General features: G+C 57.7%; 48 protein-coding genes and 1 tRNA gene (2 of these 49 running past the window's edge). 26 read left to right on the top strand and 23 right to left on the bottom strand.

Features of this window, described 5'->3' with window-relative positions:
* Positions 1-1,882, bottom strand: the 5' portion of a protein-coding gene (gltB, locus tag AC0TOF_RS08065; RefSeq protein WP_473767823.1) for a glutamate synthase large subunit. It extends 2,870 nt beyond the left edge of the window; 1,882 of the gene's 4,752 nt are visible here — the first part of the coding sequence; it begins with the start codon at positions 1,880-1,882; its stop codon lies off the left edge, out of view.
* A gap of 649 nt (positions 1,883-2,531) precedes the next feature.
* Between gltB and AC0TOF_RS08070 the strand changes: the two genes are divergently transcribed.
* Positions 2,532-3,581 carry a threonine aldolase family protein gene (locus tag AC0TOF_RS08070; RefSeq protein ID WP_473767824.1) on the top strand — a complete coding sequence of 350 codons (1,050 nt, stop codon included), beginning with the start codon at positions 2,532-2,534 and terminating at the stop codon, positions 3,579-3,581.
* 72 nt (positions 3,582-3,653) lie between these two features.
* Here the strand turns inward: AC0TOF_RS08070 and AC0TOF_RS08075 are convergent, their stop codons facing one another.
* Positions 3,654-4,124: an Hsp20 family protein gene (locus tag AC0TOF_RS08075; protein WP_473767825.1), complete on the bottom strand. Its 471-nt coding sequence runs from the start codon at positions 4,122-4,124 to the stop codon at positions 3,654-3,656.
* A 375-nt stretch (positions 4,125-4,499) separates the two neighbouring features.
* On the opposite strand from AC0TOF_RS08075, the gene AC0TOF_RS08080 reads away from it, so the two are divergent.
* Together AC0TOF_RS08080 and AC0TOF_RS08085 are read left to right on the top strand one after the other, a co-directional pair.
* Entirely contained in the window at positions 4,500-4,898 is a 399-nt protein-coding gene (locus AC0TOF_RS08080) for an antifreeze protein (protein WP_473767826.1), read from the top strand.
* 160 nt (positions 4,899-5,058) lie between these two features.
* Positions 5,059-6,051 (top strand): alpha/beta fold hydrolase, encoded by a 993-nt coding sequence (locus AC0TOF_RS08085; protein ID WP_473767827.1) that lies wholly within the window; start codon positions 5,059-5,061, stop codon positions 6,049-6,051.
* Here AC0TOF_RS08085 and hisN read toward each other — a convergent pair whose 3' ends face one another.
* On the bottom strand, positions 6,052-6,828 hold the full coding sequence (gene hisN / locus AC0TOF_RS08090) for a histidinol-phosphatase (RefSeq protein ID WP_473767828.1): 777 nt from the start codon (positions 6,826-6,828) through the stop codon (positions 6,052-6,054).
* Between the two features lie 254 nt (positions 6,829-7,082).
* Complete coding sequence (locus AC0TOF_RS08095) at positions 7,083-7,973, bottom strand: N-formylglutamate amidohydrolase (RefSeq protein WP_473767829.1); 891 nt, start codon at positions 7,971-7,973, stop codon at positions 7,083-7,085.
* A gap of 307 nt (positions 7,974-8,280) precedes the next feature.
* Here AC0TOF_RS08095 and cpdR point away from each other — a divergent pair, with 307 nt between their 5' ends.
* The 3 genes from cpdR (at position 8,281) to AC0TOF_RS08110 (ending at position 12,622) form a co-directional block, all read left to right on the top strand.
* Positions 8,281-8,643 carry a cell cycle two-component system response regulator CpdR gene (cpdR, locus tag AC0TOF_RS08100; RefSeq protein ID WP_002966536.1) on the top strand — a complete coding sequence of 121 codons (363 nt, stop codon included), beginning with the start codon at positions 8,281-8,283 and terminating at the stop codon, positions 8,641-8,643.
* A 112-nt stretch (positions 8,644-8,755) separates the two neighbouring features.
* Positions 8,756-8,830, top strand: a tRNA-Val gene (locus tag AC0TOF_RS08105).
* A 567-nt stretch (positions 8,831-9,397) separates the two neighbouring features.
* Positions 9,398-12,622, top strand: coding sequence for an autotransporter family protein (locus tag AC0TOF_RS08110; RefSeq protein WP_473767830.1), 3,225 nt, complete (start codon positions 9,398-9,400; stop codon positions 12,620-12,622).
* A 1,003-nt stretch (positions 12,623-13,625) separates the two neighbouring features.
* Here the strand turns inward: AC0TOF_RS08110 and AC0TOF_RS08115 are convergent.
* From AC0TOF_RS08115 to AC0TOF_RS08130, 4 genes are all read right to left on the bottom strand, one after another.
* Positions 13,626-14,945 carry an alpha/beta fold hydrolase gene (locus AC0TOF_RS08115; protein ID WP_473767831.1) on the bottom strand — a complete coding sequence of 440 codons (1,320 nt, stop codon included), beginning with the start codon at positions 14,943-14,945 and terminating at the stop codon, positions 13,626-13,628.
* 287 nt (positions 14,946-15,232) lie between these two features.
* Positions 15,233-16,804 (bottom strand): EAL domain-containing protein, encoded by a 1,572-nt coding sequence (locus tag AC0TOF_RS08120; RefSeq protein WP_473767832.1) that lies wholly within the window; start codon positions 16,802-16,804, stop codon positions 15,233-15,235.
* Positions 16,805-17,306: 502 nt separating this feature from the next.
* A complete protein-coding gene (gndA, locus tag AC0TOF_RS08125) occupies positions 17,307-18,719 on the bottom strand; it encodes an NADP-dependent phosphogluconate dehydrogenase (protein ID WP_122000937.1) in 1,413 nt (470 codons plus the stop codon).
* 261 nt (positions 18,720-18,980) lie between these two features.
* Positions 18,981-19,523, bottom strand: coding sequence for an MOSC domain-containing protein (locus tag AC0TOF_RS08130; protein ID WP_473767833.1), 543 nt, complete (start codon positions 19,521-19,523; stop codon positions 18,981-18,983).
* Positions 19,524-19,622: 99 nt separating this feature from the next.
* Between AC0TOF_RS08130 and AC0TOF_RS08135 the strand changes: the two genes are divergently transcribed.
* On the top strand, positions 19,623-20,672 hold the full coding sequence (locus tag AC0TOF_RS08135) for a Gfo/Idh/MocA family protein (RefSeq protein ID WP_473767834.1): 1,050 nt from the start codon (positions 19,623-19,625) through the stop codon (positions 20,670-20,672).
* Positions 20,673-20,743: 71 nt separating this feature from the next.
* Here AC0TOF_RS08135 and AC0TOF_RS08140 read toward each other — a convergent pair whose 3' ends face one another.
* From AC0TOF_RS08140 to AC0TOF_RS08150, 3 genes are all read right to left on the bottom strand, one after another.
* The gene (locus tag AC0TOF_RS08140; RefSeq protein ID WP_473767835.1) at positions 20,744-21,880 is read right to left on the bottom strand and encodes a Gfo/Idh/MocA family protein; all 1,137 of its coding nucleotides are present in this window, start codon (positions 21,878-21,880) and stop codon (positions 20,744-20,746) included.
* 116 nt (positions 21,881-21,996) lie between these two features.
* Complete coding sequence (locus tag AC0TOF_RS08145) at positions 21,997-23,331, bottom strand: O-antigen ligase family protein (RefSeq protein WP_473767836.1); 1,335 nt, start codon at positions 23,329-23,331, stop codon at positions 21,997-21,999.
* Positions 23,300-24,292 (bottom strand): glycosyltransferase family 2 protein, encoded by a 993-nt coding sequence (locus AC0TOF_RS08150; protein WP_122000941.1) that lies wholly within the window; start codon positions 24,290-24,292, stop codon positions 23,300-23,302. The genes AC0TOF_RS08145 and AC0TOF_RS08150 overlap by 32 nt, the downstream gene beginning before the upstream one ends.
* A gap of 137 nt (positions 24,293-24,429) precedes the next feature.
* Here AC0TOF_RS08150 and AC0TOF_RS08155 point away from each other — a divergent pair, with 137 nt between their 5' ends.
* From AC0TOF_RS08155 to AC0TOF_RS08165, 3 genes are read left to right on the top strand one after another with little or no spacing between them, the layout of a single operon-like run.
* Entirely contained in the window at positions 24,430-25,632 is a 1,203-nt protein-coding gene (locus AC0TOF_RS08155; protein WP_473767837.1) for a glycosyltransferase family 4 protein, read from the top strand.
* Positions 25,629-26,387, top strand: coding sequence for a WecB/TagA/CpsF family glycosyltransferase (locus tag AC0TOF_RS08160; protein WP_473767838.1), 759 nt, complete (start codon positions 25,629-25,631; stop codon positions 26,385-26,387). The genes AC0TOF_RS08155 and AC0TOF_RS08160 overlap by 4 nt, the downstream gene beginning before the upstream one ends.
* Positions 26,384-27,247 (top strand): DUF6492 family protein, encoded by an 864-nt coding sequence (locus tag AC0TOF_RS08165; RefSeq protein ID WP_473767839.1) that lies wholly within the window; start codon positions 26,384-26,386, stop codon positions 27,245-27,247. The genes AC0TOF_RS08160 and AC0TOF_RS08165 overlap by 4 nt, the downstream gene beginning before the upstream one ends.
* Positions 27,248-27,250: 3 nt before the next feature.
* Here the strand turns inward: AC0TOF_RS08165 and AC0TOF_RS08170 are convergent, their stop codons facing one another.
* Positions 27,251-28,516 (bottom strand): lipopolysaccharide biosynthesis protein, encoded by a 1,266-nt coding sequence (locus AC0TOF_RS08170; protein ID WP_473767840.1) that lies wholly within the window; start codon positions 28,514-28,516, stop codon positions 27,251-27,253.
* A 327-nt stretch (positions 28,517-28,843) separates the two neighbouring features.
* Here AC0TOF_RS08170 and AC0TOF_RS08175 point away from each other — a divergent pair, with 327 nt between their 5' ends.
* Complete coding sequence (locus AC0TOF_RS08175) at positions 28,844-30,622, top strand: GumC family protein (RefSeq protein ID WP_473767841.1); 1,779 nt, start codon at positions 28,844-28,846, stop codon at positions 30,620-30,622.
* Between the two features lies 1 nt (position 30,623).
* On the opposite strand, the gene AC0TOF_RS08180 is transcribed toward AC0TOF_RS08175, so the two are convergent.
* Positions 30,624-31,226: a GNAT family N-acetyltransferase gene (locus AC0TOF_RS08180; protein ID WP_473767842.1), complete on the bottom strand. Its 603-nt coding sequence runs from the start codon at positions 31,224-31,226 to the stop codon at positions 30,624-30,626.
* A 95-nt stretch (positions 31,227-31,321) separates the two neighbouring features.
* Entirely contained in the window at positions 31,322-32,455 is a 1,134-nt protein-coding gene (gene odc2, locus AC0TOF_RS08185) for an ornithine/lysine decarboxylase (RefSeq protein ID WP_122000948.1), read from the bottom strand.
* A 581-nt stretch (positions 32,456-33,036) separates the two neighbouring features.
* Here odc2 and AC0TOF_RS08190 point away from each other — a divergent pair.
* From AC0TOF_RS08190 to AC0TOF_RS08205, 4 genes are all read left to right on the top strand, one after another.
* Positions 33,037-34,224 carry an amidase gene (locus AC0TOF_RS08190; protein WP_473767843.1) on the top strand — a complete coding sequence of 396 codons (1,188 nt, stop codon included), beginning with the start codon at positions 33,037-33,039 and terminating at the stop codon, positions 34,222-34,224.
* 3 nt (positions 34,225-34,227) lie between these two features.
* A complete protein-coding gene (locus tag AC0TOF_RS08195; protein WP_473767844.1) occupies positions 34,228-35,121 on the top strand; it encodes a LysR family transcriptional regulator in 894 nt (297 codons plus the stop codon).
* Positions 35,122-35,188: 67 nt separating this feature from the next.
* The gene (locus AC0TOF_RS08200) at positions 35,189-35,881 is read left to right on the top strand and encodes a DUF1007 family protein (protein ID WP_473767845.1); all 693 of its coding nucleotides are present in this window, start codon (positions 35,189-35,191) and stop codon (positions 35,879-35,881) included.
* Positions 35,881-36,978, top strand: coding sequence for a nickel/cobalt transporter (locus AC0TOF_RS08205; protein ID WP_473767846.1), 1,098 nt, complete (start codon positions 35,881-35,883; stop codon positions 36,976-36,978). Before AC0TOF_RS08200 ends, AC0TOF_RS08205 begins: the two co-directional genes overlap by 1 nt.
* Here AC0TOF_RS08205 and AC0TOF_RS08210 read toward each other — a convergent pair.
* The 6 genes from AC0TOF_RS08210 to trhO form a co-directional block, all read right to left on the bottom strand.
* On the bottom strand, positions 36,975-37,184 hold the full coding sequence (locus tag AC0TOF_RS08210; RefSeq protein ID WP_122000953.1) for a hypothetical protein: 210 nt from the start codon (positions 37,182-37,184) through the stop codon (positions 36,975-36,977). The genes AC0TOF_RS08205 and AC0TOF_RS08210 overlap by 4 nt on opposite strands.
* Positions 37,171-37,848 (bottom strand): GNAT family N-acetyltransferase, encoded by a 678-nt coding sequence (locus tag AC0TOF_RS08215; RefSeq protein ID WP_473767847.1) that lies wholly within the window; start codon positions 37,846-37,848, stop codon positions 37,171-37,173. Before AC0TOF_RS08215 ends, AC0TOF_RS08210 begins: the two co-directional genes overlap by 14 nt.
* Positions 37,849-37,918: 70 nt before the next feature.
* Positions 37,919-38,998: a molybdenum ABC transporter ATP-binding protein gene (gene modC, locus AC0TOF_RS08220; protein WP_473767848.1), complete on the bottom strand. Its 1,080-nt coding sequence runs from the start codon at positions 38,996-38,998 to the stop codon at positions 37,919-37,921.
* The gene (gene modB / locus AC0TOF_RS08225; protein ID WP_473767849.1) at positions 38,995-39,678 is read right to left on the bottom strand and encodes a molybdate ABC transporter permease subunit; all 684 of its coding nucleotides are present in this window, start codon (positions 39,676-39,678) and stop codon (positions 38,995-38,997) included. Before modB ends, modC begins: the two co-directional genes overlap by 4 nt.
* Positions 39,679-40,434, bottom strand: coding sequence for a molybdate ABC transporter substrate-binding protein (gene modA, locus AC0TOF_RS08230; protein ID WP_473767850.1), 756 nt, complete (start codon positions 40,432-40,434; stop codon positions 39,679-39,681). It abuts the gene before it with no gap.
* 420 nt (positions 40,435-40,854) lie between these two features.
* Positions 40,855-41,772 carry an oxygen-dependent tRNA uridine(34) hydroxylase TrhO gene (trhO, locus tag AC0TOF_RS08235; protein WP_473767851.1) on the bottom strand — a complete coding sequence of 306 codons (918 nt, stop codon included), beginning with the start codon at positions 41,770-41,772 and terminating at the stop codon, positions 40,855-40,857.
* A gap of 130 nt (positions 41,773-41,902) precedes the next feature.
* On the opposite strand from trhO, the gene AC0TOF_RS08240 reads away from it, so the two are divergent.
* Both AC0TOF_RS08240 and AC0TOF_RS08245 read left to right on the top strand, forming a co-directional pair.
* On the top strand, positions 41,903-42,514 hold the full coding sequence (locus AC0TOF_RS08240) for an N-acetylmuramidase family protein (RefSeq protein ID WP_473767852.1): 612 nt from the start codon (positions 41,903-41,905) through the stop codon (positions 42,512-42,514).
* Between the two features lie 155 nt (positions 42,515-42,669).
* Positions 42,670-43,308 carry a 2-dehydro-3-deoxy-phosphogluconate aldolase gene (locus AC0TOF_RS08245; protein WP_473767853.1) on the top strand — a complete coding sequence of 213 codons (639 nt, stop codon included), beginning with the start codon at positions 42,670-42,672 and terminating at the stop codon, positions 43,306-43,308.
* Between the two features lie 71 nt (positions 43,309-43,379).
* Here AC0TOF_RS08245 and AC0TOF_RS08250 read toward each other — a convergent pair whose 3' ends face one another.
* Both AC0TOF_RS08250 and AC0TOF_RS08255 read right to left on the bottom strand, forming a co-directional pair.
* Positions 43,380-45,332: a peptidoglycan L,D-endopeptidase MepK gene (locus AC0TOF_RS08250; RefSeq protein WP_473767854.1), complete on the bottom strand. Its 1,953-nt coding sequence runs from the start codon at positions 45,330-45,332 to the stop codon at positions 43,380-43,382.
* A 311-nt stretch (positions 45,333-45,643) separates the two neighbouring features.
* On the bottom strand, positions 45,644-47,158 hold the full coding sequence (locus AC0TOF_RS08255) for a sigma-54-dependent transcriptional regulator (RefSeq protein ID WP_473767855.1): 1,515 nt from the start codon (positions 47,156-47,158) through the stop codon (positions 45,644-45,646).
* A 410-nt stretch (positions 47,159-47,568) separates the two neighbouring features.
* Here AC0TOF_RS08255 and AC0TOF_RS08260 point away from each other — a divergent pair, with 410 nt between their 5' ends.
* The 9 genes from AC0TOF_RS08260 (at position 47,569) to AC0TOF_RS08300 (ending at position 56,653) form a co-directional block, all read left to right on the top strand.
* Positions 47,569-49,428, top strand: a complete 1,860-nt coding sequence (locus tag AC0TOF_RS08260) for a M3 family oligoendopeptidase (RefSeq protein WP_473767856.1) — start codon at positions 47,569-47,571, stop codon at positions 49,426-49,428.
* A gap of 8 nt (positions 49,429-49,436) precedes the next feature.
* Positions 49,437-50,600, top strand: a complete 1,164-nt coding sequence (locus tag AC0TOF_RS08265) for an aminodeoxychorismate synthase component I (RefSeq protein ID WP_473767857.1) — start codon at positions 49,437-49,439, stop codon at positions 50,598-50,600.
* Positions 50,540-51,235 (top strand): aminotransferase class IV family protein, encoded by a 696-nt coding sequence (locus AC0TOF_RS08270; protein WP_473767858.1) that lies wholly within the window; start codon positions 50,540-50,542, stop codon positions 51,233-51,235. The genes AC0TOF_RS08265 and AC0TOF_RS08270 overlap by 61 nt, the downstream gene beginning before the upstream one ends.
* Before the next feature lie 143 nt (positions 51,236-51,378).
* Positions 51,379-52,824 carry a homospermidine synthase gene (locus AC0TOF_RS08275; protein WP_122000964.1) on the top strand — a complete coding sequence of 482 codons (1,446 nt, stop codon included), beginning with the start codon at positions 51,379-51,381 and terminating at the stop codon, positions 52,822-52,824.
* Positions 52,825-52,865: 41 nt separating this feature from the next.
* Positions 52,866-53,198 (top strand): hypothetical protein, encoded by a 333-nt coding sequence (locus AC0TOF_RS08280; protein ID WP_473767859.1) that lies wholly within the window; start codon positions 52,866-52,868, stop codon positions 53,196-53,198.
* Positions 53,199-53,455: 257 nt separating this feature from the next.
* Positions 53,456-53,836 carry an outer membrane lipoprotein Omp10 gene (gene omp10, locus AC0TOF_RS08285; RefSeq protein ID WP_122001007.1) on the top strand — a complete coding sequence of 127 codons (381 nt, stop codon included), beginning with the start codon at positions 53,456-53,458 and terminating at the stop codon, positions 53,834-53,836.
* 138 nt (positions 53,837-53,974) lie between these two features.
* A complete protein-coding gene (gene hemH, locus AC0TOF_RS08290; RefSeq protein WP_473767860.1) occupies positions 53,975-55,027 on the top strand; it encodes a ferrochelatase in 1,053 nt (350 codons plus the stop codon).
* Between the two features lie 105 nt (positions 55,028-55,132).
* On the top strand, positions 55,133-56,122 hold the full coding sequence (locus AC0TOF_RS08295) for an SPFH domain-containing protein (RefSeq protein ID WP_473767861.1): 990 nt from the start codon (positions 55,133-55,135) through the stop codon (positions 56,120-56,122).
* Between the two features lie 69 nt (positions 56,123-56,191).
* Positions 56,192-56,653, top strand: coding sequence for an NfeD family protein (locus AC0TOF_RS08300; RefSeq protein ID WP_473767862.1), 462 nt, complete (start codon positions 56,192-56,194; stop codon positions 56,651-56,653).
* A 35-nt stretch (positions 56,654-56,688) separates the two neighbouring features.
* Here the strand turns inward: AC0TOF_RS08300 and AC0TOF_RS08305 are convergent, their stop codons facing one another.
* Positions 56,689-57,671: the 3' portion of a helix-turn-helix domain-containing protein gene (locus AC0TOF_RS08305; protein ID WP_473767863.1), read on the bottom strand. Its footprint extends 55 nt past the window's final position; the window shows 983 of its 1,038 coding nt (coding positions 56-1,038); the start codon falls outside the window, past its right edge; its stop codon occupies positions 56,689-56,691.

Here is a 57,671-nt window from a genome sequence, read left to right on the forward strand (position 1 = left end):
CGAAGCGGTCTTCGGTGTGGCCGATGGAGCGAATTTTTTCCAGATCGCCATTGGTCAGGATCGGCTGGCGCACTTCCAGACGCTTGCGGCGCGACGTGCCGACAAGGTCAAAGATGTTCGGGCGCGGGCCGATGAAGGAGACAAGGCTCATCACCAGTTCTTCGCGGATCGGATCGATCGGCGGGTTCGTCACCTGCGCGAAATTCTGCTTGAAATAGGTGAACAGCAGCTTCGACTTGTCGGACATGGCCGAAATTGGCGTATCCGTACCCATCGAGCCGATGGCTTCCTGACCGGTGGTGGCCATGGGAGCCATCAGGATCCGGGTGTCTTCCTGCGTGTAGCCAAAGGCCTGCTGGCGGTCGAGCAGGCTCACATCCTTGCGCAGCGCCCGTGGTTCGACCGGGTTGAGGTCTTCCAGTATGAGCTGCGTGTTGGCCAGCCACTGCTTGTAAGGGTGCTTCTGCGCGATCTGCGACTTGATTTCCTCATCCGAGACGATGCGGCCTTCTTCCATATCGATAAGCAGCATGCGGCCCGGCTGAAGACGCCACTTCTTGACGACCTTCTTTTCATCGACCGGCAGGACGCCCGCTTCGGACGCCAGAATGACGAAATCGTCGTCGGTCACGATATAGCGTGCAGGACGCAGGCCATTGCGGTCGAGCGTCGCGCCAATCTGGCGGCCATCGGTGAAGGCCACCGCGGCAGGGCCGTCCCATGGCTCCATCAGGGCTGCGTGATATTCGTAAAACGCCTTGCGCTCATCCGACATCAGCTTGTTGCCCGACCATGCTTCCGGGATCAGCATCATCATGGCATGGGCAAGGCTGTAGCCGCCCTGATGCAGGAATTCGAGCGCATTGTCGAAACAGGCCGTGTCCGACTGGCCCTCATAGGAAATCGGCCACAGCTTGGAAATGTCGTTGCCGAACAGTTCCGAATCCACCGAAGCCTGACGAGCTGCCATCCAGTTGACGTTACCGCGCAGCGTGTTGATCTCGCCATTATGGGCAACCATGCGGTATGGATGCGCCAGACGCCAGGACGGAAAAGTGTTGGTGGAAAAGCGCTGGTGCACCAGTGCCACCGCGCTTTCAAAACGCGGGTCTTTCAGGTCCTGATAATAGGCACCGACCTGATAGGCGAGGAACATGCCCTTATAGACGACCGTGCGCGCCGACATGGACACGACATAGAAGCCCTTATCGTCGCCGTCATTTTCCTGATAGATGCGGTTGGAAATGACCTTGCGCAGCACGAACAGGCGGCGCTCGAAATCGTCGTCCGTCTCCAGCATCGGGTTGCGGCCGATGAAGACCTGAACGTGAAACGGCTCGGTCGCGGCAATATCTGGAGCCTTCGACAGCGATGAATTGTCGACCGGCACCTCGCGCAAGCCGATGAAGGTCTGGCCTTCGGCGGCGATGACTTCCTTGACGATTTCTTCAATATGAGCGCGCAGCTGCGCATCACGCGGCATGAACAGATAGCCGACGCCATAATAGCCTGGCTGCGGCAGGTCGATGCCCTGGCGCGCCATTTCCTCGCGGAAGAAGCGGTCTGGTATCTGCACAAGAATGCCAGCGCCGTCGCCCATCAGCGGATCGGCGCCGACAGCGCCGCGATGGGTCAGGTTTTCCAGCATCTTGAGGCCGTTTTCCACGACCTGATGTGACTTCTTGCCCTTCATATGCGCAATAAAGCCAACGCCGCACGCATCATGCTCATTGCGCGGATCGTAAAGGCCTTGTGCTGGCGGCACGCCCGCTGCCTTGGTTTTTCGCGTCGTTCGGATGGATGCGGTCGTCGCAGCTTTGACCGTTCCGTTCTGACCGTTGTGAGAAACCACATTCGATACAGATGGCGTCAAATGCGTCATCGTCATTCCCTCCGTTTGGCCCTCATCATGAGGCGCGCGATCAGTATATACCGAGATGGTGTGACAACCATCCCGCCGTTGCTTTGCGTATAAAGGAAGCCTTATCGACAAGGCGTTGGACGAGGTTCCGGGCGAGCGGCAAAGCCGGTGCGAGGAACGATGTTTGGCGCCTTATTCTCATCAGGCTTGGACAGACGACACCCAGCCCGCCAGAAAACGGCGCACTCGAATTCCTCCTGTCGCGGTCGGGGCGCCTGCTACCGCCAGGCGATGTGCCTGCCGGTTCCGGCGCCTCTTTCTGAAACTTTTCGGAGAGCGTTGCATCGCTTCCGTTCGCATCAGCTTTTAATTGGACAGCATTGCTGTCCTAATTACGTATGACAGAATTCAAATTGCCTCACAAGATGGAAACGCAATTTTTCTCGGCAACTTCCGTAATAAAATATCAAAACTCGTTATTGTGCTGGATTTTAATTGCGTTTAGCGGCCATTGCGTCAGTTTGGCGCGCTTGTGTTTGTTCCTTGATTGCCTAAAAAATAGGCAGGTTGGCGACATTTTTCGCGGGAGCCGGGCCTTAACCGCTTCTGTCAGACAGGTTATAGAAACATCCACCGTGCGACAGGCCATTCAACCCATCTGGAGGAACACGTGCATTTTGCGTCAGACAATTGGGCAGGTGCCCACCCGAAAATCGCCGAGAGCCTTTCGTTGCATGCCGCGGGTTTTGCGGCAGCTTATGGCGCAAGTGAAATCGACAAACGCGTGGAACAGCGGTTCAACGAATTGTTCGAGCGTGAAGTGGCCGTCTTCTTTGTCGGCACCGGCACGGCGGCCAATTCGCTGGCGCTCGCCAGCGTCAACCGTCCGGGCGGTGTTTCGCTGGTGCACCGTGAGGCGCATGTGATCGAGGATGAATGCGGCGCGCCGGAATATTTCACCGGCGGCGCGCGGTTGCATCCGATAGATGGCGCGCATGGCCGCATCGATCCCGAGCTTCTGAAACGCGAGTTGAAGCGCTTCAACCCGGCCTTCGTTCATGCCGGACAGCCCATGGCTGTCAGCATCACGCAGGCGACTGAAGTCGGCACCCTCTACCAGCCGGAACATATCGCCGCCATCTCGCAAATCTGCCGCGATGCCGGGCTGCCCCTGCACATGGACGGCGCACGTTTCGCCAATGCGCTCGTTTCTCTGGACATGACGCCGGCTGAAATGACCTGGAAGCAGGGCGTGGATATCGTTTCTTTCGGCGGGACGAAAAATGGCTGCTGGTGTGCCGAGGCGCTGGTCTTCATGGACCCCGCCCGCGCCAAAGACCTTCCATTCATCCGCAAGCGCGCGGCACAGCTCTTTTCAAAGACGCGCTTTGTGGCGGCACAGTTTGACGCCTACCTTCAGGATAATCTCTGGCTGGAACTGGCCCGTCATTCAAATGCGCTCGCGACGCGCCTTGCCGGGCATATCAATGCTTCGAGCCAGATGCGCCTTGCCTGGAAGCCGGAAGCCAATGAGGTCTTCGCCATCATGAAACAGTCGGTCTATGATCGTTTGCGCAATGCCGGAGCGATCTTCTACGACTGGAACCCGCCGCATTCGGAAGTGAACCGCATCAGCGACGGCGAAATTTTCGCCCGTTTCGTGACGAGCTTCGCCAATACGGAAGAAGACGTGGACCGTTTCGCCGAATTGATTGCCTGACGCTTTAACACGAATAACGACGAAAAAAGGCGGCGCTCGGAGCGCCGCCTTTTCATTCACGATCAACCGGATTTAGTGCGCGGTCTTTGCCTCGATCTGCTGGGTGCTGTCAGAGCCAGCCTTGGTGACTTCGATCTTGCGCGGTTTCATCTGTTCTGGAATCTCGCGCTTGAGATCAATGTGCAGGAGACCATTCTTGAGGCTCGCACCGGCGACTTCCACGAAGTCGGCAAGCTGGAAGCGACGCTCGAAAGCACGCGAGGCGATACCGCGATAAAGCACTTCACCCACATCGGATGCGGTTTCATCAGCCTTCTGGCCCTTGACGGTCAACTGATTGCGATGGGCCTCGATTTCGAGTTCGCTTTCGGAAAAGCCCGCAACCGCCATGGTGATGCGATAGGTGTTTTCACCCGTGCGCTCGATATTATACGGCGGATAGGACTGGTTACCTTCCGGCGAAGCGAGCGTATCAAGCATGGTGAAGAGACGATCGAAGCCGACCGTGGAACGATAAAGCGGGGAAAAATCTACGTGACGCATGTGTTAGCCCTCCTTTAGAGCGACATGATGCTTGTTTCAGCATGATCTTCCGAGAAGCGCCGGGGCGCACTCGAGACCATACACGGCGGCGAAATTCCCTTATGGCGAATTCCTTGATGCCGGCGGCCCCTTCCAGGCGACCGCAAAACTCATTTGGGAACGGTTCTTTTTCATTTCAAGGCCGATAGCGCGCGAAGTTTATGAAACACGAGCTGTCACGCCGCGTAATAACTCCTGATCGATAGGGGGCTACATTGTGGGGATTCGCCGCACAATGAACCCAAAATGAACATCATCTTCGGTGAGCGTTCAGCTGCTTGGGGCTACTGTCCCGCCATGCCTGCTGCAAAGCGGGTTCACCAAAGGATTACGGTTATGAAAAAAGCTGTTCTTGCTTTTGCCGCACTTGCTTCCGTCGCGACCGGTCTTGCGACGCCCACCCTCGCAGCCGATAGCGGCCTGCGCGTTCAGGTTCAGTATTACGACGATGACGGCTATCGTCCGCCGCGCCCTTATCCGGGTCCGCGTCCCGGTTGGGATGGTGGCCCGGACCGCCGCCCGAATTGGGGCGACGATTACGGCCGTCGTGAAATCATGGGGCCGCGCCGTATCGCGCGCTCGCTGGAACGCCGCGGCTATGATGTCGGCGACATGCGCCTCAACCGCGATACCTATTTCGTGCGCGCCACAAGGCCGAACGGCCGTCGCGTCATCGTCATGGTGGACGCCTATTCGGGTCGCATCGTCGGCGAACGTCGTCCGGGCGGCTACTGATCTCTCTTCATGTGAATAGAACGGCTGGCGTAACGTCCCTTGCCCGGCTGTTCTTTGAACCGGAAGTTCGCAATCGAACTTCCGGTTACTTTTTATCATCAATTGCCGCATTATGCTGAAAGCACGCATGACAATCTGAAACAGAAAGGCCCGCAATCGGATGTCGGAACTGCTTTTCGAAACCGATGCGAATCCCATTCCGCACGGGATAAGAACCGGACTTCTTGAGATGAAGAACGGCAAAACCCTGCGCTATGCCATGCTGAAAGCCGAAACGAAGCCGACACGGGGAACCGTCATACTGCTTCAGGGGCGCAACGAATTCATCGAAAAATACTTCGAAACCATGAACGATCTGACCGCGCGCGGCTTTGCGGTAGTGACGTTCGACTGGCGCGGGCAGGGCGGGTCGCATCGGCTGCTGAAAGATCGCCAGCGCGGCTATGTCCGCAGTTTCGATGACTATTCCGACGACCTTGACCTTATTCTGGGCCAGATCGCCTTTCCCGACTGTCCGCCGCCTTTCTATATTCTTGGCCATTCCGCCGGGGCGCTGGTCGCGCTTGCCTCGATGGGCAGGCTGACGTCACGCATCAGCCGCATGGTGCTCTGTGCACCCTTCATGGGGCTGGATGGGCAAAAACTCAGCGACGACACCGTGCGCCGCATCGCTTCTGCCTTTCGATGGCTCGGCCTCGGGCGAATTTATGCCTCCGGCGGACGCAGGCTGGCTTCGCGTCCCTTTGCAGGCAATCCGCTGACCAGCGACCCGGCGCGCTTCATGCGCAACATGGAAATTCCACGCCTCCATCCCGAACTGGCGCTTGGCGGGCCGACAGCACGCTGGCTCTGGAGCGCGCTCGAAACATCGCGGCGCATCAACCAGCCGGATTTCTATGATGGGCCAACGGTGCCGGTTCTTATCGTTGCGGCCGGCGCGGATCGTGTGGTTTCCACGCCGGTGATCGAGCGTTTTGTCGCGCGAACGCGCAATGTCTCGCTGACGACGATTGCTGGCGCACGCCATGAAATGCTGCAGGAAGCCGATTTTTATCGGGAGCAGCTCTGGGCTGCCTTCGATGCCTTCATTCCCGGATCATCGGAAGTGGAAACCATGCCGGAGACCATCGAACCTGCGATCTCCGGTGTTTAGCTAGCTGTTCAGCAGATCAAGCGCGGCCCGGTGCAGCTCGGCAGAAGCGGCGGCGACAATATCACCGCCCTTTTCCGCCGGGCCGCCATCGCGTTGCGTCACCACGCCGCCAGCCTGCTCGATCAGCGGGATGAGGGCGACAATATCATATGGCTGCAAGCCAGACTCGACCACGATATCGGCAAAGCCACTGGCCAGCATCGCGAAGGCATAGCAGTCCACGCCATAGCGAGACAGGCGGACAGCATTTTCCAGCCGGTCGAAACTCTTGCGGCTATCTCCCTTGAAAAGGGCTGGCGTCGTGGTGAACAAGGTTGCATCTTCCAATGCCGCATCCTTGCGCACGGAAAGGCGGCGCGGCGCAGCATCGACGCGCTGGAGATAAGCGCCGTCACCATCGCTGTAGAACAGTTCTCCTGTGAAGGGTTGCGACATCATTCCCGCCTTGGCGTCGCCATCGACTGTCAGGCCCAGAAGCGTGCCCCAGACCGGCAGGCCGGAAATGAAGGCACGGGTTCCGTCGATGGGATCGATGACCCATACATGGCTGCGGTCGATATTTTCCGGCCCATATTCTTCCCCAAGGATACCGTGATCCGGAAAAGCGCTGCCGATGACCGCGCGAATCGCACGCTCCGCCGCCCGGTCCGCTTCGGTCACGGGATCGAAACCAACGCTATATTTGTTGTCTATTTCCGTCATCTGACGAAAGCGCGGAAGCGTTTCAGCGGCGGCAGCGGCGGCCACTTCGGAAAAAAATGCCTTGTCGATCAGCAACCCCGAACTCCTGTTTTCAAGTCATGGCGCAGAATTGCGCAAACCATGCTAATTTTGCCTAGATAATGAGCATATCAAAATTAGCTCAAAAAATATGCGTGTTTTCTTGACGTTTGCCCCGTTCAGACGTAACTTAAATCCCAGACAGGTTTTCCTGTCGATGCCTTTCGGGGCATTTCCTCCCTAGTCTTTGACCGCGCTCGTAATCCTCGGGCGCGGTTCTTTTTATCCGTGAGAATGCAGTTGCGGAACGGCTATTCCGCGGCCAGCGGCGGCGCGATAAACAGATCATCCGGCAGGGATGTCAGATCGCTGAGAAAGCCGTACAGGTCGGCGCAGAGCGTTTCGAAGCCTGCAAGCTTGTGCAGGGTCTGTTCGTTCACATAAAGGCTTCGATTGATCTCGATCTGGAGCGCATGGCAAGCCATGGCGGGACGCCCGTAATGCTCGGTGATGAACCCGCCCGCATAAGGCTTGTTGTGCGCGACGGTGTACCCCAGGTCCTGAAGGAGATCGATGGCTGCCTGCGTCAGCCTTTCGCTGCATGACCGTCCGAAACGATCACCGACGATAAAGTCTGGACGCGATCCGACTTCGCCGGGCCGCACGCCTCCCGGCATCGAATGGCAGTCGATCAGCACGGCATAACCAAAACGCTGGCGCGTGGAATGAAGCAGCGCTTCAAGCGCCTGGTGATAAGGCTTGTAGAGATCTTCAATGCGATAAAACGCTTCGGCGAGCGGAATGCGTCCCGGATAGATCAGCTGGCCTTCGCCGACCAGACGCGGGACCGTGCCCAGCCCGCCTGCAACACGCGCCGACTGGCTGTTGACGAAAGGCGGCAACGGCTCGGCGAACATGCGTGGATCGAGCTCGTAGGCCTCTCGATTTACATCCAGAAAAGCACGCGGAAAATGCGCCTTCAGCAAAGGTGCGCCGAGCCTCGTTGCCGAGGCAAAAAGCTCGTCGACATAGCAGTCTTCCGAATGGCGTATGCTGAGGGCATCGAGGCGCGAGGCTTCAACGAAGGCATGCGGATAATAGCGCCCGCTATGCGGTGAATTGAAGACAAACGGAATGCGTTGTTCCGCCGGAGCGCATATCTCGAAGGGCGGTATCAGACTAAAATCGCGCTCCAAACTCATTCTTCACCCGTTCTCGACCGGAACATGCAGGCTAACCGAAAGCGGCCCACGTTAGTAGCGCGATAAATTACGCCAGACGAGCCATGCATGCAAATGGCAGAACAGCGAATCCTCCGACACCGGAATGGGTGCATATGCGGCAATCCTGTCACATTGAACAGCTTGTTGCCAAATACGCGCTATAACAATTAACATTTACGCGAGCATTCATTCCATATTTACCAAAGAAGCGTTTTCTACGGTGGATATTGAGTCGTTAAGGGTCGGCTTTAGAGCGATGAACACGACACAGAATTCGGACGGAACAATGAAGAGAATCCTTCTAGCTGAAGATGACAATGATATGCGCCGTTTCCTCGTCAAGGCGCTGGAAAAAGCCGGTTATCACGTAACGCACTTCGACAATGGCGCGAGTGCCTATGAAAGATTGCAGGAGGAGCCTTTTTCTCTTCTGCTGACCGACATTGTCATGCCGGAAATGGACGGCATCGAACTGGCGCGCCGCGCGACGGAAATCGATCCGGACCTGAAGATCATGTTCATTACGGGATTCGCCGCTGTCGCGCTCAACCCCGATTCGGACGCGCCGCGCGACGCAAAGGTGCTTTCGAAGCCGTTCCACCTGCGTGATCTGGTCAACGAAATCGAAAAAATGCTGATCGCCGCCTGAGGCGATCCTTGGTTTTGCGGCCCTTTGTTTTGTCATCAACAAAAAGACGAAAAAACTTCATAAAAGGGCATTGACGGGCGCGACGCGATATGGTGTATGCGCCACATCGAATGGGCGTGTAGCTCAGCGGGAGAGCACTACGTTGACATCGTAGGGGTCACAGGTTCAATCCCTGTCACGCCCACCATTCGAAGCTCTGGCTATCAAGGGTTTTCGGCAAAAGCCTCCCCGCTTTCTTTTTCTCACTTGGTCCGCTTGGGTGCATCTTGGGTGCAAACGGTACGTGCAGCTTTCGAAGCAAAACCGTTCATTAGCAGACTTGTAAATATTTAAGTATACTATACAGATATATTTATCTGATTCTCGAATTACCTCGTATCTAAGGTTTTCGTGTGTTGGGGGGCGTCGATTGCGTGCTGACCATGTGAAAATACCAGTCGCCATTCCAAGTCTTGGCGCGAGCAAAAAAGCGCTATTGAACTCCATTTTCTTCCATCCTATGACCTTAGCCGTCGCGATGACGGCGTTGTCGCCCTTCGCGCAAGCGTGGGCACAATGCGCTCCATCGGCGCCGGGATCTGTTAGTATTTCTTCCGGCAGTTGCTCGGATCCAGATATTACCACGCGAGAAAGCACCAGTGCTGCGCCAGTGGTCGATGTCTCAGGCACTGGCAGCTATAGTGGCACATCTGTTTTGCTAACAGCTAGCGGCAGCGGTCACGGCGTGCGTGCAAGTGGTAACGGTACCGCCAACTTGACCGGGACCTCATCGGATAATGTTTCTGAGATAACCACCAACGGCACGGGCGGTCATGGCCTTCTCGCCGAGAATGGGGGGGTGATTACAGGGAATTATACTAAGGTCGTCACCAATGGCACCAATGCCTATGGCATCAGCGTGGTTGGAGCCAATAGCAGCATAACGCTGACCGATAGTTCCGTGTCGACGGTCGGGGACAACGCGCACGGCGCCTACGCAGCAGGTGGCGGAACGATCACGCTCACCCGCACCGACCTCACAATCGACGGTACGTCCGCCTCTGCCGCATTTGCGGATGCCGGGGGGGTGATCACTCTCAATAATCTGAGTACATTCAGTTTTGGCGACAATGCACCGGGCGCGGTAGCTTCCGGCGTCGATAGTAATCTCATCCTCAATAGTACTTATATAAACGGCTACGGAAGTGGTGGCGCTGTTCTATTCGCGACCGATGGGGGAACTGTCACCATGGGTGGTGGCGCCATCGCCTCCGGCGATTATTATGGCGGCACAATCAATAGCAACGCTCCTGGCATGCTTGCCCGTGGTGTTGGCAGCAGCATTGTTGTTCGTAGTGGTGCCACCAGTGCCACTTATGGTGCAAACAGCCAGGGTGTATGGGCCGATGCCGGAGGCAGCATTGATTATGCCGGTTATGGCATTTTCACGTACCAACCCAATTCGACTGGGGCAGAGGCGAGCGGTGCAGATAGCACGGTCATACTGACCAACACTATCGTCCGAACGTCAGGCCCTTCCAGCGCAGGTCTGCGTGTCACTGATGCCGGCACGATCACCGTGACTGGAACAGAAGTCACAACAGGCTTCACCGTGACCGGCAGCAATCCCCCAGTCTTTCAATTCCCGGTGGCTGACGTAGGGCTGGAGAGCCATGGCGCGGATGTGATCGGGACGGACAGCAAACTGCAAGCTCAGAACGCAACTATCACAACTATCGGCGATGGTAGTATCGGCGTTCGCGTCAGTCAGGGCGCCACGGCCGTGATCACGGGTGGTTTTATAACAACAAAGGGTGGTGATAGCGCCGCAGCCGGTGGCGCCGATGGCGTCCGTTCGACCGACCTTGGCAGCACGGTCACCTTGACCGGCACCAAAGTCACCACGCAAAATAATAACGCCACCGGCCTGCACGCGATGGCGGGCGGTATCATTACCGCGACGGATGCAACCGTTGCCACTATAGGCAGTGCTGCCCATGGTCTCGCAGCGACCCATGGCGGCGCGCTCACCGCATCCGGCTCCTCAATCGCAGTAAATGGTTCGGGATCATCCGCTATTTACCTTGCCGGAAATGCACCTAGCACCGTGTCGTTCACGGGCGGCAGTCTCAGCGCCGCTAATGGCGCCATCATTCTTGCTCAGGGTGGCGTCGGCACCGTCTCGATCAATGGCAACACAACCATTAAGCCAGCTGTGGTCAACGGACAGCTCTTGCTGGCAAAGGTCACCGAAGATGGCGCAGGTGTGCCCAGCAATCTGACGCTCAATATTGACGGCATTTCGTCGCTTACCGGTGACATCGTCGTGGAGCCTTCGACGCTTACCTACAGTCTCAGCAATAGCCGGTGGACCGGCAATCTTATGCTGACCGGCGCGGGCAATACCGCCGAGGCCAGCCTGACCAGCTCTCAATGGACCGGCGACCTGCTGGCCGATACTGGCAACACTGCGAATCTGTCATTGGCGCAGAACAGTCTCTGGACGGGATTGGCGCGAAACGCGACAGATATCTCGATTGATGCCAGCAGTATCTGGAATGTCACCGGCGATTCCAACGCAACCGGCGCAATTGCCAATAGCGGTCTGATCCACTTCCTGCCGCGATCGGATGGGTACACCACCCTGACAGTTGGAAGTTACAGCGGTAGCGCAGGTAGCCGGATTGGCTTCAACACCTATCTTGGCGCCGACAATTCGCCGAGCAACCTGTTGGTGATCAATGGCGGCCAGGCCAGCGGCACGACGTCGCTACTCGTCACCAATACCGGCGGCCCCGGAGAGCAAACCGTCGCGGACGGCATCAGGCTTGTACAGGTGACAAATGGCGGCACCACCACGACTGACGCTTTCTCGCTCGGCCAGCGTGTGGCTGCGGGCGCTTACGAGTACCAACTGTTCCGCGGCGGGAGCACAGAGTCGGACGAATGGTTCCTCCGGTCCCATATTATCGACACAGCGACGGGGCCTACGACGGAAGAACCGGAGATCCCGCTCTATCGACCGGAAGTCGCGCTTTATGCGCCAATCCCAGCGATAGCGCGGCAAATGGGTCTGGCCACCTTGGGCACGCTACATGAGCGCGTCGGCGAGGAAGAAAACTTGCGAGGCGTTCAGGAGTCGCGGATTTATGTAAACGGCGCCTGGGGACGGGTGTTCGGAGAGCACCTCAGCAACCGATGGGGCGGTTCGGTGGAGACCAGTGCGAAAGGCGATCTGACCGGCTTTCAGACGGGCCTCGACATTCTGCGACGGACAACCGAAAGTGGCCATCGTGACCATGCTGGCCTTTATTTTGCCTATTCGAACTACAATTCAAGCTCTGTGCGGGGCTTCGCGAAAGGAATACAAGACCTGACCGTGGGCGAACTGACGTTGAAAGGTCCGTCGGTTGGAGCCTATTGGACGCATTTTGGTCCGACGGGCTGGTATCTCGATGCAGTGGTTCAGGGAAGCTGGTACGACGCGGATGCGACATCGGCTTATAATGCCGGTCTCTCGACAAATGCGACAGGATATACAGCCTCGCTGGAAGCAGGCTATCCGATCCACTTTGGTGAAGATGATCGCTGGCTGATCGAACCGCAAGCACAGATCGTCTATCAGGACGTGTCCGTGGACGGCTCCCACGATCAATATTCGAGTGTGAACTGGGATGCCGGTAAAGCCTGGACCGGACGGCTTGGAGCAAGACTGCAATATTCAGCCCGCGATGAGCGCGGAACACTGTGGCAGCCCTATGCAAGGTTCAATTTGTGGCACTCCTTCTCAGGAAATGACACGGTCTTTTTCGGGCCATCCTCACCGGCAATTGAAAACCACTTTGGCGACACGGCATTCGAAATCGGCAGTGGCCTCACCGCGCGTCTGAAGGAGAATGTGAGCCTATACGGTCAAGCCAGCTACCGCTGGTCTTCCGATAGTGGGCGCAGTCACCAAACAGCAACGGCTGGCACCTTCGGCATCCGTTTCGATTGGTGATTGTACCTAGATTTCACTTACTCAAGCCTGGCCGTGATTGTTGTGCAAGAATTTTCCGTCCGTAGACCATCGGTAGGTCTCACAGCATGAAGACTGCCAATCTGGGGTGGCAGGCTTATCAATATCGGAAAATATTATCTAAGCATTTGATTTTCCTATGGTCGGAGTGCGAGGGTGCGAGGATTCAAACCTCTGCCCCCTCGTCCCGAACGTCGAGGCCAGCAAGAGCAAATTCAGTCTCATATCGCTAGCAGATACGATTTCCGCACATTGATCAGCAACAATCTCGTAGTCCCACGCCTTTCAAAATCATCTGGAATAATATCTTTTGCCAAGGGTTTCAGGCGTGCGGGTTAGTAGCGGATCGTAGGTAGCCCAATCTCAGTAGCGCGGCGTATATACGACGGGATGATGTCCTCGGAAAATCCTACACTATATCGCTCAATAGGAAGGTCTTCCCGAAGTCGGCGTTCAACGCGCCTCCGGCTCGTCGAGAGCTTGTTTGTCGCGCACAAAAAATGCCACGGACCCGTATAGCTTTCGATCTCATCTAGTTTCTTGGCATTCTTGATTGCACAATTTCAGCATCCGCAATTAGACAACCGGTTTCGAACGCTTCGCATTCTCCCTCTGCGGGGCCTTTCACCCAATATATCCACTGGGGCTTGGCGGCTCCGTTGCGCATCTGCTTCAGCTTTCCAATTCCGCCAGCCTCGTCCGCTAATGTGCCACTATGTGCCACTCCCAGCCGGCTCCAGTATTCTTGCTTTCTTCTGTCTTTGAAAATGTCAGCAATGTTACTTCGTGTGGATGGCGACGCCAGTCACAGGCCGATGAACACGTCAGTTCAATTGGACGTCCGCCATAACTTCATCGGCAAGTGCGTTATGAACACGTGGATCGTCGCTCGCCTCTTGAAATGCTTTGGTCGAGGCTCCCTGCACGGGAGCCTCGACCTCGGTATCATAAGAGATCGTGGGCCGGGATGCGGCCCAGATCAAATTTATTCGTCGGCGCAGCCGTCGGTTGCGGTTTTGCCAGCGAAGCGATCGGCGATCCAGGGCAGATAAAGCGGTTCCGCCGATGCTGGCGTGCTGAAATGGTCTTGCTCGCCGGGCAACTGGATGCGTGTGACATTACCGCCCAATTTGCACATCTGCTTCCGGTAGAGCTCACCCATGACAGGGGGAACAACCGTATCCTTTGTGCCCCAGTAAACAATGACAGGTGCAACCGGCTTGGTATTCGGAACGCTGGCGGCCAGCATGGCTTTCGCCCATGCCTCAGCATTGGTCGGCTTGCCTTTCAGCAGCGTGCTAAACTTGTCGCCAACTGCGTAGTTCAACGTATCAGAAGCCACATGGATACATTTGTTCGACATGACTTCATCGATGATCTTGGCACCTTCTTCCGTCAAAACGTCGGTGAGTTGCAGCTTGTCAGGAAACGCTGCCTGCGTTGCCCAGAGGTTCTGTGCAAGATGCGTAAAATCAAACACATTGACAGAGAAGCCCTTCGCCAGTCTTGTCAACAGGACTTCGCTTGCTTCTTCAGTTATCTCACCCTGGGGAGCAGCAACCGCCACATCCTGTGGTGCCATGGCGACAAATCCGAGCAACTCGATACCGTCGAAAGCCGTGCCTGACTGATTGATGTATTCGCCGGAACTGGCCGCGGCAATAGTCGTTCCGCCGCCTTGCGACCAACCATAGATGACGGCTTTCTTGCCAGCGCCGACTTCCTTCATGTCGCCAGCGGCGCGAATGGCATTAATTACGTCACGTCCGTTGGTCGCAGCAACAGTATACTGGTGCTTGCCGCCGCCGCCCAAGCCCTGGTAATCCGTTGCAACCACGACGTAGCCAGCCTTGATAAAGGTCTCAATCGCCGGGACGCCATAATCCACGGAGGATGTGGTGCCGCCCACGGCGAAATACAGATTCAGCGGAACTGCCGGGTTGATCACTTGCGAGGGACCACAATTCTGTGCCGTACCCGTCGTGCCGTGCGCCCAGGAAATCACCGGCCGGCCTTCCTTCGGAGCTTCACCGACGGGAGCGATCAGAAGGCCGGTCGAAATCGTCTTGCGATCATTGACATCAGAGGAAATGTAGGCGATGCGCCAAGCCTGAGCGCCCTCGACCGGCGTGGAGATCTTCTCTTTGCTGATAATCTGGCCAAGCTTGCCCTCCGGCTTCATCTGCATCACCGCCGCATAAAAGGGGGGCACATCCGGTTCTGCAAAAGCAGCGGTCGGGGCACTGAACGCAATTAAAGCCGCGACTGAAAAACAAATGGGCATATTCTTGAGAAGTTTTCTCATTTTATCTCCGAGCGAAACCGTAGAGTGAATCTTCTTGGGATAAAGAAGCACGAATTACTTTTTTGTCAAACCAAAAATAATAGTAAAGTTAATGCCATTTAAAGTATTATTAGAAGTCGCTTTAATAAAAAGGCCGTTTAATCTCATGGAGAGCCAGCAAGGATTTAGATGCCAACCCAAAGTTGCAGTCTTGCAAAAAGCCTTGCCCGCCACATGCGAAGAAGGGGACATCCATCCCCCTTATAACGAAGCCTTCTAATCTTCACTGGTTCGGCGCGACACGCGCTTTAATGGCATTTGAGCGCTTTGCGGTAAAGCATGAAATCTGCAGCAGCCAAGGGTTTGGAAAACAACCACCCCTGTGCGAAGTTCACGCCGCGCTCTTTGAGAAATGCTGCCTGTTCTTCGGTTTCCACACCTTCTGCCACGGTGAGCAGCCCAAGTGAACGGGCGAGATCGATAATATGCAAAATGACAGCACTCGTTGCAGCCTGCTTTCCAATTGTATCGACGAATGACTTATCAATCTTGAGTGCATCCAGAGGCAGTCGCTGTAAATATTGCAAGCTGGAGTAACCGGTGCCGAAATCATCGATGGCGACGGAATGGCCTGCTGTGCGGGCCCTTTCGAGCGTATTGCTTGCAGAAGTCACGTCAAGAAAGCCCCGTTCGGTCGCTTCCAACCAGATTTGCTCCTTGTGAATGTCGGTTGCGGCCAGCTTTCCGGCGATCAGATCAATGATCCTTCCTGATTGAATATCCGACGAGCACACATTGATCGCGATGTGCAGCGTACGATCGTCTGCAAGGACCGCCCCCAGGTCCGCAATCACCGCGTCGACAACGAGATCGGTGATAGGAACGATCTGTCCAGTTTCCTCGGCAAGCGGTATGAACAGGTCAGGGGCGATCAGGGAGCCGTCCGGCCGCCTCCACCGAACCAGCGCTTCGGCGCCGACGCATGCTCCTGTCGTCAGATCAATAATAGGCTGATAATGAACGAGAAATTCGCGTTTGGCGATTGCCAGATCCAGTTCTGCCCGGAGCGACAGGCGACGTTTCGAAAACCAGAAGACAACACAAAGCAAAAATAATGATAACAGCGCCCCGGCTGGCAAGAAAATAAAGAGTTCTTCCCACAGCCACGGAACGATCCTGGAGCGGGGACCGAGGACTACGGCCGCCAGACCGTCACTTTCGGCAAAGCTCGCTAAAAAAGAGGCATAGGTTCCGCTTTTCCGGTTTCTCGCCGCCGCGACGACAAGGTCGGCAGCAGGATTATTGCGCATGCTGATGATCTGGCCGTCTTCATTCAACAGGGCAATCGCAATATCGTCGTCAATAACCACGTCGATGAAATAGGAAGGCGTAATCAGCGCATTATAATCCCCCATCCCTATAGCCGTTGCCTGTTCGCCGAAACTGACGTCGGGGGTGACATGCAAACTTACGCGCAGGCCGTCGCGAGTGATGAAGTCGCTTTCAGAAGCCTTTATATCCCGTTCCGCGCGGCCCCATGACGTGCATTTCAAACGACCATTTTCGAAATAGCCGATTTCCTCCACGGCAGGAGTATTCACTGTCTGATTGCGCATCAAAGCGATATGTTCAGGGGAACAGGGAGGCAGCGCCGCATATTCCATGACTTCCATTACCTGGCGGGCATCCCGAAAAGCAGTCTTGGCGCGAAAAACCGCGCGCTCTGCAATTTGCGACAGGACGGCCAGCTCTTTCTGGCTCGCCAGGCGGTAAGAAACAAAACTCATCGCCGCCATCGAAGCCGCAGTTCCGAAAATGGCAAGCAAAAGGCCCGCAACGATCACGCGCTCTCGCCTTGATGACGTTATCGTATAAGCCATTTACTACCCTTTCCGCCGCAAAGTGACGGTCGAATCCGATCTCGCGCATAGAACCGAGAACAGGCGTGCCCGGCTTGATGGAATCAGTGCTGTTAAACTGCGTTCTGGCAGCCGTTCGGCCTCTCTGTACTCGACATCTGCCGATACCTTTCCGTGATAAAATAACCAATCCAAAATCGGCGCCTTGAGCCGCCTGGCCGAGGAAACAAAGCAGAAATATGCCACAATGGACTAGTGAAGACTAAGTAAAGATTCTTAATTAGTGAATAAACAAAAATAACTATTAAATATTAGATATATATAAAATAATACGCAGATATAGTGGATGGATTACTTATGGTAAAAGCCGGACAGATTTCTTATCCCGGCTTCGCCGTGTCGGATGACGCATAAAAACAAATAGATATTCGGTGGTGGCGATGCCATTTAAACCGGGACCGTTCCGGCCTATGCAGAACTGAAAAAGCCGCCCCGGTGGGCGGCTTTTCAATTACAGCGAACTTTATTCGCCCCAGGGACCGTGGAAGTCACCGTCCTTGTCGATACGCTTGAAGCCATGCGAGCCGAAGAAATCGCGCTGGCCCTGAATGAGATTGGCGGTTCCGAGCGCTTGCGTGAAGCTGTCGAAATAGCTGAGCGCCGAGCCCAGTGCAGGCAGAGGCAGGCCAGCCAGCGCCGCCTTGGCGACGATCTGACGAAGGCCGTTGGAAGCCTTGCTCATACGCTCGACGAAAGCAGGTGCGAGCAGCAGGTTACGGCTTTCGCTGTCTTCGAAGGCGTGGGCGATATCGTCCAGAAGCTGCGAACGAATGATGCAGCCTGCGCGCCAGATGCGGGCGGTTTCGGCAAGCGGAATATTCCAGCCATGCTCTTGTGACGCAGCTTCCATCACCGCGAAGCCTTGTGCGTAAGCGGCGATCTTGCCCGCCAGCAGGCCTTGCTCCAGATCAGCAAGGAATTTTGCCTGATCGGAAATGTCGAGGCTGCGCTGGCCAGGATTGTAGGCCTTTGCGGCAAGCGCACGTGCCGCCTTCAGCGAGGACAGTGAGCGCGCAGCGACCGCTGCTTCGATTGCCGTTGCCGGAACGCCTAGCATCTGCGCCTCAATGGCTGCCCAGCGGCCGGTGCCCTTCTGGCCGGCTTCGTCGAGGATCATGTCGACCATCGCCTTGCCGGTTTCCGGATCGGTCGCCTTCAGCACCTTGGCGGTGATTTCGATGAGATAGGAATTGAGCGGACCCTGGTTCCATTTCTCGAACACGTCGCCGATGGCCGGGGCCGACAGGCCAAGGCCGTCGCGCAGGATGCCGTAGATTTCGGCGATCATCTGCATGTCGGCATATTCGATGCCGTTATGGATCGTCTTGACGAAATGACCGGCGCCATCTGGCCCCACCAGCGCACAGCAAGGTTCGTCCTTGTATTTGGCGGCAGCGGCAAGCAGGATCGGCGCAATGCGCTCATAGGCTTCCTCGGTGCCGCCAACCATCATCGACGGGCCATGGCGGGCACCTTCCGCACCGCCGGAAACACCCATGCCGACAAAGGTCGGATCGTTGGGACCAAGCGCCTTCAGGCGGCGCACCGTATCGCGGTAATCAGAATTACCGGCGTCGATCATGATATCGCCCTTCTCAAGATAGGCCTTGAGGCGGGTAGTTTCGGCATCAACGGGAGCGCCTGCCTTGATGAGGAAGATGATCGGGCGCGGCTTGCGGATATTGGCCGCGAGGTCCTCGAAAGTGGGGCAGGGAATGATCTTGTCACGCAGCGGGCCAGCCTTTTCAAGGAAGGCTTTCAGCACAGGCTCATCACGGTCGTAGACGGCTACCGTGTAGCCTTTCTCGGCTATGTTCAGCGCCAGGTTGGAGCCCATGACGCCAAGGCCGACCATTCCGATATCTGCTTTTTCCATTTTGTGCCCTTTAGAAATGCAACCGACCGGCCGTCGTCCAGACACATGAGGAACATCGAACGCCGACAAGCCGAACCGATAAGAATAGGCCGCCGCCGGGTTTCGGCAGCAGCGCATGTCAATCTGTATCCTATTGTGGGATGATCTAGGGCATATGACGCAAAGTTGATAGACCTTCCATCACGAAAATCACCGGTTTTGCCTGCATAACAGCATTGTTAAATCGGTTAGCTCGCCTCAAAATCCTGTCTTTCGCAATCTTTATACCCGTTCCAGCTTGCGATGCGGCAACGGCGGCAATTCTATAGCGATCGCATCATTCGCCTTCACCGTGCCGCCTGCGAGCACGATGGTCATGATGCCGGACTTGCGGACAAGTTCACCATCGGGCGTGCGATCCAGCACGGCATCGAGAAGCCCGGTCTGGAAATTCTCTATCTGGGCGCAGGGGTTGCGCAGGCCCGTTGTTTCCAGAACAACCGCGTCGCCGATCCTGATCAGAGCCCCTTGCGGCAAGCCCAGAAGATCGACGCCGCGCGTGGTGATGTTCTCGCCAAGATCAGCGGGCGCGACGTTAAAACCCTTTTCCGCCAACTCGTCGAAAAGCTCGGCATGAATGAGATGCACCTGTCGCAGATTGGGTTGCGTGGGATCGGCCCGCACGCGTGAACGGTGCTTCACTGTTGCGCCTTGATGTGCATCGCCTTCGACGCCAAGCCCGGTGACGATGCGGATTTCCGGCACGACCTGCTTTGAAAAGCGATGCTCGCCATCCCGCGCCACGGCCACGACAAATCCGCTCATCACATCCACCTCATGAAATAGTCCTGACAGGACAAAGAAACTTCGTTAGCCGCATTACATCGGCTATATAGCACCTGTATGAAGCTGCGGGGCAAGCACGTGAATCAGGACAGGCAGGAACTGAAGGACTTTCGCTGGGGCATATGGGGCACGGGCACGATAGCCAACGCCTTCGCCGAGGATATTCAGGCAAGCACCGGGATGCGTGTCACCGCTGTCTGCTCGCGCACGGCGGAAACCGCCGAAGCTTTCCGTCGGCGCATCGGCGCTGGCAAGGCGTTCAGTGATTCAGGCGCGTTTCTTGCCCATCCGGATATCGATGCGGTCTATATAGCGACCCCGAGCGCGATGCATGTGCTGCAGGCCATGCAGGCAATCGCGGCAGGCAAGCCATGCCTGATCGAAAAGCCGCTCTCGCTCGATGCCGCTGGCGCACGGCAGATCGAAGCCGCGGCAAAGGCAAAGAACGTCTTCGCCATGGAGGCGATGTGGAGCCGCTTTCTGCCAGCGATCCGCGCAGCCAAGAAGCATATCGACAGCGGTCGCATCGGTGCGGTGACGCGCATCGAAGCCGAACTCTCCTATATCCGTGCCTATGATCCGCAAAGCCGCTTCTTCAGCCCGGAGCTTGGCGGCGGCGCGGCATTCGATCTCGGCGTCTATCCGGTTTCGCTGGCACTGTATTTCCTGGGCCTGCCGGATCATGTCGACGGTCGCTGGCAGCGCGCCAAAAGCGGTGTGGATATGCGCGCGGAGTTCGAGCTTGGCTGGCCGGAGGCTACAGCCAGCCTCTCTTGCGGCTTCGACCGCGACGGTGAGAACCGCATGCTGATCGAGGGGACCAAAGGCACGATCCTGATCCATGCGCCATTTCTGAAAGCCCAGAGGCTGACGCTGTTTTCGGCTTTCGCAGCACGGTCATCACTCGGGCCAAATGGCGGCAAAGGCTTTATCGGCAAGGTCATGAACCGCCTGCCGCTGCCGGGCCGCACGATTGAGACATATGCCTTTTCCGGCAACGGATTGCAGTTTCAGGCCGAAGCGGTCCGCGATGCGGTGCGCGGCGGGCAAATATCGAGTGCAATCATGCCGCTCGATCAAAGCGCCGCCGTTGCGGATATTGTCCGCAAGGTGCTGTCGAAGGGTTAGAAGCGCATCCCGAAAAGTGTGAAACGGTTTTCGGAGTAAGATGCGCGCTAATACAAATTTTTAGAGACTCTCTAAAAACTGCTTCTCATCCTGTAGAGCTGTGCATTCTCGCCAGCATTGTTCAAGGCAAGCGCGATTTCGGTGATATGCAGCGCCACATCGCCGGAAAAGAACGCTCTGTCGCCCGTCCGGATGGCGCGGGCCTGATCGGCGATGCCCCGCACGAAATCGATCTGCGAAGGATACATGGGCAGCGACCGCTTGTCGGCCTTGGGATAGGACAGCTTCGTGCCGACGGTTGGTTTCCATGCGAGAAACTTGCCGATGCGCATTTCGAGAATGCCAAACAGGCGCGCCAGAAAACGGCGCTTTTCCTCCGTGCGCTCAAGTCGGACAGAAGAGCGATTATCCCACAGATCGTCCACCACAATCGAGCCCTTGTCGGCAACGATCGTCAGGCTGCGATCCTTCGGCATCGCAAGTCCCGATGTGAGGCGCGCCACCAGTCCCGACTTGAAAACGAGACAGCCGACCGAAAAATCAGGCGCCATATGCAGATGTTCTGTTCCCGGTCCCTTGTCCGGAAAGGTTATGGCGGAAAATGCCGAGACGCGCTCGACGGGACCGAACAGCGACACCAGCCATGACAGCGCATAGCCTGCATGTTCCAGCGTGCAGCCGATCTCGAACTCGTGCAGGCCCGGCCATGGCGCGCCCGACTGCGAGCGCCAGGTCGACCATTTGTCACGAAACACCGGCCCGTCTTCCATTTCGGCATAGACAAGACGCGGCATGCCAATGCCGTTGATTACGCTTGCCACCAGACGATAGGCCTCGCTGAGGCCATTGGCCGGAGCCGCCGCGAGGGTGAGACCCGATTGCCGCGCAAAAGCGACCAGCGCTTCCGCATCCTCATAATTCATCGCCAGCGGCTTTTCGGAATAGACGTGCTTTCCTGCGACAAGCGCTGCGTGGGATATTTCAAAATGGCTTTCGGGCGTAGTCAGGTTGACGACGATCTCCACGTCAGGATCGGCGAGCACAGCTTCAAAACTGTCATAAGCACTGACCGAATAATGCGCGCAGAACGCCTTCAGCCGCTCGGGCGAGCGATCATAGGCGCCGCGCAGCTTCAGTTCGGGATAATTGCGCAGCGTGGTCATGTAGTAGTCGGCAACAAACCCGGTCCCGACGATTGCGATATTCATGAAGTGGCTCCGGCTAAAAGCATTTCCAGCAAAAGTGCGAGGCGGTTTTGCGTTGGATAATGCGTGTAAACAATGAGATAGAGCGGTTCTAAAATTCTGTTTTAACTGGAGCCGCTCTATCGTTTCGGGATGATGACTTTCGCGGTCAGCCTGAGGCCGAAGATCGCAAAGATGAGCGTGAGCCAGACCGGGTCCATCCGGCGGAAGAAAAAGCTTTCCAGCATGGCGTTCAACGTCCCGAAGAACACGATCATCAGGAAGAAATCGGCAAGCAGCAGATTTTCGCGCACCGGACGGCACCGCATATAATTGACCAGCGGCATGACGATGATGACAAAAATGGCGCAGACCAGCGCTGGAATGCCCATCGATAGCGCAATATCGAGATAACCATTGTGCCCGTGCACGATGCCGCGCACATCCCAGTCCAGATAGTAGGGATTGGCAGCTTGCTTCGCGATCGGTGTGCCCCAGAAGCTTTCATAGCCAAAGCCGGTCCATGGCCGGTGGGAGAGCGCCTCCACCGCAAAGGCCCAGATGGAAGTGCGTCCGGTAAAGGTCGGGTCGACATTGAGTTGCAGAACGAGCTGGTGCATCGGTTCGAACAGGACCGTGCCGAAGGTAAACAGCGCAAGCAGAAACTGGATCGTGAAGACTGCTACCGGCGCAAGGAAGCGGAGGCCGAAAATGCCGGGGCCGATTACCAATAGCATGGCCAGCGGCACCAGTGCCGCTGTCGTCTTCGAGCCGGTCTGCGCAACGAAGATCAAGGCAGAAACAGCAATCAGGAAACCACTCACGCGCCAGCCGCGCCGCCACAGATAGACACCGGCGAAGGCCAGGGCCGCCATGACTGGCCCGGCAATATTCTTGTGCGTGAAGACGCCGCGCCAGAGATAGGCGTTCTGCGGTTCCAGCGCGTCGGCGCCGTGGGTGCCGAGATTTGGCAGAAGCACGACGCCTGCATAGGAAATAACAATGACGATTGACGCCACCGTGACCAGCATCGCCGAATAGGCGTCGCCATCCTGCGGCAGGCTCAAAACGGCAACGACCGTCAGAATGCCGATCATCGTCAGCAACACGCCGCGTATCGCCGTCGCTGGATCGGGGCTTGCGAAAACCGATGCCAATAGGAAGGCAAACATCACCAGCCAGCCGGGGCTGACGATTTTGACTACCTTCTTCGGATCGGCAAACATCGCAAGCGACAGCAGCGCCACGACACCGAGACAGCCGAAACCGAGCTGATTGATGGCATCGCCGCCGCCTGACGTGTCCCCGCTTGCCGCCGCGGTCAGCGGATTGAAGGGGCGGAAGGAAATTAGCAGAATGCAGAATGTTATCGTGGCGATAACAAGCGCAATCGTGCGGACTGTCGCCCGCACGTTCGTTTGCGCCGCAACATCGGAACGGGCGTCAGTTCTTGTCCGGGTTGCGATATTGCTCATTCAGATATCCAAAATGGGCCATGACGCGGCCCAGCCCGATATGGAGGAAATAGGTCCCGACCGGCACGAAGCGCGCCGCGATGCCACGCCGGAGGGCCTTGATCGGAGAATACCCCAGAAGAGCAAGACTTTTCAAAAAAACGCGCACTTGACCGAAAGGCTCGTCCTTGCGCTGGCGCTGTTCGATCAGCGTCGACAGAACGCCGTTGCGCAGGCCGCGCGCCGTGATCCAGTCCTTTTCCAGCCGTCGCGCCGGAATGGTTTCGCGGACGATGCCTTCATTGCACCAGGCAATATTGAAGCCCTTGGCCCGCGAGCGATTGATGAAATCCGAATCGCCGCCGCCAGTGAAGTTGAACTTCAGGTCCATGAACGGATAACCGATGGCTTCCAGCACCGGGCGGGCAATCAACAGATTGCCGGACGAATAAATGATCGGAACCGGACCTGTCTTGTTGTAATGCGGCAGGAAGACCGGATGTTTCGCCCATTTTTCCGAACCCGGCTTTTCGAAGATCGGATGTTGGGGACCGCCAACGAGGCTTGCATTATAGCGCTCGGCGGTCGCCACCATGTTTTCGATCCAGGCCGGATCGGCCAGTTCGTCGTCGTCGATGACGATGACATATTTGAAGTTCGGGAAATAGGTCGTCGCCGTCAGCCAGCCCGCATTATATGCGTTGCAGTTGCCGCGATGGGATTCAACGATCAGCATGCCGGTATATTTCCCGGCCTCGAACTGCGGTGCCGCAACCTTGGCCCCTTCGCGGTCCTCCGCTTCGTTCTCGATCACCACCACCGCGAAGCGGCGGTTCGTGACTTGAGCGTTCAGCGTGTCGAGCGTACGGATGACATGCTCCGGACGGCGAAATGTCGGCAGGGTCACAACCACCTCGACTTCATCAAAACGAAGTCCAGGCGTTTTAGCGATTACTTGTATATGATCCGGTAATACAGACATTATCCCGCCCAATATTTAATTGCCTATGTTTTCAATCGGCCTATTCAAAAAGAATTAAAGAAAAGTTCACCGCGTGGTTGTAAGCACGGCCCGAAACTATCATAGAGAACACCGATCCGTGATACTCAGGAGCTGTCTTGCCGTCCCCACACCTTGTTTTCGTAACATCGATTGTTCCACATGGAATCCCGACTACCGGCTATGAAGTGGCGAATGCCGCCGTCGTCGATGGGCTGCGGCGTTCGGGTGCGAAGGTGACCGTGCTTGGCTTCACATGGCCGGGCGTGCAAGCCGATGCTGCGGATACGGTCGTGCTGGGCGAAGTCGAAGTGCGAACCGAAGGCGCAGGCATAAAGCGCAAGATCGGCTGGGTGGTGAAATCCTTCCTGACCGGCCTGACTGTTTCCTCGGCGAAGTTGCGGGTGATCCCGGCACAGAAACTGCGCCAGGCCATCGCACAGATCGGCCCTTTCGATGCCTATGTGCTGAATGGCGTTACTCTGCCCGGCGCGTTTGAAGATATTTTCAACGACAAGCCGTCGCTGTTCGTGGCGCATAATGTGGAATATCGTTCGGCGGAGGAAAACGCCGCCGACGCCGGAAGCTTCATCCAGAAATTCCTGTTCGCGCGCGAGGCCCGCATTTTGAAAGGGCTGGAAAGCCGCCTCAGCGGAAAGGCGCGTTTCGTCTTCACCTTCGCCGAAGATGATGGTCCTGCGCTGGGCCTCGGTCCTGACCGGTTCGCGACCATGCCGCTCATCACGCCCGGCGGCGCGCAAGCGAAACAGCAGCGCCCGGTCAAATACGACCTTGCTCTGATCGGCACATGGACATGGCATCCGAACAGAATCGGGCTCGAATGGTTTCTCCGCGAAATAAAGCCGCATCTCCCCGGCGATATTTCCATCGCGATTGCAGGCAACACACCCGCCGACTTGATCGCTACGTGGTCCAGTGCAGGAACGGGCGTCAATTTCGTCGGCAAGGTACCGGACTCTACCGAATTTGTGGAAAGCGGCGCACTCGTGCCGCTTATCAGCCGGGCGGGAACCGGCGTACAGCTGAAAACTATTGAAACATTCGAGCTTGGCATGCCAAGCGTCGCCACGACGCATTCCGTGCGCGGCATCGATCATATTCCAGGCAACTGCGCCATTGCCGACGATCCACGCGCATTTGCCGCTGCAATCGTCGAACGGATCGAAAAGATAAGATCGGGGGATCGCCAAAGACTGGATGGCAAGGCCTTCACGAGGTCACAAATCGAAGGCATGGACCGCGCGGTTTCCCGCGGTCTGCAAGCTCTTCGCGGCGAAAAAAGAACGACGGACCAGGCATGATGCATACCGAAAATGTAACCTACCGGAATATCCTCGGCGTGAAGGTCGCCTGTTTTGATTGGGATAGCGCCTTCGCCTTCTTCGAGAACCGCATCAATGAAGGCCGGTTCATGAAGCAAGGCTGGCTCAACGCCAACAATTCCAACATTGCGGATGAGAACTCGGATTATAGCGCCGCGTTGCAGGATTTTCTGATCCTGCCTGACGGGGTGGGCGTCGATATCGCCAGCAAGGTCGCCTATGGCGGCAAATTTCCGGCCAATCTCAACGGGACGGATTTCGTTCCGGGGCTTTTGCAGCATATGAAGCGCCCGCTGAAGGTTGCGCTTCTCGGCGGCGGTCCGGGCGTTGCTTCCGATGCCGCGCAGCTTTTCCTACAGCAGATCCCGCATCACGAATATCGCGTCATTTCCGATGGCTTCTTCAAGCCCGCCGACCTCGACGGCATTCTGGCGCAGTTGAAGGATTTCCATCCTGATATATTGCTCGTCGCCATGGGCGTTCCGCGTCAGGAACTCTTCATCGACAAGCATATCACGGCCGAACATTGCACGGTGGCCAGCGCAGTCGGCGCGCTGTTCGACCTGCACACGGGCCGGGTGCAGCGCGCGCCGCACTGGGTGCGCAAAATCCAGATGGAATGGGCGCACCGGCTGTTGCAGGAACCGCGGCGACTCGCAAAGCGCTATCTCATCGGCAATCCCGTATTTCTGTGGCGCGTCGCCAAAGGCTGGATGAAGGGAGAACCTCGGTGAGAACCGCAATCGTTACAGCCAGCTGGGATCAGGATTTCGAGCGCTGCAGGCTGCTTTGCGAGACCATAGACAAATATGTCAGCGGTTTCACAAAGCACTACATCCTCGTGGACAGCAAGGATGTTGCCCTGTTTCGCAAGCTTGAAAGCGCACAGCGCGTCATCATTGATGAACGCGATCTTCTCCCCTCATGGCTGCATGCCTTCTGGGACCCGACCTATCTGTGGCGCAGGCGGGTCTGGCTTTCGCTTCGGACCAAGCCGCTGCGCGGCTGGCATGTGCAGCAGTTGCGCCGGATCGCGCTTGCCGCCGCCGTGGAGGAAGACGGATTTCTCTATACGGATTCCGACACGGCTTTTCTGCGTCCCTTCGATTGCAGCACGCTCTGGCACGGCGAAAAGCTTCGGCTTTTCGTGCGTCCCAATGCGCTCGCCAATCCCGAATGGCCGGAGCATCCGGTCTGGGCGGCCAATGCGGCGAAACTGCTCGGTATCGAGAACGGCAAAAGCGGGCTCAATGATTATATCGGCCAGCTTGTTTCATGGCGGCGCGACAGCGTGATTTCGATGTGCGATCGGATCGAAGCCCATACTGGACAGCATTGGGTGGCGGCCCTTGGCAATATAAGGCGTTTTTCCGAATGCTTCATCTATGGCCGCTATGTCGATGACGTGCTGCAAGGCTCGGGCCATTACAGCGACACACATGATCTCTGCCGGATGCAATGGTTCGCCCCGCCACCGAGCGAAGAGGAATTCCGCACCTTCATCGCCGAAATGGAGCCGCATCAGGTTGCCATCGGCATGCAGTCCTTTCTCGGCCTTTCGGTCGATGACATCCGGCGCATTATCGGAGCCTGAACCTCAAATTCGTTTAGCTGGCAAACGGATGCTCCTATAGGTGAAAACCAGCGACAGCAGATAAAGGCCGCCAAACACGATATTCAGTCCCAGAATCCAATCGTGATTGTCGGCATAGTTCACCAGCAGCAGCCAGACGAAAAATGCCTTGGCGGCGGTCATCAGCACCATGCTCAGTGTCCTGAGACCGGACTGGCCGCGCGCATACAGAATTTCGGTCTGGTATTCTATGAGGTTGCGGAAACCCGGTACAAGCAGAACCAGCGGCAGCAGCCCGACAATCGGCGCAACGCTCGATCCGAGCGCATTCGGGAAGACTTGCAGGAAGACAACCATCGCGCCGAGACCTGCCACCGAGACGGCAAAGACCGCAAACTCCAGTCCGGCGCGGATGCGCAAAGAGGACAACATGTCCGGCGCGCGCATGAGCTTTTGCACCAGCATCATGTTGAAGGACCGCACCGGCAAGGCCGTCAGGTCCACAAGGCGCATGATGATCGCGTAAAGCCCTGCCGTTGCAGGCCCGCCGATAGTCAGCACGAGAAGCTTGTCCAGCTCGGCCTGAATGTAGAACAGCAGTTCGGCCCCCATCACGGCAATCGCATCGGAAAGCCGCCGCATATAAAGCGCCGGTTTGAAGCGGAGCCGGATCGACGGGTAGAATTTCAGCGCGGCCAGCAGCGCGACGCCATTGGCCGCCACATACCACCATGCCCAATGAGCGATATCGTGGGCGCTCGCCAGCCACATGAACAGAACGGCTGCGATGGCCCGCATGGCCGTACCGAAAATCACCAGTCCCGCCGATATGCCAAAGCGGCGCAGGCCATTGTTGACGATGATGACGATTTCCGTTGAACGCCACAGCAGGGCCTCGGCAAACACCACCAGGGCAAAGGGCAGGAAGGAAATGTCGCGGCTGAAAAAGACGAAATAAACCAGCCAGGATGCGAGCGCGAAAAGCGGCAAGGAAACCAGAATGGCGACGAGAAAACCCGCCGTATAGGCGCCGAGCAGGCGCGGCTTCACGGTCGATATGCGGTAAAGCGGCGAACTGAACCCGAGGGAAACGATGCGCGACAGCACTACCCCGGTACCCGATGCAGTGGCAAATATACCGAAATCACCTGTCGGCAGCGTATTGGCAAGTGCGATGAAATAGACGAGTGAAACCACCAGCCTGCCAGCGGAGCCGGAAAACAGGGACAGGTAATCGCGCACCATTCCGGCATTATTGCCTGACAGTTTCCGCAGCGCTTTCGCTATCAACAGGGAGCCTCATCTATCGTGATCTGATGTGCGTTCGACCCTTTGGAACGGGAAGCGCAGCAAGGAGATTTAGCTAAAAAGACTTAAACTCTTCTTTGCAAGCGTAAAGAGAAAACAAGCAAAAGCTAAAATAGTCGAGCTGAGCATTTTGCGGTTGAGGGCGGCGTTATTTTAACTTTTTGTTTTCTATAAAAAATTACATTCGGGCATCAGGTTTGGGGCGGGCGGATTCCGGTTTGGCATGCGCAAGCTCCGGTTTATGGATTTCATAGCAGCGGTTGATACCGGAAGCGGTCGCAACGGCTACAGATACGGACGAATTCGACAATGAGCGATCACGAGGAGCGCAGAAAGGCGGGAGGTGAAAAACCTCTTCTCGCATTTTCCGATATGCGCCCAACCGGTCGCCCGGCTGTTCGTGAGGCCAGCGAAGCGGCACCGCCATGGACACCACCCGCGACATCAGATGAACGCGCCGCGTTCTTTCATCAACACGATCATGATCCGCAAGAAACGCCGGAACCCGTTATCGAGGAAGAACCGGACGATGCGGATGTGATCGAGTTGCAAAAACGCGTCGCACTGATCGAAGCGGAGCTGGAGCGCAAGGTTCAGGAACGCCAACGTCGCAAAATTGCAAGCGAGACTGATGCTCCAACCCTTGAGCCGATCCGTGAAACGGTTCGGCGCGAGCCTCCGGTCGCCGACCGCCCGTCACCCGACACCGAATGGAAACCGCTGATCGATCCGCGCATTGCCATCGATGTGGTGCGGGGATCGCGCAGGCTCCTGCTGGTCACTACCATATTGGGCGGTGTGGTGGCCGCGTTCTATGCATTGTCGCTGCCGCAGATGTACGTTGCTTCGACCGATATTCTGGTCGATCCACGCAATATCAAGACAGTTGGAGACGAACTGACGCCGGGGCAGCTTCCGACCGATGCGTCGCTTGCCGTTGCGGAAAGCCAGGCTCGCATTATCGATTCCAGCAGCGTGCTGCTGAAGGTGATCGACAAGACGGACCTGACAAAAGACCCTGAATTCAATGGCACTCTGGTTCCGACCGGCATTGCCGGGCTGGTTGCGCAGATCAGGGAAATCTTGTCGCCCAAAAAGGCGAGCGACAGCCAGACGCTGCAAACCCGCGTGCTCTATAACCTGCACAAGAGCATCGCCATTGGCCGCGATGCCAAGACCTTCATCTATTCGATCTCGGTGAAAACCCGCGATCCGCAGAAATCGGCCTCGCTTGCGAACACGATCAGTTCCGTTTTCCAGAGCGAGCTTGCATCGCTGCAATCCGACGCCGCACGGCGCACCTCGGACGAACTGTCGAACCGGCTTGCCGATATGCGCGCCAGTGTCGAACAGGCGGAGCGCGCAGCCGCTGATTTCCGCGCCTCGCACGATCTCGTCAATGTCGACGGCAAACTGATCAGCGACAACGACCTGACGCGGCTCAATGACCAGCTGACCAACCAGCGCGCCGAAACCATGCGGCTTCAGGCCCGGGTGCAGGTGCTGAGCAACGCCACCTCCGACAGCGTGGTGGCCGGGACTTTGCCGGAAGATTTGCGATCCAACACGCTGACGGCGCTGCGGGCGCAATATGCGCAGGCGCGCCAGACGGCAAGCGGTTTGTCCACCCAGCTCGGCCCCCGTCACCCGGCGCTCATTCAGGCGCAGTCGCAGGCAGGCACGGTGCTGAACGATATCGATGCCGAATTGCGGCGCATCCGCTCCTCGCTGCAAGTCGAGGTGGCCCGGTCCGCTCAGCAGGAAAAGGACCTGACCGCCCGTCTGGCCCAGCTCAAGTCACAGCAGGCCAACAATAGCGGCGATCTGGTGAAACTGCGTGAGCTTGAGCGCGAAGCCACGGCGCGCCGCTCCGTCTACGAAGCCTTCCTCCTGCGCTCGCGCGAGACGAACGAACAGGAAGGGCTGAATACGGCCAATGTCAGGGTTCTTTCGGAAGCCCGTCCGCCGCTCGATCCGGCCAGCACATCGCGCAAGCTGATCGTCATCGCGGGGCTGATTGCAGGCTTTCTCGCAGGGCTTGCGATCACAGCCGTCCGCAATTTCGGACGGCTGCTGCGCCTGGCTTAATTTACGCAGACTGGCGTGCGGGTGCCTCGACGCGCGGCACCTTGCGACCGCTGGCGCGCAAGACGCCATGCGCGCCGTCAAGGTGGCCGGGTTTCAGCTCAAGCGCCAGAAACCGACGTTTTTCATAGGGGCCGGGCATGGCCAGCTCGCCGGTCTTCTCAGCGGTGAAGCCGAAGCGCCCGTAATATTCCGGATCGCCGACAAGCAGGATCGCGCCGTGGCCGAGGCGTCTGGCCTCATCAATCGCATGACGCATCAACGCCGAACCGATGCCGCAACCGGCGGCAGAAGGGTCGACGGCCAGTGGACCAAGCAGCAAGGCGGATACGGGAAAACCAAAGGCATCGAGACCGGCATGGACATCCCACAGCCGCACGGTGCCTGTAAGTGCTCCGTCGTCACCAAGCGCGGCAAAAGCCAGCCCTGCCGCTGGCAGGCGACCGCGACGCAGCTTTTCCGAAGATTTGCGGCGGCGGCCTTCGCCCATCACGCGATCAAGCAGCGCTTCGCGCGCCAGAACATGCTCCAGCGCCTCACCGGCAACTGTGAAAGCCGGGGCGACAACGGTTGCGATATTTTCCTGAATTTCCAGAATTGCGTTCATCACATCTATCCCCGCAAAGCGGCAGCAGCACACCCCGCCCAGTGCCTTGCGGCACTGAACGGATTGAGAGGATCATTAGGTTTAAGACCTATTGATCAGATGACGTAGGATCGGAGCGGTTCGAAGCCGTTGAACGCCACCGCCGAATAGGTGGTGGTGTATGCGCCCGTGCCTTCGATTAGGATCTCATCACCGATGGTCAGCGAGACCGGCAGCGGGTACGGCGTCTTTTCGTAAAGCACGTCCGCACTGTCGCAGGTCGGGCCAGCCAGTACGCATGGTTCGGTTTCGCTGCCGTCATGCGGGGTCACGATCTGGTAGCGGATCGCCTCGTCCATGGTTTCGGCGAGGCCGCCGAACTTGCCAATGTCGAGATAGACCCAGCGCACATTGTCGTTGTCCGCCTTGCGGGAGACCAGAACCACTTCGGTCTTGATCACGCCTGCATTGCCGACCATGCCGCGGCCCGGTTCGATGATGGTTTCCGGGATGCGGTTGCCGAAATGCTTGGACAGCGCGTCGAAGATCGCCATGCCGTAGGCCTGCGCGGTCGGCACGTCCTTGAGGTAACGGGTCGGGAAACCGCCGCCCATGTTGACCATGCGCAGAACGATGCCTTCATCGGCAAGGGTGCGGAACACCTTGGCCGCATCGCCGAGCGCGCGATCCCATGCGGTGAGGTCCGTCTGCTGCGAGCCGACGTGGAACGACACACCATAGGAATCGAGGCCAAGCGACTTTGCATGGCGCAGAACGTCGATGGCCATCGCCGGCACGCAGCCGAATTTGCGCGACAGCGGCCATTCGGCGCCTTCACCGTCGGTCAGCACGCGGCAGAACACGCGGCTGCCGGGAGCGGCGCGCGCAACCTTTTCCACTTCTTCCACGCAATCGACCGCATAAAGGCGAATGCCCAGCTCGAAAGCGCGCGCAATATCGCGCTCCTTCTTGATGGTGTTGCCATAGGAAATGCGGCTTGGCGTGGCGCCAGCTTCCAGCGCCATTTCAATCTCGGCAACCGAAGCGGTGTCGAAGCAGGAGCCGAGCGAAGCGAGCAGGCGCAGGATTTCCGGCGCGGGATTCGCCTTCACGGCATAGAAGATACGCGAGTAAGGCAGGGCCTTCTCGAAGCTCTCATAGTTGTCGCGCACGACGTCGGTGTCAACGACGAGGCAAGGGCCGTCCGGACGGCGGGTGTTGAGGAAGTCGATGATACGCTGCGTTGCCATGGTCGTTCTCCCGCACGGCTTGATCTTGCCGTATTCTAAGGGACAAAGTGTGCATGAACGCATCCGCGGTGAGAACAGCCTTTGGAGATGCTGGTATCACGCGAAAACTCATGCGGCGATGGAACAACGCTCAATTCGCGTTACTCCGCTTTGTCTGCCTTGGATTGGAATTGGAGAACCGCATCCGCACTTCTGGCAATGAAGGTGTGCCTCTTCAGTAATTTCAGCTTTTGGACAGCCGAAAGACACTAGAAAGGCCCGCACCGTCGTTGCTTCAAGATGTCCTCGATCTGGCGGTTGGCCAACAGATCGACTGGAGCGGTTAGGTCCAGGTACCGTACCGAATTCCTCACCATTCGAGGATCGGCGGACACCCACAGGCACGTGCGACTTTGGGCAACCGCGATATAAGTCCAAAGTCGTGTCCATTCAATGACAAAAACTTCTCTGGATGAATTTATTTTTGGCAGGATCACATTGAACGGCATGCTTGCCATTGTTCAATATTAGTGAAACATTCTTCGCTTGGACCCGCTTCGAAAGAGGGTAAACATCCCGTTAATTGCTGCATGTTGTGAACAATGGCCCGCTTCGATCCCTTCAATGCCATCATTGCAAAAGCTGAAAAGCCGCCTGTTCACGCTTCGACTGGGCCGCTTGAAGGCGAGAGGCTCGCCGTAAAAGACATTTATGATGTCGCAGGAATGGTGACCGGATGCGGGAATCCGCAGATTCAAGCCGAATCACCTCGCGCCGAAAGATCGGCTCCGGTGGTTGAAAAGCTTCTCGCCGCCGGGGCGGAATTTGTCGGCAAGGCGCAGACCGACGAACTTGCCTTCTCGCTGATGGGACAGAATTCGCATTTCCCTTACCCCGTCAATCCGGCAGCGCCGGACCGCGTGACAGGCGGCTCATCATCCGGTTCGGCGGCGGCTGTGGCAGGCAAGCTCGCCGACATTGCGCTCGGCTCCGACACCGGCGGTTCCATTCGCGCTCCTGCAAGCTTCTGCGGTCTCGTCGGCCTGCGCACCACCCATGGCCGTATCCCGCTCGAAGGCATCATGCCGCTTGCGCCCTCGCTCGATACGATCGGATGGTTTGCGCGCGACATAGAGCTTTACGACCGGGTCGGCGCGATCCTGCTTGGCGACGACGCCAGCGAGTTCCGGCTGACGAAACTTCTTTACATGCCGGTTCTGGAACAGCTTCTGCTGGGCGAGGCCGAAACGGATGCCTATCGCGCCATGTTTGCCGAAGTGCGCCCGCACTTCGCGAGCCTCAAGGCGGCAAGCCAGCCGACGCTTTCGATAGATGAACTCTATCTGGTCTTCCGCCATATTCAGGGCGCGGAAGCCTGGGCGACGCATGGCGGCTGGATTTCTTCCGGTGATCGCAAGCTCGGCCCTGGCGTCGCGGACCGGTTTGCCTTCGGTGCGGAAATTGCTGCTGATCTCGTTGCCAGCCAGCGTGCGCGCCGGGCGCAATTCACGCAGGAACTTGAAAAGATCATCGGGAATGACGCCGTGCTGGCGTTGCCGACCGTACCGGGTGCGGCTCCGCTCGCAAAAGAACCTTTCGAGACCTTGCAGGCCTATCGCGAGCAGGCACTGCGCCTGCTGTGCCTTTCGGTGCTTTCCGGCCTGCCGCAAATCACATTACCCTTGGGGCAGGTGCAGGGCGCACCTTTCGGCATTTCTTTCATAGGACCACGCGGCAGCGACCGGGCGCTGATCGCACTGGCCAGAAACATTATCGGGAAGCGGGGCTAAACCATGGACACCCTCACACGTATGCGCGCCTTCATCGACGTGGTCGAGGCGGAAGGATTTTCCGCCGCAGCGCGAAAAATCGGGCGTTCCAAGGCACTCCTGTCCAAATATGTGCGCGAATTGGAAGACGAGCTTGGCGCGCGCCTTCTCAACCGCACCACGCGACAATTCTCGCTGACCGAGGCCGGGCACACCTACTATCACCGCGCGGTCGAAATCATTCGCGAGATCGACGCCCTGCAAGACGCTGTCAGCGAAACCAGTTCCGATGCGCGCGGCCGCATCAAGCTGTCGGCCCCTCGCACTTTTGCCGATGCCGTCATCGGCCAGTCGCTCATCGATTTCTGCCTTGCCCACCCGGAAATCGTGCTCGACGTGCGGCTGGACGACCGTTTTGTCGATCTGGTGGAAGAAGGCTTCGACCTCGCGATCCGCATCACCCGCTTGCAAGATTCTTCCCTCATTGCAAAGAGACTATCGCCGTTCCATTCCGTCCTGTGCGGCGCGCCGGAACTGCTTGCGCGCGTCGGCAAGCCGGAACGCCCCGAAGATCTGGCCGACCGGCCCTGTATCATCGACACCAATGCGCGCTCGCGCAACAACTGGCATTTCCGCAACACGGACGGTTCGATGATGACCGTTCCCGTCAATGGGCCGATTGAAGTCAACAGTCCCGTCGCCACAAAGAATGCCGCACTCGCAGGCCTTGGCTTCTCCATGCTGCCCGCCTTCATCGCCGAAGAAGAAATCGAGCGCGGCAGGCTGGTTTCCTGTCTGGATGAGTTTATCGTGAAAGATGGCGGCATCTACGCGGTCTATCCGCATCGGCGTTATCTACCCGCGAAAATCCGCGCACTGGTGGATTTTCTGACCCAATGGTTCAAGGAACGGGAGTAGAGCGCTCCAGCGTCGCACTTTTGCCGCCTTCAGGCATAAGCGTGGAAAAACTCTAACGGGAAGTTTTATGCCGGTTTCGTCGTCTTGGCTCAAAATCAGGTTCGTTCGGGCTGCCGCAACTGTGTTGCTGGCCGTTCTGCCGACGGCTGCGCTCGCCCACCCGCATGTTTTTGCCGAAGCGCGGCTGGAACTCTCCATCGCGCCCGACGGTACCGTCGAGAAACTGGCGCATGTCTGGCGCTTCGATGACGTATTCTCCTCAACCGTGCTGATGGAGTTCGACAAGAATGGCGACTTGCAGCTCGACAAAAACGAGTTGATCGACCTCGGCCACGTCATCAACGGTTCGATTGCCGAATTCAAATATTTCCAGACTGTTCTGGACAACGGCAAGGATGTGAAAATGGCAAGGCCGACCGATCTGGCCGCCGACTTCACCGACAATCGCCTGCTCATCATTTTCACCAGCAAGCCTGAAAAGCCGCTGAAGCTCGCAGCGGGGCACAAGGTCAGCTTCGGCGTCTATGACCCGACCTTCTATACCGCCATCGATTACATGAATGACAGCGACCTGATCGTGAAGGGCTTGCCCGCAGGCTGCACGTCCAAGGTCGTCCGTCCCGATCCAGACGAGGCGCTCGCCCAGAACCAGGCGACACTGACCGATGCATTCTTCAACGATCCGGCGGGCACGAACATGTCGAAAATCTTTGCAACCCGTCTTGAGATAGACTGTGAACCGAAAGGAAAGACTGGCTGATGAGAAAACCGGCAGCCTTCGTTCTGGCCCTTTGCCTGACGATGATCGTTGCGCAAGCCTATGCGCAGTCCTCGCTCGGTATCGGCGCGAATGAGGTGGCGATGAAGCCGACCGGGCCTTTCGCGCATATCATCCTCTGGATGAACGAGCAGCAGCGCTCTTTCTATCTCGCCATGACCAATGCCTTGAAAGCCATTCGCGAGGACCCATGGCAGGCCTCGGTTCTGGTCGGGCTCTCCTTCGTTTACGGTATTTTTCATGCGGCGGGGCCGGGCCATGGCAAGGCGGTGATCTCGTCCTACATGATCGCCAATGAAACGGCGCTGCGGCGCGGTATCTTCCTGTCGTTCATTTCATCTCTTTTGCAGGCGATCATGGCGATTGCCGTCGTCGGCCTCGCATGGTTCCTGCTGCGTGGCACCGGCATTTCGATGAACCAGACAGCGCGCTACATGGAGATCGCCAGTTTTGCGCTTGTGCTGTTTTTCGGCCTTTGGCTTCTGGCACGCAAGCTGCCGCTGCTTTTCAGGAAGCGCGATGACGCAGGCCCTGCTTCATCGCTTTTCGCCGCCGCAGCCGAACCGGCAATCGCTTCCGGCCCGGCATGGCAGGGCACGATTTCGCAAGCCACACGCGCGGCCGCGACCGGCAGCGCGGTCAGGCTGAATTACAAGCCCGCAACCGCTGCTGCATCGGACCACGTCTTCATCGGCGAAGGTGATGTGTGCGCGGCATGCGGCAATGCCCATATTGCCGATCCTTCGACGCTCGGCGACGATTTCAACTGGAAGACGGCCTGGTCGGCGATCTTGTCGGTTGGCCTGCGCCCGTGCTCGGGCGCGCTGATCGTGCTGACATTTGCGCTGTTGAACGGCTTGATGGTTGGCGGCCTGCTTTCGGTCTTCGCGATGGCCTTCGGCACGTTCATCACGGTGGCTGTTCTTGCCACGCTGGCCGTCACCGCCAAGAACACGGCCCTGCGCTTTGCGCGCAGCAAAGCCATGTCGGGCCGGCTGAAGGCGGCAATCGAGGTGGCCGCCGCCCTGTTCATCGCGCTGACGGGCGCACTGCTGTTGAGCGCTTCGCTGGTGGGTTAATCCCGCTTCTGCCGCTTCGAGCGCAGCCAGAAAATTGCGAAGAAGCCCAAAACGAAGACAATCGGGAAGATGATTGCCGCGATTTGCGAGCGCTCGCCGAGCGCCAGCATGATGCTGGGCACGAAATAGGCAAGCACCCCGAAGCCGATCAGGATGACGGCGGCGGCAATTGCCGGATTGCTCTTCTTGCGCTCAACCACGGTCACGAAACTCCTCCAGTTTCTTCTTCTGCAGGCCGTCACTATCAAAGTTTTCCGGCGCAAGCCACGCCTGATAGGCTTGTCTCAAGACGGGCCATTCGCTGTCGAGGATGGAAAACCACGCCGTATCACGGTTCTTGCCCTTGGCCACCATATGCTGGCGGAAAATCCCCTCGAACTGAAACCCGAAACGCTCGGCGGCGCGCTTGGAAGGCCCGTTTTCGTTGTGGCATTTCCATTCGTAGCGGCGGTAGCCAAGCTCATCGAAAATATAGTGCATGAAGAGGAACTGCGCTTCCGTGGCAGCGGGTTTGCGCGAAATCTGCGGGCCCCAATAGACGCTGCCGATCTCGATGACGCCATGGACAGGGTCTATGCGCATCAGCGCCTGCCGCCCGGCGACCTTGCCGCTCGCCTTGTCGATGACCGCAAAAAACAGCGGATCGTCGCTTTTGGATGCCTTTTCCAGCCACGGCTCGAATTCTGCACGGGTCGCAGGGGGAAACTCGAACAGCCAGGTGAAGCGCCGGTCTGCATCCTCCACCGAGGAAGCGGCAAACAGTTCATCGCCATGCTTCTCGGGGTTCAGCGGCTCCAGCCGCGCATAGCGGCCTTCAAGCACTTTGCGTTCCGGCTTTGGACGCGGCGTCCAGTTCTGCAAATCAGTCATGCCAATTCTCCCATTCGACCGGACAGGAGCATAAAAGAAGCGGGACGAAAACCGGATTATTGTTTCCGTGTCATTTTTCCCGAATGGCCGCACGGTCGACTGAAACGGCCTTCACCAGCGCCACCACTGCGTCACCGGCGCGCAACGCCAATTCGTCCACCGAACGCCGCGTCAGCCGCGCAACCAGATGGCGCCCCCGGAAGTCGAGCGCGACATAGGCGTTGGGGCCGTCATCCATCGCAATGGCCGTGACAGTCACCGGCAGCACATTGCGGATACTGATCGCTTCCGGCGCCTTGCGGGCAATCGAAACATCGCGGGCGCGCACGCGCAGCCGCACATGCATATCCTGTTTCAGCCCTGCATCACTGAGCTGGAACGATGCGCCGCCCAGGTCGATCTCCGCCAGCTTGTAGCGCTCGTCGTAGAACGAAACCGTCCCTTCCAGAAGCACGCCGCCGCCTTCGCCTTCCGCATCGATCAGCGGAAAGACATCTGCCGCCGCACCGCTTGCCGCTACCCGGCCAGCAGACAGCAGCACGATCTGGTCGGCTAACCGCGCCACTTCGTCGATCTCATGGCTCACATAGACAATCGGCACGTGGCTTTCATCGCGAAGACGCTCGATAAAGGGCAGTATTTCCTGCCGCCGCGCATGGTCGAGCGAGGAAAGCGGCTCATCGAGCAGCAAGAGCGCCGGATCGGACAGAAGCGCGCGGCCGATGGCGACACGCTGGCGCTCCCCGCCCGAAAGCGTCGATGGCCGCCTGTCGAGAAGATGGCCGATGCCGAGCAACGCCACCACCTCGTCGAAGCTGCGCGTTGCCTGCCTGTGTCCGGCCCAGCGGGCATAGGTCAGGTTGCGCTTCACGCTCATATGCGGGAAAAGCCGCGCTTCCTGAAACACATAGCCGATGCGGCGCTTTTCCGGCGGCAGATCTATGCCTTTTTCGGCATCGAACAGCGTGAAGTCACCGACAGCGATGCGCCCGCTTTGCGGGCGGAGCGTTCCGGCAATCATTTTCAGCAGCGTCGTCTTGCCCGCACCGGAATGGCCGAACAAGGCGGTCACGCCCCAATCGGCGGCGAAATCTGCCTCGACAGGGAACCTGCCGTTGCGGCCCTTGATGGAAACAACAAGCGCGCTCATTTGGTTGCCCCTGCGAGCCTGCGCTGCAACCATTCGGAAAGCACCACGGCAACCACTGAAATGGCGGCGGATATGGCAATGAGCCGAAACGCTTCCGCGTCGCCGGATGGGGTCTGCATCAGGGCATAAATGGCGAGCGAAAGGGTCTGCGTTTCGCCCGGAATGTTGGACACGAAGGTGATTGTGGCGCCGAACTCGCCCAGCGCCTTGGCAAAGCCAAGCACCGCGCCCGCCAGCACGCCGGGCAGAAGCGGCGGCAGAATGACGGTGAAAAAGGCGATGAACCGGCTGGCGCCCAACGTGCGCGCCGCTTCCTCAAGCCCGCGATCCAGCCCTTCAATCGAAAGCCTGATCGGGCGGACGAGCAGCGGAAACGCCATCACGCCAGCGGCAAGCGCGGCACCCGTCCAGCGAAAGGAAAACGAAAGGCCGAACCATTCCTGCAAGGATGCACCGAGCGCGCCCCGCGCCCCGAACAGGATCAAAAGCAGATAGCCCGTCACCACCGGCGGCAAGACCAGCGGCATGGTGACAACGGCCTGCGCCAGCGACTTGCCCGGAAAATTGAACCGGGCAAGAACCCACGCCACGACAAAGGCAACTGGCAGAGCGACAATGATGGCTATTCCGGCAACCCGGAGCGACAGAGACACGATCTGCCAGACATTGCCTTCCATCATTTATTCTGCGGCCTCCGCAGCGCCGACGAAGCCCTTGTCCCTGATGATCGCCTGACCGGCATCGCTTTCAAGGAAAGCAAGGAAAGCCTTGGCGGCATCGGTTTCGTTTTTCGCTACAAGCGCCGCAGGGTAGAGGATCGGTGCATGGCTGTCAGCCGGGAACCGATAGGCTTCGACGAGTTCCGGCGCGGCGGCACGGTCCGAGGCGTAGACGATGGCCGCCTTGACTTCGCCGCGGCTGACATATTGCAGCGCAACGCGCACATTCTCGCTGAAAACCGCGTTCTTTTCGACATCCTTCCAGATATCGAGCTTTTCCAGCGCTGCCTTGCCGTATTTGCCGGCCGGGACATTCGACGGGTCACCCATGGCGAAACGACCTGCGCTTAAAAGCTGTTTCGCCTCGCCCTTCGGTGTGTCCTTCTGCGTTGCGATCACCAGCGCATTGCCCGCGATCACCTTGCGCGAAGCCTTGTCGATGGCATCGGCCTTTTCGACATAATCCATCCAGTCGAGATCAGCGGAAATGAAAATCTGCGCCGGAGCGCCTTGCTCAATCTGCTTGGCCAGAACCGACGAAGACGCAAACGACGCAACCACTTCCGTGCCGTCCCTGGCCTTCATCTGCCGGGCGGCTTCCTCGATGACGTCCTTCATGCTGGCGGCGGCGAAAACAGTCACCTTCTCGGCAGCATGAGCGACCGAGGCGGCGCCCGCAGCAACGGTGATGAGAAATGCGGCGATCAGTTTCTTCATGAATATCCTCCATATCGCCTGCAACAGCAGGCAAACCATCATCCGCCGGAAAACCGGCGCTGTTTCTGTTCGAGCATGGAGATTTCTTCCATGCCCTGACTTGCGATGATGGGTGTGATGGAGGCAAACGCGACCCGGATGCCGTCAAACCCTTGATGCACGGGCGTCCATGCAAAAGCCGCCCAAAATTGCGCAACGAATTCAGATCGTTCCGCAGCGCCACCTTAATGCGGTAAAATCCGTTTGACCAGCCCTAGCACTACAGTTGCATTCTTCGTGATGCCGGGCTGCAAAGAGCAATTTGTCTGCGTTCCGGTGCTCACGTACCTTTAAGTACGCTGCGCTCCGGTACTCGAAAATCACTCTTTTCGCCACGGCCTGACGAATTTGCAACTGTAGTGCTATGAGGGGCGTGCGGCATCAGCTTCCGATATGCTTGTGCGCCCCGCGCTTCTCGGCAAGCTTCACCTGCTTCTGGCGCTCCGCATAACGGGCGCGATCTTCCGGCGTGCGCTCGTCATAGCAGCCAGCGCAGGAAACGCCTTCCTCGAAAAACTGCGAAAGCTTGTCTTCCGGCGAAATCGGGCGGCGGCAGGCGCGGCAAAGTTCGACATCGCTCTCAGCAAGGCCGTGGCCAACGGCCACGCGCTCATCGAACACAAAGCACTCGCCATTCCACATGCTTTCTTCACGCGGAACGTCCTCAAGATATTTCAGGATTCCACCCTTGAGATGGAAGACATCCTCGAAGCCAAGCCCCTTGACGAAGGCCGTCGCCTTTTCGCAGCGAATGCCGCCCGTGCAGAACATGGCGATCTTCTTGCCTTCCAGCCTGTCGCGATTCTGCTCGACCCATTCGGGAAACTCCCGGAATGTCTTGGTCTGCGGATCGATCGCCCCTTCGAACGTCCCGATGGCATATTCATAATCGTTGCGCGTATCGACAACGACCGTGTTTTCATCGGCGATGAGCGCATTCCAGTCCTGCGGCGCGACATAGGTGCCAACGCTCTTCAGCGGATCGATACCCTCGACGCCCATGGTGACGATCTCGCGCTTCAACCGAACCTTCATGCGATGGAACGGCATTTCGCTCGCATGAGAATATTTGAGTTCCGGCTCTGCCAGACCGGGAATGGCCGTGATGTGCTGAACAAGCTTTTCAATCGCCTGTGCGGTGCCCGCGACTGTCCCGTTGATGCCTTCCGCCGCCAGAAGCAGCGTTCCCTTGATGCCATTGGCGCAGCAAAGCTGTGCCAGCGGCACGCGCAGGCTTTCATATTGCGGCAGCGGCGCAAAGCAATAAAGGGCGGCAACGGTGAAAGGCAAATTGCTCATCGGTTCTGTCTTCTTTGAAAATTCACCTCGCAACTAATCCCCGCAAACGGCGAATTCAAGTCAACTTTATCCTCATGCGGCGAAGTCGCCTCAAAATCGGTCTCGGAGATCAACTTTCGAGGAGCAATAAATGTTCGACAGCCAAACCATTGCAGCCCTGACGACAATGGCAAAAGAGGCGGAGATTGATGCAGCGGCTTTGCTGGCGATTGCGGAAGTGGAGAGCGGCGGTCGCGCACTTTACAACGTCAATGGCGGCAAGGAACCGGCAATCCGGTTCGAGGGACATTATTTCGACCGCAGGCTTTCCGGACCCCTGCGCGACTATGCAAGGAGCAACGGCTTGTCAGCCCCGGTTGCGGGAAAGATACGCAATCCGAAATCGCAAGGCGAACGCTGGCTTCTGCTTGAGCGCGCCATGGGCTTGAACAAGAAGGCAGCATTTGAGTCCACATCCTGGGGGCTGGGTCAGGTCATGGGTGCCCATTGGCAATGGCTTGGTTATCCAACGGTCGAGGATCTCGTCGCGGAAGCACGCGGATCAGTTGCCGGGCAAGCGCGGCTGATGCTGCGCTTCATCCAAAAGGCGGAGCTTCTTGAAGTGCTGAAGGATTGCAACTGGCGCGAATTCGCGCGTCGCTACAACGGTCCGGCCTTTGCCCGGAACGAATATGACAAACGCATGGCCGAAGCCTATCAGCGCTGGCAAAAGCAGCTCGATAATTTTAAAAGAGCCGCGTGAATACAATTCCCTTCAATAGTGGACAAACCGCAGAAGGGAACTTAAATCGATTTATATGGATGGAACATCCTTTAGCCGATATATCGGGTGCTCCACCATTTGTCCTGAATCCGCGCATTCCACCAACGAGATGCGCTCAACAGCCGAGCAAGCCGATGTCTCAGAAAACCGACCTTCTCGTCCCCATCATGACAGGCCAGCCGGTCATCCCGGTTCTGCTGATCGACAAGGTGGAACATGCTGTTCCGCTGGCGCGCGCGCTTGCCAAGGGTGGATTGCCCGCTATCGAGATCACCTTGCGCACGGCTGCGGCGCTCGATGCCATTCGTGCCGTTGCGGATGAAGTGCCGGAAGCAATCGTCGGTGCCGGAACGATCCTCAATGCCAAACAGTATGAGGATGCGGCGAAGGCGGGTTCACGCTTCATCGTCAGCCCCGGCGCAACGAAATATATCGTTGCAGCCGCCAATGATAGCGACGTGCCGCTTCTGCCCGCTGCCATCACGCCGAGCGAGATGCTGGCGCTGCGCGAAGAAGGCTACACCCATCTGAAATTCTTCCCGGCAGAACAGGCTGGCGGCGCATCGTTCCTGAAGGCATTGTCCTCGCCGCTCGCGGGAACCGTCTTCTGCCCGACAGGCGGCATCAGCCTTGCCAATGCAAAAAATTACCTGTCATTGCCCAACGTTGTCTGCGTTGGCGGTTCCTGGGTTGCACCAAAGGAACTCGTCGAGGCTGGCAACTGGGATGCGATCACGAAGCTTGCGAGCGAAGCAGCCGCTCTCAAAAGCTGAGCAGGACCAGACAGGAATGCAAAAGGGGCCTTCGAGGGCCCCTTTTTGGTTCGTTCTCGCTTGTGCGGCGATCAATTGGTTTCGGTAAACTTCGCCACCGTCAGGAAGGTAACAGCACTTCCGCTGAACTGGTTGGCGCGTTCGCTCGGCAGATTGCCGCGCTGGAAACCTGCCGTGTAGACCATCGCCGGTGCTGAGCGCAGTGCGTCGTTGCGGAGTACCGGATTGGTAACCGGTACGGCGCTCGACACGGATTCCGTCGACATGGCGACTTCCGAAGTCGGCATCGCTGCCGGCTGGACAACCGCACGCGGCTTGGACTGAGCCTTGGCTACCCGGCGCGCGCCCTTCGCCGTGGCGCGAACGCCAGTTTCAGAGGCCTTGCCAATCGCGGCGACCTGTTTGTGGGCAGCAGACGCCGTGCCCCTGGTTGGCGCGGGGCGGGCCACCGAAGCGGTCTGCACTGCTGCCGGTGCCTGCTTCGTCGCTGCGTCGACAACAGGCTTGCTGTCATAATAATCGTCGGAAGGCGGAGCGATCAGTTCGCCGATCTCATCCTTCCTGGAAAGCAGGGCAAGCTGCGTATTGCCACGCGGCGCTTCCTTCGGCAGCGGGAAAGCTGCCGTTTCACCCGGCTGCGGTACGGCCACATTGCCAGCATCGGCGACCTGTGCGGGTTCGTTCTGCTGGCTGTTGACCAGCGCGGCAATCGCGTCCTGACCGCTTGCTGCGGGATTTTCACCCGGACGCACCGGACGCGCCGACGGGATCACGGCTGCGGCAAGCTGCATATTATCGGCCTCAAGCTGCGGGCGAGCCGATGGGATCGGCACAAAACCGTTCATCAGTGGCGAAGGCGTGCCTGCATCGGCAACCTGTGCCATGTTCCCATCCACGGCAGCAGGCTCGGCTGCAGCGAGCGCAACGGCATCCTGCGGCGCCAATGCCGGCTTGCGGGCCGGGATCGGCACGTTGAGCGCGGCGACCGGAACTTCGGCAGCGGCCTGTGCCTGTGCATCGAGCCCGGTTTCCGGACGTGGCGCCTGCATCGGCACCGGGGCCTCGCGGGCAGGCAGAGCGGCAACCATGGTTTCACGCGACTGCTGGACCGGCTCTTCCGGAACGGCTGCCGGAGCCTGACGTGCGGGCGCTGCGCGCGCCGGACGCGCCGTCGCCGGTGGAGCGCTTATTTCACCGCCGCTTTCTTCTTCTTCATCGGCGCCGCCGCCAAACAGCGCGCCGAACAGGCTCTTGCTGCGGCGCGGTGAGGAATTGCTGGCCACCATGACCTCGCCACCGCCAGCCTTGCGCTTTTCAATCATGGCCAATGCCTGCTCATAGCCAGGCAATGGCTTGCCATCGGCGGGCAGGTGAGCGGTTTTGCCGTCCGGGAACAATGCGAGCAGCTCGCGACGGCTCATGCGCGGCCAGGAGCGAACATTGCCGACGTCCATATGGACGAATGGCGAACCGGAACGCGGATAATAGCCGACGCCGCCAATCTGATAGCGCATGCCGATGCCGCGCAGCTTCGCCAGTGGAACGCCGGGAATGTAAAAGTCCATCGCGCGGCCAAGCATATGCTGGCTCTTCTTGGCAACGCCGGTATTGGCTGAACGCGAACGCAGCATCGCGTTGGTGGCTGGCGAACGATAGGCAGAAACGACGGTGATATACTGGCTCGACCCGGAGGAGCGGTACACCTGCCAGACCAGATCGAACAGGCGCGGGTCCATCTTGGTCGGCTCATTGCGGCGCCAGTCGCGCAGGAAAACGTTCAGCTTCTTCAAGCCCTGCGCATCGAAGCGCCCGTTTCTCTTGAAGACTATTTCCGCTTTTTCGCCGGTATGGACGTAGTAAAGCTTGAGGGAACGGGTTTCAGCCGAAGCCTGCGAAGGAGACAGCGCCATGAGAACCGCAGCAGCGGCAAGGGCAGACGGAATGGATACAGACATTTTGATGTTGTCCTTCATTCCAGTCCAAGCCTTCGCAAAGCGCGCTTTAATGGTCGATATGCTGTTCATCGAATCGTATCGCCTTACCGTTTTCCGCCCCCAGAGGCATTCTCCGAGCGTCTTTCGGAACTTTCTTTGCGGTGTCGCAAAAAGCCTGCGTTTCAGTTCCACTCGAGCTTCCGATTGTCGGATTTAATGGTTAACGGACGCTTAGTGAACAACAAATGAGGAAACACCATGGCAAAAAAGCCACACACGTGCATCTATTTTCGCCATGGTTAAAAAATTATTAACAGTCTTTAATTCGCAACAGTACCTGCGAAAGGCGACAGCAAATCTGTTATAAATAACTGAAATTCAATATGTTACGCGCGGCAGGATCATCCGGCCGCGCGGTTGAAAGGGCTGATATCAGCCTCTTGCTCGGCACCCATTCCCTTGCCGGAAATCGACGCCACATCGATGCCATATTCCTTCAGCTTCCGGTAAAGCGTGGTTCTTCCAATGCCCAGACGCCGGGCGACTTCGCTGATCTGGCCGTCATAATGAGCGATCGCGAACCGGATCATTTCCTCCTCGGCAGCGGCAAGCGTGCGCACCTCGCCTTCCGCGTCGATCCCGCTGAACATGCCCGCCGTGCCGCTCAGGCCCGGATCATGATCGACGAGGCTGAATCGACTGGATTGCTGCGCGGCCCTTGCAGATTCCGTTCCCGCCCCGATCTGGGCGAAATCGGCCGCCGTCAGTTCGCCAGTCTCGCAGAGAAGCACGGCCCGATAAACCGCATTTTTCAGTTCCCGCACATTGCCGGGCCAATGATAAGCCTTCAACTTTTCCAATGCGTGAGTTGTGATGCCGGTGATGTGCCCCATCCGCTCTTCACTGACATAACGCATCATGAACTGGTGCAGCAGGATCGCAATATCTTCCAGACGATTGCGCAGGGGCGGCATGGCTACGGCAAAGGACCCGAGCAAATGGTAAAGCCCGGCGTGAAAGCGCCCCATATGGACCAGATCGGCCAGCGGGCGGCTGTTCGAAGCCATGATGCGGGCATTCGAAAGAACGCGCTCGCCCCCGCCGCTGGTTTCGAACTGACCGGATTGCATTGCGGCAAAAAGCTTTATCTGCGTGTGGCGCGGCAGCGCGCCCACTTCATCGAGGAATAGCGTGCCGCCATCGGCTTCCGCGAGCTTTCCGAGGCTGCGAAGGGGATCGCCATCGCGACGGTCGCGCCTTGCGGTTGAAACTCCGAAAAAAACTTCGTCAGCATTGTCCACCGTCAGGGTGCGACAGTCGACCGTCACGAAAGGGCCGCGCCAGCGGACGCTGCCGCTGCAAATGGCGCGCGCCAGCGTCTCTTTGCCGCTTCCGGGCTCTCCTTCGATCAAAAGCGGCGCGTCCAGCGCCGAAGCCCGGCGCGCCAGAATGGCGACCCGTTCCATTTCCGGGCTTTTGATCGCCATATCGGAAAGTGTCAGATGGGCCTTCAGTGAGGAGCGGGCGCGGCGGATTTCCTGTGTCAGCGCATCGATCTTCAGCACATTGGAAACGGAAACCTGCACGCGCTCGAAGGCGACCGGCTTGGTCACAAAATCGATCGCCCCCATTTTCATAGCCTGGAGAACCGGCTGGAGATCATCGTTCTGGACGAGAACGATCACCGGAACGCTGTTTCCAGCTTCGCGCATGCGCCGCAGAACGGTCAGGCCATCCATATCCGGCATGGATAGATCGAGCAGCATGAGGACAATGTCCTTGCGCTGGCTGACGAAGCTGAGTGCGCTGGCCCCGCCATCCGCCAGGATGGTCCGATAGCCCATGCGCATGACTATCGCTTCCAGATTGCGTCGATGGATCGGATCGTCATCCGCTATGAGTATGCGCGTGGCCATTAACAGTTATCATTACCTATGGAGTTCCCGCGCCCGAAATACTTAAACAGTTTAAATGTCTCATATTCTAGGCGCGTTATTTGGTGCCAAGCCTTCAACGAATGCAAGGTACGAAAATGTGCCTCAGTGTCCCATTTCACAAAATTTGTATCCTGACTTCGCTTTCTGCTTCAACCATCCGCTTATTCGCCAATCTGGTTATTCATCAGCCTAGGCGGACAAGTCATTCACAAATGATCGAAGGCCTTTTCCCACCTCTTGGCGATCATGACAAGACGTGCGAGAAGGAGCGGGACAGAGCGGCTGCGGTTAGCGCTGGATCGTGGAGCCGCTCTATCTCTTTGTTTGTACGCATTATCCGACGAAAAACCGCTTCGCACTTTTTATGGAAATGCTCTTGGAGAATGTTCATGACCCGCTTTTCAGAATCCGTTTCCTTCAACAAAGCTTTGCATGCGCCTGCCAACGATGCGGCTGTAGCCGAGGCTGGTCTCGGCAGTCTGCCGGAATGGAATCTGGCCGATCTTTATCCATCCGCCGATAGTGCGGAGCTGAAAGGCGATATTGAAAAGGCGATAAAGGACGCGGCAGCTTTTGAGGAACGCTGGAAGGGCAAACTCGGCGACGAAGCGGCCAAGGCCAATGGCGGCAATTTTGCCGATGCAATCAAGGAATTTGAGGCGCTTGACGAGCTCATGGGCCGTATCGGCTCTTTCGCTGGCCTCTACTACTACGGCGACACGACCGACCCGAAGCGCATGAAGCTTTTCGGCGACACGCAGCAAAAGCTGACCGACGCCAGCACGCATCTCATTTTCTTCGGCCTCGAACTGAACCGCATCGACGATGCCGTTCTGGAAAAGGCGATGAACAACAATGCAGCCATCGGCCATTACCGACCATGGCTGACCGATCTGCGCCTGGACAAGCCATACCAGCTCGATGACAAGCTGGAGCAGCTTTTCCACGAAAAGTCGATCACCGGCTATAGTGCCTGGAACCGGCTGTTCGATGAAACCATGTCCGGTCTTCGCTTTGAAATCGACGGCAAGGAACTGAGCATCGAGCCGACGCTCAACATGCTGCAGGATGCCGATGGTGCGGTGCGCCAAAAAGCGTCTGAAGCGCTGGCAAAGACCTTCGCGGCCAATCTGCGCACCTTCACGCTGATCACCAACACGCTTGCCAAGGACAAGGAAATTTCTGACCGCTGGCGCGGTTTTCAGGACATCGCCGACAGCCGCCACCTTGCCAACCGCGTCGAGCGGGATGTGGTGGATGCGCTGGCCAAGGCGGTGGAAGATGCCTATCCGCGCCTTTCGCACCGCTATTACAAGCTGAAAGCCAAATGGCTCGGGCTTGAAAAGCTCGAAAACTGGGATCGCAACGCCCCGCTGCCGGAAACGCCACAAGCGCTGATCCCATGGGACAAGGCACGCGAAACCGTGCTGTCCGCCTATGGCAGTTTCGCGCCGGAAATGGCCGAAATCGCCAAGAATTTTTTCGACAAGAACTGGATCGACGCAGCCGTGCGTCCCGGCAAGGCGCCGGGCGCGTTCGCGCACCCGACCGTGCCGTCGGCGCACCCTTATGTGCTGCTCAACTATATGGGCAAGCCGCGCGATGTGATGACGCTGGCGCATGAGCTGGGTCATGGCGTGCATCAGGTTCTGGCGGGCAGTCAGGGCGCGCTGATGGCTTCAACCCCGCTGACGCTCGCTGAAACCGCATCCGTGTTCGGCGAAATGCTGACTTTCCGCTCGCTTCTGGCCGCAACGCAGGACAAGCGTGAGCGCAAGGCCATGCTGGCGCAGAAGGCCGAGGACATGATCAATACGGTCGTGCGCCAGATCGCCTTTTACCAGTTTGAGCGCCGTGTCCACACTGAGCGCCGTGAAGGCGAATTGACCGCGGAACGCATCGGCGAAATCTGGATGGATGTGCAGCGCGAGAGCCTTGGCGATGCCGTCAATCTCAATCCGGGTTACGAGACCTTCTGGACCTATATCCCGCATTTCATCCACTCGCCATTCTATGTCTATGCCTATGCGTTTGGCGACTGTCTGGTGAACTCGCTTTATGCGGTTTACCAGAACTCGGAAAAGAGCTTCCAGCAGAAATATTTCGACATGCTGAAGGCTGGCGGCACCAAGCACCACAAGGAATTGCTTGCGCCATTCGGCCTTGATGCAACCGATCCGGATTTCTGGGGCAAGGGGCTGTCGGTGATCGAAGGCATTATCGATGAACTCGAAGCCATGGAAGACTGAGCAAACCTGTGACCCAGCCGGGTAGCAAACCGCTTATTTTCTTTCGGGACGACAAGGCGGGCCGCGATGTACTTTTCGCGGCTCCCTCAACGATCATTCGCGCCGACACGCCGGATGAATTCGAACCCGCATGGGAGGCGATGCAAGCGGCGCACGAGGCCGGAAAGTGGCTTGCGGGCTATCTTTCCTATGAAGCTGGCTATCTTCTCGAACCCAAGCTCAAACCGCTTCTTCCCGGCGGGCGGCATGCGCCGCTTCTCTGCTTCGGCGTATTCGATGGCCCGTCCGATGAGCGAATGCACGGTCGCAGCGAAGACAATGCCACCTTTTTGCGCAATCCGGTCGCGCAATGGTCGTTCGAAGACTACGCGCCCCGTTTCGAGCGCTTGCACCGGCATTTGCGTGAGGGCGATTGCTATCAGGGCAATCTTACCTTTCCGATCCACGCGGAATGGGACGGCGACCCGCTGGTCCTGTTCAACATGCTTGCGAAGCGTCAGCCGGTTCGCTACGCGACCTATTGCGATCTGGCCGGGCCGATCATCCTGTCGCGATCGCCGGAACTTTTCTTCGAGGTCGATGGCGACGGGTGGATCGAAACGCATCCGATGAAAGGCACTATGCCGCGCGGCGCAACGCCGGAAGAAGACGAACGTAACCGCCAGTTTCTGCTGAACGATCCGAAGAATCAGGCTGAAAACCGTATGATCGTCGATCTCTTGCGGAACGATATTTCGCTGGTCAGCGAAGTCGGCTCGCTCGACGTGCCGGAACTCTTTCGCGTCGAAACCTATCCCACCGTCCATCAGATGATCAGCCGGGTGCGGGCCAGGCTGAAAGAAAATTTATCGCTGCGGTCGCTTTTTGCCGCCCTTTTCCCGTGCGGCTCGATCACCGGCGCGCCGAAGATCAGCGCCATGGAAATTCTGCGTGAACTGGAGACCGGGCCGCGCGACATCTATTGCGGCTCGCTCGGCTGGATCGAGCCCAGCGGACGCATGCGTTTCAATGTTGCCATCCGTACGATCTCGCTTCTGGATGAAAATCGTGCGATCTTCAATGTCGGGGGCGGTGTGGTCTTCGATTCCACGGCGCAGGCGGAGTATGAGGAATGTCTTCTGAAAGCACGGTTCGCGGCTCCATCCAGTCAGATGGAGCGGAGGTCGTCATGATAGAGCCGGATTACCAACTGATTGAAACCATGCGCTGGGAACCGCTCTCCGGCGTTTTGCGCTTCGATCTGCACATGGCGCGCCTTGAGAAATCTGCCCGTGAACTGGGGTTTTCCTGCAATATGGACGCCGTCCGGCAAAAGATTGCAGAAATCGGGACCGGCGAACAGGCCCTGAAACTGCGGCTGACGCTTGCACCGGACGGTGTTGCGACGATCTCCAGCACCCCATATGAACCGCTGTCGTGCCAGACAGTGTGGCGGATCGCGATTGCGCGCACGCGTCTCAACCACAACGATCCCCTGCTGCGCCACAAGACGACAAGGCGGCAGGCCTATCTCGCGGCACGGGAGGAATACTCCCCGGCAGAGGTCAACGAAGTCATTCTGCTCAATGATCGCGGAGAAGTCTGTGAAGGAACCATCACGTCGATATTTCTCGATGTCGGCGGCGCGGCCTGCATGACGCCGGCCCTGTCATGCGGTCTGCTTGACGGCGTGCTGCGCCGTGAATTGCTCAATAACAGCGTGGTGGAAGAGGGTATCGTGACCATGGATACGCTCAAGAATGCGCGCAACATTCTCGTCGGCAATTCGCTGCGCGGCATGATCCGCGCACAGCTGGTCGAGGCTTAAAAAGCTAAAACGCGTTAAACATGTATCGATGTCATGACCTTGTGACGTTTCTTTCTTTCAATGAAGTTGTGTTATCTTTTCCGGGCATCAGCTAAAGCGGGTGATAACCTGACCGCAATTCTGCGGCATCTGAGAGGAAGAAAATGGCGAAAGCGAAATGGCAAGTCTATGGCGAGATAACCGGCCCCGTCATCATGATCGGCTTTGGGTCGATCGGGCGCGGTACCCTGCCGCTGATTGAACGTCATTTCAAATTCGACCAATCACGCATGGTCGTGATCGATCCGAGCGAAGCCAATCGCAAGATTCTCGATGACAAGGGCATTCGCTTCATCAAGGAAGCGATCACCAAGGACAATTACAAGAAGGTTCTCGGCCCTCTCCTGAAAGGAACGGAGGGCCAGCCCTTCGTCGTCAATCTTTCGGTCGACACCGGATCGCTCGACCTGATGCGTTACGCCCGGGAACATGGCGCACTTTATATCGATACGGTAGTGGAGCCCTGGCTCGGCTTCTATTTCGATGAAAAAGCCGACAATGCCTCGCGCACCAATTATGCGCTGCGCGAAACTGTGCGCGCTGAAAAGCGCAAGAACCCCGGCGGCACGACTGCTGTTTCTTGCTGCGGCGCAAATCCCGGCATGGTCTCGTGGTTCGTCAAGAAAGCGCTGGTCGACCTTGCGACCGAATTGAAGCTCGATTTCACCGAACCGGCGGCGGATGACCGTCACGGCTGGGCGAAACTGATGAAGAAGGCCGGCGTCAAGGGCATCCACATCGCGGAACGCGATACCCAGCGCGCCAAGGAGCCGAAGCCTTTCAACACTTTCTGGAATACATGGTCCGTCGAGGGCTTCATCGCCGAGGGCCTGCAACCGGCGGAACTTGGCTGGGGAAGCCATGAGAAATGGATGCCCAAGAACGCCCGCAAGCAGAAAAAGGGCAACAAGGCCGCGATTTTCCTTGAACAGCCCGGCGGCAATACCCGCATCCGTACCTGGTGCCCGACGCTCGGCGCGCAATACGGCCTGCTTGTCACGCACAATGAAGCGATCTCCATTGCCGACTTTTTCACGCTACGCGACAAGAAGGGCAAGCTCGACTTCCGCCTGACCTGCCACTATGCCTATCACCCGAGCAATGACGCCATTCTGGCGCTTGACGAAATGTTCGGTGCGGGCGGCAAAGCGCAGCCGGTGCAGCACGTTCTGGAAGAGCATGAAATTCTGGATGGCAGCGATGAGCTTGGCGTTCTGCTCTATGGCCACGACAAGAACGCCTATTGGTATGGCTCGCAATTGAGCGTCGAGGAAGCGCGCAAGCTCGCGCCCTATCAGAACGCAACCGGCCTGCAAGTCTCTTCGGCTGTTCTGGCAGGCATGGTCTGGGCATTGGAAAATCCGCGAAGCGGCATCGTCGAGACCGATGAAATGGATTACCGCCGCTGCCTTGAAGTCCAGATGCAGTATCTGGGACCCGTGAACGGTTATTATACCGACTGGACGCCGCTGGAAGGTCGTGGCCACCTGTTCAAGGAAGACCTCGACACCAAGGACCCATGGCAGTTCCGCAATATTCTGGTGCGTTGATAAAACCGGCCCGGTTTCGGCCGGGCCATTCCATAAGGAATATGCGTCTGCACCGCTCTGCCCGCACCATGATGAGGCTGATTGCAAGCCGGTTTCCCGATCTGATGGCTCTGGTCTGCGGCCTGCTCGTTTTACCCTGGATTCTCGGCGTGCCGGGTCACCCCGACAGGTTGGTGGAGCTTGGATGGACAATCGGACTTGTGGCGATTGTCGTCTATCTCGTTCTCTACCAGATAGTGAAATCCCTTGGGTCCAAGGGCTTGTTCAGGAGCAATATTGCGGTCAATCGCTGTCTCCACCGCATCCTTTCCGCGTCGGCGGTCATCGTAACTGTCGTGCTGGCGATATCCGCCATGCTCCTGTTCATGTCGTGACAGAGAAGTAGAAAGGCCAGGCGCATCCTTTATCCTGCGCGGCGATCTTGCATCATTGCTAACAAATCGACAGTCCTGACACTTATTCCTCGCAATGAGGACTTGTTTTCGTGCAAGTTTCCATACATCAAACTAATCATCCCGAGCGGTTCCCATCAGCACGGAATCGTTGATACCGCTCTAAATATCTGGTTACGCATTTCAGACGCCAGCTAAGCTACGGTTCTGGCTCGGAATGCTCAATGGAGAGCATGGATATGAAACGCTTCCGCATCATTGCCCCTCTTGCAGTCATGTCGCTGGCGTTGGCGGCGTGCGAAACGACTGGGCCGGTCGGCGGCAATGTTCCGGTCGTCTCCCGGGCGCCGGCTGGCATCGAAGGCAGCTGGGTCGATCCCAATGGCATCGTTTCGTCCTTCAATGGCGGCGTTTTCGAAACCCGCGCCACCGACACGAACGAAAAGCTTGCAGAAGGCAACTATCGTTACCAGTCGCCGCAGCTTGTTGAAATCGACATGCGCTCCATCGTGCGCGGCACCTCGTCGAAGGTGAACTGCGCCCTGGTTTCGCAGTCGCAGCTCAACTGCACGTCGTCGTCGGGCTCGCGCTTCTCACTGACGCGTCGCGCGGCGGGTTAAGCACCGGATTTTTCGTCTGAATCTCGACTATTTACGGCGTGGGAAACACCCGCGCCGATAGAATTGCGCCAGCGGCAATTGTCAGGATTGTAATTTGTCTTTTTTTCTCTAGTTTTCCGGCTGAACAGGAGTCGGAAGATGAGTGAGATGGACAAAGTGCAGGAGAAGACCAACCAGACAACCAGACCGGAGGCGCAGGGAAAACTGCCGAAAGTCGGTGTTCTGCTTGTCAATCTCGGCACGCCGGATGGCACGAGTTATGGCCCGATGCGCCGCTATCTGGCCGAGTTTCTCTCGGATCGCCGCGTCATCGAATGGCCGCGCCTGATCTGGTATCCGATCCTTTACGGCATCGTTCTGAGTACCCGCCCGAAACGCTCCGGCAGGCTTTACGATCGCATCTGGAATCGCGAGAAAAACGAATCTCCATTGCGCACCTATACCCGCGCGCAAGGAGAGAAACTTGCCAAGGCGCTCGCTGAATATCCCAATGTGGTGGTGGACTGGGCGATGCGTTATGGCCAACCGTCCATTGAAAGCGTCACTGACCGTCTTCTGGAACAGGGTTGCGAGCGGATTGTCATGTTCCCGCTTTACCCGCAATATTCGGCAACGACCACCGCGACGGTGAACGACAAGTTCTTCGAAGCGCTTATGAAGAAGCGTTTCCAGCCGGCAGTGCGCATCGTACCATCCTATGAAGCGGAGCAGGTGTACATCGAGGCGCTGGCTCGTTCCATCGAGAAACATCTGGAAACGCTTTCCTTCAAGCCGGAAGTGATTCTGGCTTCCTATCATGGCATCCCAAAAAGCTATTCCGACAAGGGCGACCCTTACCGCCAGCAATGCCTTGAAACATCACGCTTGCTGCAGGCGAGGCTGGGTCTGGATGACAGCCAGTTTCGTTCCACGTTCCAGTCGCGTTTCGGGCCGGAAGAATGGCTCCAGCCCTATACGGACGAAACGGTCGAGGAACTGGCCAGGCACGGGGTCAAGTCGATGGCTGTTCTCAATCCGGGATTCGTGGCCGACTGCCTGGAAACGGTGGATGAGATCGGCAATGAGGCCGCAGAAGCATTTCTCGAAAATGGTGGCGAGAATTTCAGCCATATTCCCTGTCTCAATGACAGCGAAGATGGCATGAAGGTCATCGAGACGCTGGTGCGTCGCGAATTGCAGGGTTGGGTTTAGATTGAAGGGGGCAAGGCAATAGGGCAGTAAGGCAGTATGTTCTGATCTGTGCTAGAATTTGCCTGCTGCCTTTTGCCCTACTGCCTATTGCCTTAAGGAAAAACAATGACCGGTTTCGATATCACGTTGCTCATTCTGGCCGCACTGGTTCTGGCGACACTGTTTGCCGGCATAAAGACCGTCCCGCAGGGGTATAATTACACGGTCGAGCGGTTCGGCCGCTATACGCGCACCCTCAATCCCGGCCTCAATCTGATCGTGCCGTTTTTCGACCGTATCGGCGCTCGCCTCAATATGATGGAGCAGGTGCTTGATGTCCCGACGCAGGAAGTCATCACCCGCGACAATGCCATTGTCGGCGTGGACGGCGTGGCTTTCTATCAGGTTCTCAATGCTGCACAGGCGGCCTATCAGGTCGCAAACCTCCAATATGCAATCCTCAATCTGACCATGACGAACATTCGTACTGTCATGGGGTCGATGGATCTGGATGAGCTTCTTTCCAACCGCGATGCGATTAATGATCGTCTGCTGCGGGTCGTCGACGAGGCCGCCCATCCCTGGGGCCTCAAGATGACACGCGTGGAAATCAAGGATATCAACCCGCCGGAAGACATCGTGACTTCAATGGCGCGGCAGATGAAGGCCGAGCGCGACAAGCGCGCGCAGGTTCTGGAAGCGGAAGGCGACCGCAACGCGCAGATTCTGCGCGCCGAGGGCCAGAAGCAGTCACAGATTCTGGAAGCAGAGGGCAAGCTGGAAGCGGCCAAGCGCGAGGCGGAAGCACGCGAACGCCTTGCCGAAGCAGAAGCGAAAGCCACGACCATGGTCTCCGAAGCTGTCGCCAACGGCAATGTGCAGGCGCTCAATTACTTTGTGGCGCAAAAGTACACTGAAGCCTTGAGCAATATCGCCAGCGCCAAGAACCAGAAAGTTGTGCTGATGCCGCTTGAGGCAAGCTCTCTCATCGGTTCGCTCGGCGGGATTGGCGCAATTGCCAGGGAAGTCTTTGGCGATGGCAACAAGCCGGTAGACCCGGCGCCGCAGCCACCTGCTTCTTCCCGCCCGCGCAGCGTTCCGCCTGCGGGGCGTTAGAGCATTTCCAGCAAAAGCGCTAAGCGGTTTTGCGCGGGATAATGCGTTGGAATAAAGGGAGAGGGCGCCATGATTATCGAGTTTCTGTCCGGTCTCGGCATCTGGAACTGGCTCGTTTTCGGGCTGGTCCTGCTTATTCTGGAACTTCTGGCGCCCGGCTTTTTCTTCATCTGGTTCGGGCTTGCAGCGCTTGTAACCGGCGCTCTCGCCTTTCTCCTGTCTTCCACAACGGAATTTGGCTGGCAGTTTCAGACCGTCGTGTTTCTGGTTCTGGCGGTCATTTTCGTGCTGGCGGGACGGCGCTTCTTCGGCTCACGCAGCAGCGATGCCGACGAACCGCTTCTCAACCGTCGCGGCGAGCAACTGGTCGGCCAGCGCGCCACATTGACCGAACCTATCATCAATGGCCGCGGGCGCATCCGCATCAACGATACGGTGTGGCGCGTAAAAGGACCTGATTTGTCCACGGGAACGGAAGTCCGCGTTGTCGCTTTCGATCCGGTTACGCTGGAAATTGAAGTCGCTGAATAAGACGGGACCGGCATGCATCTGCCAGTCGAAACGCACTACGGTTTGACGGTGCGGTTAAGCATCTCCGTAAAATAACCGTGGAGGTTATTCGGCACTTCGCTCTCGAACTGGAGACGTTCCCGTTCGTGCCGGGCTTCTTTCGGCGTCATGTCAAAACGCGCCCGGAAGCCGCGCAACAGCTGGTTCCCGCTTGAAAATCCCAAGCTAAACGCAATCTGGCTGACCGGGCGGGGCCGCTTCGAGGGTTTGGTCAATTCCCTGAATGCTTCATCCAGCCGCCGGTCGCGAATGATTTTCGCTACACCACCATCCTCGGCAAATGCTCGATAAAGATGAGAACGCGAAACCCTCAACTTTTGCTGGATGAGTTCAGGCGACAGATCTGGCGCGCCAATATTCTGATCGATGAAGGCCAAAACTCGCTGACGAAGCGCAACAGGCATGGAAGGGTAATCTTCCATGGACTCAAATGCGTGCCCTTTCAGGGCCCCGGCCAACAGGGCGATTATCGCTTCCTCCGATGCTTGAACCTCCTCCGGCGAAAGGGAGCGTTCGAGAGACAATATCCCCTTGAGACAGGTTGCGATCAACCGGGTCATCGGCTTGTCCCCCCGCAAAACAACCCCATGGAGGCTGCGCGGCCCGACCGCCTTTTCAAGATCACGCCGGGAGACTGCAAGCGAAAGCCTGGAGCCTGCATCGACCTCGCTCTTGAAGACCTTTGTGAGATCGAGAAAGCAGATATCTCCTACGTCGGCCTGCACGCTGAAACCGTTGAAATCGCCATTCATTTTTCCCGAGGTAAAGAGCTGAATGAGATAATATTCCAGACCGCTGTGCACGATGGTGCGGTGATCGCGATTGTATCTCTGACTGTTGAACGATGCCGATCCGATCACCATGGAACCGAACAGGCGAGAGCTTATTGTCCCTTCCAGCGGTTCTTGGCTTTTCTGAGCCACGGGCGAGGTGTCGAAGAATGGTCGGGTCGCCTCTCGCCAGAAGTCGCTGCGCGCGA

The sequence above is a fragment of the Ochrobactrum sp. PL_is501 genome (genome assembly GCF_055816895.1).

Coding starts and splice junctions, on each gene's coding strand:
- odc2 (WP_122000948.1), bottom strand. CDS start 32,455: ATGGCAACGCAGCGTATCATCGACTTCCTCAACACCCGCCGTCCGGAC.
- AC0TOF_RS08260 (WP_473767856.1), top strand. CDS start 47,569: ATGACCCGCTTTTCAGAATCCGTTTCCTTCAACAAAGCTTTGCATGCG.
- AC0TOF_RS08130 (WP_473767833.1), bottom strand. CDS start 19,523: ATGAGCGGATTTGTCGTGGCCGTGGCGCGGGATGGCGAGCATCGCTTT.
- AC0TOF_RS08215 (WP_473767847.1), bottom strand. CDS start 37,848: ATGACTGATTTGCAGAACTGGACGCCGCGTCCAAAGCCGGAACGCAAA.
- AC0TOF_RS08080 (WP_473767826.1), top strand. CDS start 4,500: ATGAAAAAAGCTGTTCTTGCTTTTGCCGCACTTGCTTCCGTCGCGACC.
- AC0TOF_RS08270 (WP_473767858.1), top strand. CDS start 50,540: ATGTCTTCTGAAAGCACGGTTCGCGGCTCCATCCAGTCAGATGGAGCG.
- AC0TOF_RS08180 (WP_473767842.1), bottom strand. CDS start 31,226: ATGAACGCAATTCTGGAAATTCAGGAAAATATCGCAACCGTTGTCGCC.
- omp10 (WP_122001007.1), top strand. CDS start 53,456: ATGAAACGCTTCCGCATCATTGCCCCTCTTGCAGTCATGTCGCTGGCG.
- AC0TOF_RS08085 (WP_473767827.1), top strand. CDS start 5,059: ATGTCGGAACTGCTTTTCGAAACCGATGCGAATCCCATTCCGCACGGG.
- AC0TOF_RS08280 (WP_473767859.1), top strand. CDS start 52,866: ATGCGTCTGCACCGCTCTGCCCGCACCATGATGAGGCTGATTGCAAGC.
- cpdR (WP_002966536.1), top strand. CDS start 8,281: ATGAAGAGAATCCTTCTAGCTGAAGATGACAATGATATGCGCCGTTTC.
- AC0TOF_RS08140 (WP_473767835.1), bottom strand. CDS start 21,880: ATGAATATCGCAATCGTCGGGACCGGGTTTGTTGCCGACTACTACATG.
- AC0TOF_RS08300 (WP_473767862.1), top strand. CDS start 56,192: ATGATTATCGAGTTTCTGTCCGGTCTCGGCATCTGGAACTGGCTCGTT.
- trhO (WP_473767851.1), bottom strand. CDS start 41,772: ATGAGCAATTTGCCTTTCACCGTTGCCGCCCTTTATTGCTTTGCGCCG.
- AC0TOF_RS08195 (WP_473767844.1), top strand. CDS start 34,228: ATGGACACCCTCACACGTATGCGCGCCTTCATCGACGTGGTCGAGGCG.
- AC0TOF_RS08295 (WP_473767861.1), top strand. CDS start 55,133: ATGACCGGTTTCGATATCACGTTGCTCATTCTGGCCGCACTGGTTCTG.
- AC0TOF_RS08145 (WP_473767836.1), bottom strand. CDS start 23,331: ATGAGCAATATCGCAACCCGGACAAGAACTGACGCCCGTTCCGATGTT.
- hemH (WP_473767860.1), top strand. CDS start 53,975: ATGAGTGAGATGGACAAAGTGCAGGAGAAGACCAACCAGACAACCAGA.
- AC0TOF_RS08200 (WP_473767845.1), top strand. CDS start 35,189: ATGCCGGTTTCGTCGTCTTGGCTCAAAATCAGGTTCGTTCGGGCTGCC.
- AC0TOF_RS08190 (WP_473767843.1), top strand. CDS start 33,037: ATGGCCCGCTTCGATCCCTTCAATGCCATCATTGCAAAAGCTGAAAAG.
- AC0TOF_RS08240 (WP_473767852.1), top strand. CDS start 41,903: ATGTTCGACAGCCAAACCATTGCAGCCCTGACGACAATGGCAAAAGAG.
- AC0TOF_RS08205 (WP_473767846.1), top strand. CDS start 35,881: ATGAGAAAACCGGCAGCCTTCGTTCTGGCCCTTTGCCTGACGATGATC.
- AC0TOF_RS08275 (WP_122000964.1), top strand. CDS start 51,379: ATGGCGAAAGCGAAATGGCAAGTCTATGGCGAGATAACCGGCCCCGTC.
- AC0TOF_RS08075 (WP_473767825.1), bottom strand. CDS start 4,124: ATGCGTCACGTAGATTTTTCCCCGCTTTATCGTTCCACGGTCGGCTTC.
- AC0TOF_RS08175 (WP_473767841.1), top strand. CDS start 28,844: ATGAGCGATCACGAGGAGCGCAGAAAGGCGGGAGGTGAAAAACCTCTT.
- AC0TOF_RS08150 (WP_122000941.1), bottom strand. CDS start 24,292: ATGTCTGTATTACCGGATCATATACAAGTAATCGCTAAAACGCCTGGA.
- AC0TOF_RS08115 (WP_473767831.1), bottom strand. CDS start 14,945: ATGAGAAAACTTCTCAAGAATATGCCCATTTGTTTTTCAGTCGCGGCT.
- modA (WP_473767850.1), bottom strand. CDS start 40,434: ATGAAGAAACTGATCGCCGCATTTCTCATCACCGTTGCTGCGGGCGCC.
- AC0TOF_RS08095 (WP_473767829.1), bottom strand. CDS start 7,973: ATGAGTTTGGAGCGCGATTTTAGTCTGATACCGCCCTTCGAGATATGC.
- AC0TOF_RS08250 (WP_473767854.1), bottom strand. CDS start 45,332: ATGAACAGCATATCGACCATTAAAGCGCGCTTTGCGAAGGCTTGGACT.
- AC0TOF_RS08255 (WP_473767855.1), bottom strand. CDS start 47,158: ATGGCCACGCGCATACTCATAGCGGATGACGATCCGATCCATCGACGC.
- AC0TOF_RS08245 (WP_473767853.1), top strand. CDS start 42,670: ATGTCTCAGAAAACCGACCTTCTCGTCCCCATCATGACAGGCCAGCCG.
- modC (WP_473767848.1), bottom strand. CDS start 38,998: ATGAGCGCGCTTGTTGTTTCCATCAAGGGCCGCAACGGCAGGTTCCCT.
- AC0TOF_RS08120 (WP_473767832.1), bottom strand. CDS start 16,804: ATGGCTTATACGATAACGTCATCAAGGCGAGAGCGCGTGATCGTTGCG.
- modB (WP_473767849.1), bottom strand. CDS start 39,678: ATGATGGAAGGCAATGTCTGGCAGATCGTGTCTCTGTCGCTCCGGGTT.
- AC0TOF_RS08160 (WP_473767838.1), top strand. CDS start 25,629: ATGATGCATACCGAAAATGTAACCTACCGGAATATCCTCGGCGTGAAG.
- gndA (WP_122000937.1), bottom strand. CDS start 18,719: ATGGAAAAAGCAGATATCGGAATGGTCGGCCTTGGCGTCATGGGCTCC.